The 51946-nt window shown below is 42.1% G+C and carries 40 protein-coding genes; 26 read left to right on the top strand and 14 right to left on the bottom strand.

Annotated features, from left to right (window positions below):
- The 4 genes from GKR48_RS14240 to serS form a co-directional block, all read left to right on the top strand.
- Window positions 1-1563 (top strand): DNA translocase FtsK (locus GKR48_RS14240; protein ID WP_255425047.1); only part of this gene is annotated, 1563 nt, incomplete at its 5' end.
- 86 nt (window positions 1564-1649) lie between these two features.
- Entirely contained in the window at window positions 1650-2270 is a 621-nt protein-coding gene (gene lolA, locus GKR48_RS14235) for an outer membrane lipoprotein chaperone LolA (protein ID WP_036951825.1), read from the top strand.
- Between the two features lie 24 nt (window positions 2271-2294).
- Window positions 2295-3638 (top strand): replication-associated recombination protein A, encoded by a 1344-nt coding sequence (locus GKR48_RS14230; RefSeq protein WP_336431174.1) that lies wholly within the window; start codon window positions 2295-2297, stop codon window positions 3636-3638.
- Between the two features lie 105 nt (window positions 3639-3743).
- On the top strand, window positions 3744-5036 hold the full coding sequence (gene serS, locus GKR48_RS14225; RefSeq protein WP_154628554.1) for a serine--tRNA ligase: 1293 nt from the start codon (window positions 3744-3746) through the stop codon (window positions 5034-5036).
- Between the two features lie 137 nt (window positions 5037-5173).
- On the opposite strand, the gene GKR48_RS14220 is transcribed toward serS, so the two are convergent.
- From GKR48_RS14220 to ycaO, 5 genes are all read right to left on the bottom strand, one after another.
- Window positions 5174-6025, bottom strand: a complete 852-nt coding sequence (locus tag GKR48_RS14220; RefSeq protein WP_154628553.1) for a BPSS1780 family membrane protein — start codon at window positions 6023-6025, stop codon at window positions 5174-5176.
- A 223-nt stretch (window positions 6026-6248) separates the two neighbouring features.
- Window positions 6249-7043, bottom strand: a complete 795-nt coding sequence (gene pflA / locus GKR48_RS14215; RefSeq protein ID WP_154628552.1) for a pyruvate formate lyase 1-activating protein — start codon at window positions 7041-7043, stop codon at window positions 6249-6251.
- Between the two features lie 112 nt (window positions 7044-7155).
- A complete protein-coding gene (gene pflB / locus GKR48_RS14210; protein ID WP_036951811.1) occupies window positions 7156-9438 on the bottom strand; it encodes a formate C-acetyltransferase in 2283 nt (760 codons plus the stop codon).
- Between the two features lie 88 nt (window positions 9439-9526).
- Entirely contained in the window at window positions 9527-10384 is an 858-nt protein-coding gene (focA, locus tag GKR48_RS14205; protein ID WP_154628551.1) for a formate transporter FocA, read from the bottom strand.
- A gap of 332 nt (window positions 10385-10716) precedes the next feature.
- Window positions 10717-12471 carry a 30S ribosomal protein S12 methylthiotransferase accessory factor YcaO gene (ycaO, locus tag GKR48_RS14200; protein ID WP_154628550.1) on the bottom strand — a complete coding sequence of 585 codons (1755 nt, stop codon included), beginning with the start codon at window positions 12469-12471 and terminating at the stop codon, window positions 10717-10719.
- A gap of 215 nt (window positions 12472-12686) precedes the next feature.
- Between ycaO and ansB the strand changes: the two genes are divergently transcribed.
- A complete protein-coding gene (ansB, locus tag GKR48_RS14195; RefSeq protein WP_154628549.1) occupies window positions 12687-13730 on the top strand; it encodes an L-asparaginase 2 in 1044 nt (347 codons plus the stop codon).
- A gap of 176 nt (window positions 13731-13906) precedes the next feature.
- Here ansB and GKR48_RS14190 read toward each other — a convergent pair whose 3' ends face one another.
- The 8 genes from GKR48_RS14190 to ybfF form a co-directional block, all read right to left on the bottom strand.
- On the bottom strand, window positions 13907-14428 hold the full coding sequence (locus tag GKR48_RS14190) for a bactofilin family protein (RefSeq protein ID WP_230088690.1): 522 nt from the start codon (window positions 14426-14428) through the stop codon (window positions 13907-13909).
- 433 nt (window positions 14429-14861) lie between these two features.
- Entirely contained in the window at window positions 14862-15308 is a 447-nt protein-coding gene (fur, locus tag GKR48_RS14185; RefSeq protein WP_154604258.1) for a ferric iron uptake transcriptional regulator, read from the bottom strand.
- Between the two features lie 229 nt (window positions 15309-15537).
- Window positions 15538-16065, bottom strand: a complete 528-nt coding sequence (fldA, locus tag GKR48_RS14180) for a flavodoxin FldA (protein WP_036951795.1) — start codon at window positions 16063-16065, stop codon at window positions 15538-15540.
- Between the two features lie 155 nt (window positions 16066-16220).
- Window positions 16221-16514, bottom strand: coding sequence for a LexA regulated protein (gene ybfE, locus GKR48_RS14175; RefSeq protein WP_036951793.1), 294 nt, complete (start codon window positions 16512-16514; stop codon window positions 16221-16223).
- Between the two features lie 173 nt (window positions 16515-16687).
- Entirely contained in the window at window positions 16688-18778 is a 2091-nt protein-coding gene (locus tag GKR48_RS14170; protein ID WP_154628547.1) for a type I secretion system permease/ATPase, read from the bottom strand.
- A 3-nt stretch (window positions 18779-18781) separates the two neighbouring features.
- Window positions 18782-20110, bottom strand: a complete 1329-nt coding sequence (locus GKR48_RS14165) for an HlyD family type I secretion periplasmic adaptor subunit (RefSeq protein ID WP_154628546.1) — start codon at window positions 20108-20110, stop codon at window positions 18782-18784.
- A 17-nt stretch (window positions 20111-20127) separates the two neighbouring features.
- Window positions 20128-22215 (bottom strand): peptidase domain-containing ABC transporter, encoded by a 2088-nt coding sequence (locus GKR48_RS14160; protein WP_154628545.1) that lies wholly within the window; start codon window positions 22213-22215, stop codon window positions 20128-20130.
- Window positions 22216-22436: 221 nt separating this feature from the next.
- Window positions 22437-23213 carry an esterase gene (gene ybfF / locus GKR48_RS14155; RefSeq protein ID WP_154628544.1) on the bottom strand — a complete coding sequence of 259 codons (777 nt, stop codon included), beginning with the start codon at window positions 23211-23213 and terminating at the stop codon, window positions 22437-22439.
- A gap of 222 nt (window positions 23214-23435) precedes the next feature.
- Between ybfF and seqA the strand changes: the two genes are divergently transcribed.
- The 13 genes from seqA to kdsB all read left to right on the top strand — a co-directional run bounded on the left by seqA (window position 23436) and on the right by kdsB (window position 38664).
- Window positions 23436-23984: a replication initiation negative regulator SeqA gene (seqA, locus tag GKR48_RS14150; protein WP_154628543.1), complete on the top strand. Its 549-nt coding sequence runs from the start codon at window positions 23436-23438 to the stop codon at window positions 23982-23984.
- Between the two features lie 112 nt (window positions 23985-24096).
- On the top strand, window positions 24097-25731 hold the full coding sequence (gene pgm / locus GKR48_RS14145; protein ID WP_336431173.1) for a phosphoglucomutase (alpha-D-glucose-1,6-bisphosphate-dependent): 1635 nt from the start codon (window positions 24097-24099) through the stop codon (window positions 25729-25731).
- 292 nt (window positions 25732-26023) lie between these two features.
- Window positions 26024-27112, top strand: a complete 1089-nt coding sequence (gene serC, locus GKR48_RS14140) for a 3-phosphoserine/phosphohydroxythreonine transaminase (RefSeq protein WP_154628542.1) — start codon at window positions 26024-26026, stop codon at window positions 27110-27112.
- Window positions 27113-27220: 108 nt separating this feature from the next.
- A complete protein-coding gene (aroA, locus tag GKR48_RS14135) occupies window positions 27221-28498 on the top strand; it encodes a 3-phosphoshikimate 1-carboxyvinyltransferase (protein WP_154628541.1) in 1278 nt (425 codons plus the stop codon).
- A 190-nt stretch (window positions 28499-28688) separates the two neighbouring features.
- Window positions 28689-29372, top strand: coding sequence for a (d)CMP kinase (gene cmk / locus GKR48_RS14130; protein ID WP_036951769.1), 684 nt, complete (start codon window positions 28689-28691; stop codon window positions 29370-29372).
- A gap of 173 nt (window positions 29373-29545) precedes the next feature.
- On the top strand, window positions 29546-31219 hold the full coding sequence (gene rpsA, locus GKR48_RS14125; protein ID WP_006662163.1) for a 30S ribosomal protein S1: 1674 nt from the start codon (window positions 29546-29548) through the stop codon (window positions 31217-31219).
- A gap of 54 nt (window positions 31220-31273) precedes the next feature.
- On the top strand, window positions 31274-31561 hold the full coding sequence (gene ihfB / locus GKR48_RS14120) for an integration host factor subunit beta (protein WP_006657810.1): 288 nt from the start codon (window positions 31274-31276) through the stop codon (window positions 31559-31561).
- 294 nt (window positions 31562-31855) lie between these two features.
- Window positions 31856-34168: a DNA internalization-related competence protein ComEC/Rec2 gene (locus tag GKR48_RS14115; RefSeq protein ID WP_154628540.1), complete on the top strand. Its 2313-nt coding sequence runs from the start codon at window positions 31856-31858 to the stop codon at window positions 34166-34168.
- Window positions 34169-34203: 35 nt separating this feature from the next.
- On the top strand, window positions 34204-35952 hold the full coding sequence (msbA, locus tag GKR48_RS14110; protein ID WP_154628539.1) for a lipid A ABC transporter ATP-binding protein/permease MsbA: 1749 nt from the start codon (window positions 34204-34206) through the stop codon (window positions 35950-35952).
- Window positions 35945-36919, top strand: coding sequence for a tetraacyldisaccharide 4'-kinase (gene lpxK / locus GKR48_RS14105; RefSeq protein ID WP_154628538.1), 975 nt, complete (start codon window positions 35945-35947; stop codon window positions 36917-36919). The genes msbA and lpxK overlap by 8 nt, the downstream gene beginning before the upstream one ends.
- A gap of 456 nt (window positions 36920-37375) precedes the next feature.
- Entirely contained in the window at window positions 37376-37591 is a 216-nt protein-coding gene (locus GKR48_RS14100) for a cold-shock protein (RefSeq protein ID WP_036951758.1), read from the top strand.
- Window positions 37592-37733: 142 nt separating this feature from the next.
- On the top strand, window positions 37734-37913 hold the full coding sequence (locus tag GKR48_RS14095; RefSeq protein ID WP_036951756.1) for a Trm112 family protein: 180 nt from the start codon (window positions 37734-37736) through the stop codon (window positions 37911-37913).
- Window positions 37914-37917: 4 nt separating this feature from the next.
- Window positions 37918-38664 (top strand): 3-deoxy-manno-octulosonate cytidylyltransferase, encoded by a 747-nt coding sequence (kdsB, locus tag GKR48_RS14090; RefSeq protein ID WP_154604247.1) that lies wholly within the window; start codon window positions 37918-37920, stop codon window positions 38662-38664.
- A 63-nt stretch (window positions 38665-38727) separates the two neighbouring features.
- Here the strand turns inward: kdsB and elyC are convergent, their stop codons facing one another.
- Window positions 38728-39534, bottom strand: a complete 807-nt coding sequence (gene elyC, locus GKR48_RS14085; RefSeq protein WP_154628537.1) for an envelope biogenesis factor ElyC — start codon at window positions 39532-39534, stop codon at window positions 38728-38730.
- A gap of 183 nt (window positions 39535-39717) precedes the next feature.
- Between elyC and cmoM the strand changes: the two genes are divergently transcribed.
- The 8 genes from cmoM to GKR48_RS14045 all read left to right on the top strand — a co-directional run bounded on the left by cmoM (window position 39718) and on the right by GKR48_RS14045 (window position 51554).
- A complete protein-coding gene (cmoM, locus tag GKR48_RS14080; RefSeq protein WP_154628536.1) occupies window positions 39718-40506 on the top strand; it encodes a tRNA uridine 5-oxyacetic acid(34) methyltransferase CmoM in 789 nt (262 codons plus the stop codon).
- Entirely contained in the window at window positions 40503-41828 is a 1326-nt protein-coding gene (gene mukF, locus GKR48_RS14075) for a chromosome partition protein MukF (RefSeq protein WP_132494492.1), read from the top strand. Before cmoM ends, mukF begins: the two co-directional genes overlap by 4 nt.
- Window positions 41809-42537 carry a chromosome partition protein MukE gene (mukE, locus tag GKR48_RS14070; protein WP_154628535.1) on the top strand — a complete coding sequence of 243 codons (729 nt, stop codon included), beginning with the start codon at window positions 41809-41811 and terminating at the stop codon, window positions 42535-42537. The genes mukF and mukE overlap by 20 nt, the downstream gene beginning before the upstream one ends.
- Entirely contained in the window at window positions 42534-46973 is a 4440-nt protein-coding gene (gene mukB, locus GKR48_RS14065; RefSeq protein ID WP_154628534.1) for a chromosome partition protein MukB, read from the top strand. Before mukE ends, mukB begins: the two co-directional genes overlap by 4 nt.
- Window positions 46974-47196: 223 nt before the next feature.
- Entirely contained in the window at window positions 47197-47910 is a 714-nt protein-coding gene (aphA, locus tag GKR48_RS14060; RefSeq protein WP_154604241.1) for an acid phosphatase AphA, read from the top strand.
- Between the two features lie 366 nt (window positions 47911-48276).
- Window positions 48277-50004 (top strand): L,D-transpeptidase, encoded by a 1728-nt coding sequence (gene ldtD, locus GKR48_RS14055; protein WP_154628533.1) that lies wholly within the window; start codon window positions 48277-48279, stop codon window positions 50002-50004.
- 314 nt (window positions 50005-50318) lie between these two features.
- The gene (locus tag GKR48_RS14050; protein WP_154628532.1) at window positions 50319-50867 is read left to right on the top strand and encodes a YcbK family protein; all 549 of its coding nucleotides are present in this window, start codon (window positions 50319-50321) and stop codon (window positions 50865-50867) included.
- Between the two features lie 39 nt (window positions 50868-50906).
- Window positions 50907-51554: an MBL fold metallo-hydrolase gene (locus tag GKR48_RS14045; RefSeq protein ID WP_154628531.1), complete on the top strand. Its 648-nt coding sequence runs from the start codon at window positions 50907-50909 to the stop codon at window positions 51552-51554.
- The last annotated feature ends 392 nt before the right edge of the window (window positions 51555-51946 follow it).

Below are 51946 nucleotides of genomic sequence, written 5' to 3'. Positions count from 1 at the left end.
CAGCCACAGCAGCCACAGCAGGATAGCTTATTCCACCCATTCTTAGTGCGTAACGACCAACCGTTACCAAAACCGACGACGCCAATGCCATCTCTTGACCTGCTGGCGAGCCCACCGGAACAAGAAGAGCCAGTGGATATGTTCAAATTAGAGCAAACCGCAAGGCTAATTGAAGCACGTTTGAATGATTATCGTGTTAAGGCTGAAGTCGTTGGCTTCTCTCCGGGACCGGTGATTACTCGCTTTGAGTTGGATCTTGCGCCGGGAGTTAAAGCGGCTCGAATTTCCACATTGTCTCGAGATCTTGCGCGTTCATTGTCGACTACGGCGGTTCGTGTTGTTGAGGTGATCCCAGGTAAACCGTATGTTGGTCTAGAATTACCTAACGAAAAACGTCAAACCGTTTACTTGAGTGAAGTTTTAGATTGTGATGATTTTAGAAAAAATCCATCGCCATTGACGATAGTGTTAGGGAAAGATATTGAAGGTGACCCGGTTGTTGCCGACTTGGCAAAAATGCCGCACTTACTAGTGGCGGGTACAACGGGATCCGGTAAATCGGTTGGGGTCAACGCGATGATCCTCAGTATCTTATATAAAGCGAAACCTGAAGATGTACGCTTTATTATGATTGACCCGAAAATGCTGGAACTGTCTATCTATGAAGGGATCCCGCATCTGTTAACTGAAGTTGTTACCGACATGAAAGACGCGGCGAATGCGCTGCGTTGGTGTGTCAATGAAATGGAACGCCGTTATAAACTGATGTCAGCTTTAGGTGTACGTAATCTCGCGGGTTACAACGATAAGATTAAAGCGGCAGCGGATATGAATCGCCCAATCCCAGACCCATTCTGGAAGCCGGGTGACAGTATGGATATGGAACATCCAATGCTGAAAAAAGAACCTTATATCGTGGTGATGGTGGACGAATTTGCGGACTTAATGATGACCGCAGGGAAGAAGGTGGAAGAGTTGATTGCTCGTTTAGCACAAAAAGCGCGTGCAGCGGGTATTCACCTCGTTTTAGCGACCCAGCGTCCATCTGTTGATATCATTACCGGGTTAATTAAAGCCAATATTCCAACGCGTATCGCCTTTACGGTATCGAGTAAAATTGACTCACGTACTATTCTTGACCAAGGTGGTGCGGAATCACTATTGGGTATGGGGGATATGCTGTATCTGCCACCAAACTCATCCATTCCTGTTCGTGTTCATGGTGCATTTGTCCGTGACCAAGAAGTTCACGCAGTTGTGAATGATTGGAAAGCGCGTGGAAAACCGCAATATATTGATAGCATCACAACGTGTAGTGATGATAGTGAAGGTGGCGGAAGTTCAGATAATGGTGATGAAGATCTTGACCCGTTATTTGACCAAGCTGTCGAATTTGTTGTTGAAAAACAAAGGGTATCTATCTCCGGTGTACAACGTCAATTCCGTATCGGTTACAACCGTGCAGCTCGGATTGTTGAGCAAATGGAAGACCAAGGAATTGTCAGTGAACCAGGGCATAACGGTAACCGAGAAGTATTAGCGCCACCATCAATGGGATATTAATATTTCATGTGCTAATTGCTGGTTTAATTCAAGGGGTGTATAAAGACATACGCCCCTTATGGTATTAATTTTAAGGTCTTTTCTCGATGAAAAAAATGATGTTGTTAGGTGCATTAGCCCTGAGTTTAAACGTAGGTCAAGTATTGGCAGATGCGAGTCAAGACCTTCAAGATCGTCTGAGTAAAGTGAATAGCTTCCAAGCGAGCTTCTCTCAGAAAGTGACTAGCCCAGAAGGTGATCTCATCCAAGAGGGTGTTGGTGACTTGTGGATTGAACGCCCTAACTTATTTAACTGGAATATGACTTCGCCGGATGAAAGTGTTCTGGTATCAGACGGTAAAAATCTGTGGTTTTACAACCCATTTGTTGAGCAAGTAACGGTGACAAATTTAGCCGATGCTACCCAAGATACGCCATTCCTGCTATTAACACGCAACAATCCGCAGGATTGGAAACAGTATTCTATTGTCCAACAAGGCAATACGTTTGATCTGAAACCAAAACAATCTAACGGTACATTAAAAAGTTTCTCTATTACGGTTAACCCACAAGGGACGATTGAGAAATTTGCTGCGGTTGAACAAGATGGGCAAACCAGTGCGTATCAATTAAAGCAGCAAAAAAATGGCCCAGTTGACCCAAGTAAATTCAAATTTACGGTACCAAAAGGGGTCACATTGGATGACCAGCGTTCTCGCGCTCACTAATATCTAGGGGGTAAAGAGGGTCTCGTGGGTAACTTATCTCTCGATTTTTCACAAAATGAATTCCAACCTCTGGCTGCGCGTATGCGGCCGGAAACCCTTGAACAATATATCGGTCAAACGCATTTACTTGCCGAAGGTAAACCATTACCACGTGCGATTAAGGCGGGTCATTTACATTCAATGATCTTGTGGGGACCTCCGGGAACGGGGAAAACGACCTTGGCTGAAATTATTGGTCACTACGCACAAGCGGATATCGAGCGTATTTCGGCGGTAACTTCGGGGATCAAAGAGATCCGCGAATCCATCGAAAAAGCGCGCCAAAATCGCAGTGCGGGGCGAAGAACCATTTTGTTTGTGGATGAAGTTCACCGCTTTAATAAAAGCCAGCAAGACGCTTTTTTACCTCATATTGAAGACGGTACCATCACTTTTATTGGTGCGACTACTGAAAATCCTTCATTCGAACTCAACTCGGCACTGCTTTCTCGTGCAAGAGTCTATCTATTAAAATCTTTAGAAAGTAGTGAAATTGAAGAGGTGCTATTACAGGCATTGGGCGATAGCACTCGGGGTTTAGGAGGTCAAAATATCGTTCTTCCAGATAGCACCCGAAAAATGATTGCCGACTTGGTTAATGGGGATGCAAGGCGCTCACTGAATCTGCTGGAAATGATGTCGGATATGGCTGAGGCGAATAGCCAAGGTCAGCGAGTGCTAACCGCAGAGTTACTCAAAGAAGTGAGTGGCGAGCGTGCGGCGCGTTTCGACAATAAAGGCGACCGTTACTATGATTTGATTTCTGCGCTGCATAAATCAGTTCGTGGTTCAGCCCCTGATGCTGCGCTTTATTGGTATGCGCGAATTATTACTGCGGGTGGAGATCCTTTGTATGTAGCTCGTCGTTTACTAGCGATTGCCTCTGAAGATGTCGGAAATGCCGATCCTCGAGCCATGCAAGTGGCGATTTCAGCGTGGGATTGCTTTACTCGTGTAGGGCCAGCAGAAGGGGAGCGAGCGATTGCTCAAGCCATTGTTTACCTTGCGTGTGCACCGAAAAGTAATGCCGTGTATACCGCCTATAAAGCGGCTATCAAAGATGCTCAAATGCAGCCAGATTATGATGTGCCTGAACACTTAAGAAATGCCCCTACCAAATTAATGAAAGAGTTAGGCGTCGGTAAAGAGTATCGTTATGCTCACGACGAACCTAATGCTTACGCGGCAGGTGAAAACTATTTCCCTGAGCCGATGAAAGCGACACAATATTATTATCCCACCGCGCGCGGGTTAGAAGGCAAAATTGCTGAAAAACTCGACTGGTTAGCCCAACAAGATCAAATTAGCACAACAAAACGCTATCGCTAATCGGGTCAATGCGGTAAGGTTATAACGCAATAAAATAATCTAAATATAACGCCGGAGCGCGTTATATTCGCTTTCACAATTGACTAACAAAATCACAGGACTAGCATGCTCGATCCAAATTTACTGCGTACGGAGCTAGACGCGGTTGCTACAAAACTGGCTCGCAGGGGTTTTACCCTTGATGTGGAAAAGCTGCGTGAATTAGAAGAACGCCGCAAAGTTTTACAAGTTGAAACTGAAACCCTGCAAGCAGACCGTAACTCGCGATCGAAAACAATTGGTGCAGCAAAAGCGCGTGGTGAAGACATTGAGCCATTACGTCTGGAAGTGAACCAATTAGGCGAAAAATTGGATGCTGCTAAAGCAGAGTTAGACAAACTGCAACAAGAAATCCGTGATATTGCATTAAGTATCCCGAATATACCTGATGATGAAGTGCCTGACGGTAAAGATGACTCTGAAAACTTAGAAGTCTCTCGTTGGGGAACACCTCGCCAATATGATTTTGAAGTTAAAGATCATGTGAGCTTAGGTGAACTGGCTGGTGGTTTAGATTTTCCAGCGGCAGTGAAATTGACAGGTGCTCGTTTTGTTGTGATGAAAGGTCAAATTGCGCGTATGCACCGTGCATTAGCGCAATTTATGCTGGATTTACACACTGAACAGCATGGCTATCAAGAGCTGTATGTTCCTTATTTAGTTAACCATGACACGCTGTATGGTACTGGTCAGTTGCCAAAATTTGGTGAAGATTTATTTCACACTAAACCGTTGGAAGAAGAAGCAGATAGTAGCACGTATGCATTGATCCCAACTGCAGAAGTGCCAGTAACTAACTTAGTGCGTGATGAAATTTTAGATGAAGATTCACTTCCTCTGAAAATGACGGCTCATACACCATGTTTCCGTTCAGAAGCGGGTTCTTATGGTCGTGATACTCGTGGTCTTATCCGTATGCACCAATTTGATAAAGTTGAATTAGTGCAAATCGTGCATCCAGAAAAATCAATGGCGGCACTGGAAGAGTTAACGGGTCACGCGGAAAAAGTTCTGCAATTACTGGAACTGCCATACCGTAAAGTTCTGCTGTGCACTGGGGATATCGGCTTCGGTTCACGTAAGACTTACGATTTAGAGGTTTGGCTGCCGGCGCAAAATACATACCGTGAGATTTCTTCTTGCTCAAACATGTGGGACTTCCAAGCTCGCCGTATGCAAGCGCGTTTCCGTGGTAAGAGCGACAAGAAAACCCAACTGGTTCATACATTGAATGGTTCTGGTTTAGCTGTTGGCCGTACTCTGGTTGCTGTGTTAGAAAACTACCAGCAAGCGGATGGCCGTATTGAAGTGCCCGCAGTATTACGTCCGTATATGAATGGCTTAGAATATATCGGTTAATTGATATATTTGACGTTGAAGGCTGAGCTTGGTTTTAGACTGAGCTCAGCCTTTTTTATGAATTCAACAGTATTGGCTATAATACAAATAGTTGGAGCCAAATTTTCAAAGAAAAAATGGCGCCATATCTGTCTTACTTACATAATCAATGAACTGGTTTGTGACTGTTTAGTATCGGTAAAAAAGATACTGCGGTACGTGCTGTAGTAAGTTGCGTACATAATTGGCATTGAGATAAATAATCCTAAGCCGAATGGAATAATAGAAACAAACATTAGCACCATGGCAATCAGGAAGAATAAGAAACCGGGTAATAGGTTTTTCTTCACTGCCTGTAAGCTGGCGGAGATAGAGGTGCCAATTTTGAAATCATGATTCATGATAAGCGCAGGGGCAAACCACGTTAGTGCTGTGCCAAATAAGCTGGCTAATGCCATGATAATGCCTGCAAATACAAATGTTCCCGTTGATGCAAACAAGGCTGCGTCTGAAATACCATCGTATTGGTCAGCTTGCATCACTAAGCTAAAAATGGCTGAGCCAGCAATCAGAAATGCAATTAACATTCCGACCATATTGGCAGCAAAGTTTATGGCACCGATGGCAAATAGTTCACCAAATTTCTTTTGGAACCCTGAGAAAAGTAAGCCGATATCCGCTTCGCCAGTTTTGCGTTGGTTTTCACAAATCGCAATGATCCCCCCGACGAAAACAGGAGTAACAAAACTGACAAACATGCTAACAATGGGCAGAAAAGCCATGGCAAAGATAATCAGGAAAAAGACAACGTTAATCAGGATCCACATGCCTAATTTTTCTTTGACCAGCGCCCACGCTTGGCTGATCCATTCAACGCCTTCTCCTGCTTGAACGGCGCGAGGTTCAGGCGTAAATACAAAACTATCAACGGGCTCTTGAGGTGATGGTGTTTCAGGTGCTGGCGTTACAGGTGATATGTCGTTATCGACATGATCGTGTTCATTATTCATGGTAAATGACCTATTCGTAGTGATGAATCAGCAATGTTTATTATAGTGTTATGCTGCTATTGATTTATAAATTAAATTTAACTTGTGGATTATGCCTAAAAACTCAACATTATCAAAGCAGAGTAATCTGGTTGCGTGAGAGTCGGTAGGATTATGAAAGCCGGTAGGATGGTGTAGAAGAAGGGATAATAAAGAGGCTCCCCGAAGGAAGCCCCATTTTAAATTAGTACATGACTTTTTTGCCGTAGCTTTCGAGGATGCTTTTTACTCTTTCCATTACCTCTTTTGACGGTGGTCTCACGCCATCAAGTTTGTATTCTTCACCCATGGTTTCCCATTTGTGTTTGCCGAGTTCATGGTAAGGGAGCAATTCAATTTTTTCGATGTTATCCATATCTTTGACAAATTCACCGAGCATATGGACTGAGTGGTCATCGTCACTCCAGCCTGGGACGACGACATAGCGGATCCAGGTCTTTTGATTGCGCTTAGCGAGGTAGCGAGCAAACTCTAAGGTGCGATGATTGGAAACGCCAACGAGTTTTTGGTGGATCTCATCATCAAGCTGTTTTAAGTCAAGCATGACAAGATCAGTGACTTCCATCAGCTCATCAATGACGGGATCATAACGACGAACAAACCCGTTAGTATCTAAACAGGTATGGATGTTTTCTTTCTTACAAGCGCGGAACCAATCACGGACAAAATCAGCCTGTAAAATAGCTTCACCGCCGGATGCGGTTACGCCACCGCCCGTTGCATTCATAAAGTGGCGATAAGTGACGGCTTCTTTCATTAGCTCATCAACGGTGACCATGTTACCGGTATGGGTATCCCACGTATCACGGTTATGGCAATACAAGCAGCGCATTAGGCAGCCTTGGAAGAAGACAATAAAGCGGATCCCTGGTCCATCGACGGTACCACAGGATTCGAAGGAGTGAATTCGTCCAAACGTCGCAGGTGGCGAGGTGGTCGAAATTTCAGTCGTTGGAATAGTCTTTTGCGTTGTTGACATAGCAGGAACTCACAGAATGTAGAATTATAATTTGTTATCTTTGACTAAGATAGAAAGGCCCCAATGGGAGGGGCCTTTTATTTATTTTACGTTATAGAATCTTAGCAAAGTCTTACAGAGTACTGGTGAAAGTACGAGTAATAACGTCTTGCTGCTGTTCTTTAGTCAGAGAGTTAAAGCGCACTGCGTATCCTGATACACGGATAGTCAATTGCGGGTATTTCTCTGGGTTTTCCATCGCGTCTAGCAGCATTTCGCGGTTCATGACGTTCACGTTTAAGTGCTGGCCACCTTCGATAGAGGATTCATGGTGGAAGTAACCATCCATCAGACCCGCTAAGTTAGTTTTACGCACTTCGTCGTCTTTACCTAATGCATTTGGAACGATAGAGAAGGTATAAGAAATACCGTCTTTCGCGTAAGCAAATGGCAGTTTAGCGACTGAAGTCAGTGATGCAACCGCACCTTTTTGGTCACGACCGTGCATTGGGTTAGCACCCGGTCCGAATGGTGCGCCAGCACGACGACCATCTGGGGTGTTACCTGTTTTCTTACCATACACAACGTTAGAAGTGATGGTCAGAACTGACTGAGTTGGTACCGCGTTACGGTAAGTAGGCAGTTTCTGGATTTTCTTCATGAAACGTTCTACTAAGTCACAAGCGATGTCATCAACACGTGGGTCGTTGTTACCGAATTGTGGGTATTCACCTTCGATTTCGAAGTCGATAGCAATACCATCTTCGTCACGAATTGGTTTAACTTTGGCGTATTTGATTGCAGACAGTGAGTCAGCTGCAACAGACAGACCCGCGATACCACATGCCATTGTACGGTAAACATCACGGTCATGAAGTGCCATCAGAGCTGCTTCATAGCTGTATTTATCGTGCATGAAGTGGATGCAGTTCAGCGCAGTGACATACTGAGTTGCTAACCAATCCATGAAGTGGTCCATTTTGTCCATCACGGTATCGAAATCAAGAACTTCGTCCATGATTGGAGCATGTTTAGGACCGACTTGCATTTTCAGTTTTTCGTCCACACCACCGTTGATGGTGTACAGCATAGTTTTCGCTAAGTTTGCACGAGCACCGAAGAACTGCATTTGTTTACCAACAATCATTGGGCTCACGCAACATGCGATTGCGTAGTCATCATTGTTGAAGTCAGGGCGCATTAAGTCATCGTTTTCATACTGTACAGATGAAGTATCGATTGACACTTTTGCTGCGAACTTTTTGAAGTTCATTGGCAGTTTTTCTGACCACAGGATAGTCATGTTAGGCTCTGGAGATGGGCCCATGGTATACAGTGTGTTCAGGAAACGGAAGGTGTTTTTAGTCACCATAGTACGGCCATCAAGACCCATACCAGCCAGTGATTCTGTTGCCCAGATTGGGTCACCAGAGAACAGCTCATCGTATTCAGGAGTACGTAAGAAACGAACCATACGCAGTTTCATGACTAAGTGGTCAATCAGTTCTTGCGCTTGTTCTTCTGTGATTTTACCTGCTTCTAAGTCACGTTGGATGTACACGTCTAAGAACGTAGATACACGACCAAATGACATTGCTGCACCGTTTTGAGATTTAACAGCGGCTAAGTAACCGAAGTAAGTCCATTGAACTGCTTCTTGTGCGTTAGTTGCAGGACCCGAGATGTCGTAGCCATATTTAGCAGCCATCTCTTTGATTTGACCCAGTGCACGGTGCTGTTCAGCAATTTCTTCGCGCAGTTGGATAGTCATTTGCAGGTCTTCACCTTTCTCTAATCTTTCTTGCAGAGAAGTGAATTGGTTGAACTTGTCTTTCATCAGGAAATCAATACCGTACAGCGCAACGCGACGGTAGTCACCGATGATACGACCACGACCATAAGCATCTGGTAAACCGGTTAAGATACCTGATTTACGGCATTTTAAGATGTCTGGAGTATAAACATCGAAAACACCTTGGTTATGGGTTTTACGGTACTCAGTGAAGATTTTTTTCAGGCTAGGATCTAAAGTACGATCGTAAGCTTTACATGAACCTTCAACCATTTTGATACCACCGAACGGGATAAGACCACGTTTCAGAGGTGCGTCAGTTTGTAAACCAACGATAGTTTCTAAGTCTTTGCTAATGTAACCCGCATCATGGGAAGTGATTGTTGAAGCAACGTCTGTATCAAAATCAACTGGCGCGTGAGTGCGGTTTTCGATTTTGATCCCTTCCATGACTTTTTCCCACAGCTTATCAGTCGCTGGAGTAGAGCCTGCTAAGAAAGATTCATCACCTTCATACGGAGTATAGTTTTTCTGAATAAAGTCACGGACGTTGACGTTATTCTGCCAGTCACCTTGGCTAAAACCTTGCCATGCTAAAGCGAATTTTTCATTTAATTCGGACATGATACTTTTACCTTTTAACAATGGATCTTTGAGGGATCTTAATAAATCTTTGTGTACTTGTAATAACGATTGTATTAGCCAATTTCGATTAATGTTTTTCGCTATTACGTAGATGCATTAACCAGTAAATCAGGCCGACCAACACCGCGCCGCCAATAATATTTCCGATAGTTACTGGTATTAAATTTTCGGTAATAAAGTTTCCAACGGTTAAGTTAGAAAATTGTTCTGGTGCCATGTTGATATTTGACCAAAATTCAACAGGGGCGAATTCTTTAATCATGATAGCAAGAGGGATCATAAACATATTTGCAATACTATGCTCAAAGCCACTTGCGACAAACATTGCGATTGGTAGAACTAATACTACCAGTTTGTCTGTTAGGCTACGACCGGCATAGCTCATCCAAACGGCTAAACAAACCATTAAGTTAGCTAAAATACCTAAAAAGACGGCTTCAACAAAAGTATGGTGTAATTTGTAGTTAGCTGTTTGGAGAACGTTTAATCCCCATTGTCCATTCGCCGCAGCATATTGACCTGCAAACCAAATAATAGCGACAAAAAACAGTGCGCCAATTAAGTTGCCAATATAAACGTTGAACCAATTGAGGAACATTTTTCCCCAAGTAATTTTGCCTGTTGCTTTAGATACGATGGTCAGAACAGTGGATGTAAATAAATCAGCACCGCATACAACAACTAACATGAGCCCAAGGGAGAAGCAGATACCGCCAATCAGTTTAGTAAAACCGTAAGGAGCACTTGCTGCGCCTGTTGTTGCAGTAATATAGAAAACGAAAGCGATAGAGATAAAGATACCAGCAGTGAATGCTGACAAGTAGGCAATAGCTGGGTGTTTGTTCGTTTTATAAACACCTACATCATCAGCAACTTGCGCCATGACAGCAGGGGATAATAAATTAAAAGGGTTGTCAGCTTTCATACTAACACTCTCTTACAAAGTTGATTAATTATAGCACGCAATTATAGTAACAAACGGGTGTGACGATAAATTTGATGTGGATCATGAAGTGTTGAGAGAACGGGGTGAAAACAGCGCAAAAAACGTCAAAATTCAACATAACTATTTGATTTGAATGTAGAAAATATTTTTTAAATTTTATAAAAAAATTTTATAAAACGACTCAAAACGGTCTTGATAAGTAAAATGTTACAGATGATTGTTAATGAATTTCGATAATTATTATGTGATTGAAATTAAATATTGCTTAAGTAAAGATAAAAGCCCAGAGGCTTTTATCTTTATCAACTTAATTAAGCATTAGTGCGCTTAGCTTTTTGCAGCTTTTCGTAAGCCGCTAAAAGCCCTTGATGAGCAGGTAAAGCTTTGAGCTCTTCATCAATTGACCATAATCCGTAGAAGCTCGACTCACCAGCAATTGCTGCCGACGCTGCATCTACCGCCTCTTGCCCATACATACGGACAAATGCTTGATAATACTGAGCAGGCTCTCTCTCTTCTTCTTGGGAAAGCAGCAGCAGAGTGTGCAAGCAGCGGTAGTAGTTAGCGCGTTCTGGCGTGAAGACGGAACTGTTGAAGTCTTGTGTCCATTCAACCCAAGCCAGCGCTTGTTCAAGGTCGCCACCCGCTAAGGCTAGCATTGATTTCAATTCACCAATACGCAGGTTGCTCCAGCCATTATCTTTACCGACAGCTAAACCTAACAGTTCGCGAACACGGGTAAAGTCATCTAATCCGTCGTCATCTAGCTGTTCAATGAGAGCAAGATAATCTTCTTTTTCCCACTGACTATCTGGAAGGGACATGATGGTGTCACGCAGGTAAGCGCCCATCGCATTATTGGCAATATGCAAATCTTCCACTGGATAGATATCTGACATACCTGGCACCAAAATACGGCAGGCATATACACCTAAATGGCTGTAATCTGCGATATATACTTCTGCGTCAAGTTTGTTGAAGATAGCCATCAACGTTGCAAATTCTTCTGTCGTGGTGCCTTTAAAGCTCCAATCTGCAAATGGATAATCCGCATCGTCTTTAAACATATCCCAGCTAATTAAACCGCTGGAATCGATAAAGTGGGTTTCTAAGTTTGTGTGCTCACCGACTTCTTCATCGTCAAAGGTTGGGGCGTTAAACACATCCAAATCTTTCAGTCCACGACCTTGTAGTAATTCAGTGACTGTACGCTCTAAGGCAACACCAAAATCAGGGTGCGCGCCGAAAGAAGCAAAACAAGTTCCGTTCTGTGGGTTAAACAGCACAACACAGATAACAGGGAATTGACCACCCAAAGAGGCGTCGTAACAGAAGATAGGGAAGCCTTCGTTTTCCAGTGTTTCAATCGCGGCGACTACACCAGGATAGCGGGCCATCACATTGGCAGGGATCGTTGGTAAACTAATGCTTTCGGCAATAATTTTGTTTTTTACAAAGCGTTCGAATACTTCAGATAATCCTTGCACACGGGCTTCATTTGCCGTGTTTCCTGCGGACATCCCATTAGACACATATAAGTTACCGACGATATTCATTGGAATATAGACGGTGCTGTTATCAGATTGACGTGTAAATGGCAGGGCACAAATACCGCGTTCTTCATTTCCTGATTGCAGGTCAATCAGTTGGCTGCCTGCGAGTGCATTGTCGGGATCATAAAAAGCAATCAAACGCTCATCCAGCAAACCGGCTGGTAGGCTATCATCTTCAGTTAACGGGAACCATTTCTCATTAGGGTAATGAACGAAATCCCCTTCAGCGATGGATTTACCTAAATAGAAATCCGCGAAGAAATAGTTGGTGGATAAACGCTCGAAATATTCACCGAGAGCTGAGGCTAAAGCCGCTTTTTTACTTGCGCCTTTACCATTGGTAAAGCACAGCGGGCACTCTTTGTCACGAATATGAACGGACCAAACATTTGGAACCGGATTCAGCCAAGAGGCTTCTTCGATATCGAATCCTAAATTTTTCAGTTTGGTTTGAAATGCATCAATGGAGTCTTCGAGTGCGGCATCTTTGCCGGGAATAAATGTTTGGCTCATTGTCAGTCACTTGTAAATGGCTTGTTTCAGATAGCGGCTATGATACGGACTTTTTGCCTAGGGCTCACGCTTTTTATTCAAGACAGAAAAATAGCGAAAAATTAAAATTTACTAAAATGACAAAGTCGATCACAAAACTCTCAGATTAAATCCACATAATAACGTTGGTTTATTTTTAATATCATGCTCGTTAATTTTAGTTAAAGGAAAATAGGATGAAAAACCGAAATAAAGCGCTGTTAGCCACACTGGTTTCACTGTTTGCTGCATCCGCATTCGCACAGCCGAATATTACGGTGTTGGCAACGGGTGGAACCATTGCGGGTGGTGGAGAATCTGCAACAGGTTCAAGCTACCAAGCAGGGAAAGTAGGAATTGACTCTTTACTTAATGCAGTACCAGAGACTAAAAAAATTGCTAATCTGAGTGGTGAGCAGCTGGTGAATATCGGTTCTCAAGATATGAATGACCAAGTTTGGTTAACTCTCGCCAAAAAAATTAATCAAGATTGTAATAAAACTGATGGTTTTGTTATCACTCATGGTACTGACACCATGGAGGAAACGGCCTTTTTCCTTGATTTAACCACTGCCTGCAAAAAACCAATTGTGATGGTGGGGGCAATGCGTCCTTCCACAGCTTTGGGCGCTGATGGACCATTGAACTTATATAATGCCGTTGTATTAGCATCTGACAAATCAGCTGGAGAGCGTGGCGTGTTGATGGCGATGAATGACAAAGTGATCCAAGGTCGCAATGTCATGAAAATGAGCACAACAGAAGTTCAAGCCTTTGATGCCGTGAATGCGGGGGCAGAAGGTTATATTCATGATGGTAAAGTGACTTACTATAAAGCACCGGAGCCTCGTGGTGATAAACCTGTTTTTGATGTCAGTAAGTTAGATAAATTACCGGAAGTGGGTATTGTCTATAACTATGCGAATGCATCTTCAGCACCAGTGAAAGCACTGCGCGAAGAAGGCGTTAAAGGTATTGTGAGTGCCGGTGTTGGTAACGGGAATATGTATAAAACTATTTTTGATGCATTAGCCAATGCAGCGAAAGAGGATGTTGTCGTGGTGCGTTCCAGCCGCGTACCGGCAGGCTATACAACGCGAAATGCGGAAGTGAATGATAATGAATATGGGTTTGTAGCATCTGAAAGATTGAACCCACAAAAATCTCGTGTATTACTGCAATTAGCATTAACACAAACGAAAGACCCGAAAAAAATCCAAGAGATGTTTGAACAATATTAATATTTAATAATAGGCGGCAGAAATGCCGCCTTTATTCTATTTTTATTACGTATAAAATGTGTTCTTTTTGTGATAAGCGAATTTATATAATCAAAATAACTCGACAATAAATACCTATAAATAAGGTAATAAAATTATTATCGAGCAATTCAATATCATTTATTTAACAAATTTAATTACAGAGCACCCGCTTCAGGTGTGTGTGGTTCTGAATTTTCTTGTTTGGTTTTTTCTTTAAATACCGCTACGTTTCCCGTCGATTTCGTTGCAGATTTAACCTCAGCATGACCAGAAAATATCCCGCCTTTTTTAATGGATAAACTGGAATAGCGGATGATGCCATAAATTTCACCATTGGTATCAATGCTAATAGTTTCGGTGATGCATTCACCTTCCACTTTGCCGTTTACCCATAGCTCATTACTGGTTATATTGCCGGTAACATGTCCATTTTGCATGATTTTGACGGTGTTGTTTTTACCGGTGATATTGCCAACCACAGTACCATAAATATGAACTTGTTCATTGGACGTAATATTGCCCTCAAACACGACATCTTTGGCGATAATGGTATTGGTTTTTTCTTCGCTAACGACTGCTGTAGATGTTTGCATTTTTTCCTCAGCAATTTGTTGAGTGATTTCTTCTTTATTGATAGTGGTAGTGGGCTCTGGTTTGTTTTGTTTTTTATTGAACATGTGACTAACCTTTTTGTAATTGAAGTATAGAACCAAACAAATGATTGAAGATATAAAGGCAACGGATGCCACAAAGGTATATCTAAAAAACCACGCTATCAAAGTAAGAAACCAGAAGAAAAAACTTATGTTCAAAAACAGATATGTTTTTTTCATCCTTTAATCTCTTACGCATAAATTTGATCATGAGTATAAATTAAAATAACGCAAGGCAAATTAAAGAATAGAGGATAATTTTAGTTTTATCTGAAGAAATAAAGCTATGTATTTTTAAAAAATAGTCGCTAATTTTCAGCTAAAGAGCAAAAATAGGGAAATGTTAAGAATATATAAATAAAAATACCCACTAATAAACATTAAGTGGGTATCATCAATACGAAATCACTGATTAATTAAATCGCCTCATTTTTAATGAGACAATTTATGAATGTGATTATTTAGCTTCGTGGACGCTTTCATTTTCACGACAGTCACCTTCAGCACAGTGACCATATAGATATAAACTGTGGTTAGACAGTTTAATGCCGTGGCGCTTGGCGATGTCATGCTGACGTTCTTCGATTGATTCGTCAGTAAATTCGATAACTTTGCCACAATCTAAACAGATTAAGTGGTCATGGTGATGCTGCTGAGTCAATTCAAATACGGATTTTCCACCTTCGAAATTGTGACGAGTCACAATACCTGCATCATCAAATTGGTTTAATACGCGGTAGACAGTGGCTAACCCGATTTCTTCACCAATATCAATCAGCTTTTTGTAGAGATCTTCCGCACTGACGTGATGGCACTCAGGCTCCTGAAGTACTTCCAAAATCTTCAATCTTGGAAGAGTGACTTTGAGTCCTGCATTTTTCAATGCTTTATTATTGTCTGTCATGCGGGCTTGTCCTGTATTTTAAATCATAAATTTAACAATAATGAGACGTTTTTAACAAAAATCCAGTTGTCTTCTAAACTGATTTACAATTATAGGCATGGAAAATAAAAATAGAAACCATGCATTGTCTCATTATTTTGATTCGTTCTTAAAAGCGAGTCCATTAGATGGAAGGAATAATCCATCATATCGAATGGCCCCCGCTTTTAATTGACAATCTATGTCATTATTAGCCAAGGATTTCAGCCAGAGACATCTCTTCAGAGATCTGTTTAACCCAAGCGTCAACACGTTCTTCGGTCAGTTCTGGTTGACGATCTTCATCGATAGCAAGGCCGATAAAGTGATTATCGTCTGCCATACCTTTAGAGACTTCAAAGTGGTAGCCTTCAGTTGGCCAATGACCCACGATCACTGCACCACGTGGCTCAATGATGTCACGGATAGTTCCCATCGCATCACAGAAATACTCTGCGTAGTCTTCTTGGTCTCCACAACCAAACAGTGCGACAAGCTTGCCGTCAAAATCAATTTCTTCTAATGTTGGGAAAAAGTCATCCCAATCACACTGAGCTTCACCGTAGTACCACGTAGGGATGCCAAGAAGTAGGATATCAAACGCTTCGATATCTTCTTTGCTGCATTTAGCAATATCATGAACTTCTGCAACATCTTTGCCTAATCTTTCTTGGATCATTTTGGCAATATTTTCTGTGTTACCTGTGTCACTTCCGAAGAAAATGCCTATAACTGCCATAAAGTGATTAACCTCTTGTTTTTCTAGTAGAGAGTATAAATTACCGATTCTGCTAGAACTAAAATATAGAACGAAAATAGGTAAAATTTTGCGCCTTATTTTGGCGAAAAAAACAGTGTTAGTCTGTCAAATTTGTGTGATTTACCCAGATACGGCTAGCGATCAATTGTCTCACTAACCTGCTCAAGTTGAGCCATCAAAATTTCTTCAATTAGCTCACTTCGGCTTATGTTTTTCTCTTCAGCTAATTGGTTTAAGACCGCGACAGCGTCTTCATTTAGTTTCAGCTCAACTCGACGTAGCCCTTTGACTTTGTCTCGTTTTAGCTGATTTCGCTTATTGATTCGTAATTGTTCATCCCGCGACAACGGGCTAGTTTTTGGTCGCCCAGGCCTGCGTTCTTCTGCGAACAAATCCAGTGTGGTGCGGTCAGTTTGTTCTTTTGCCATATCTACTATTGCTAACGGAAGGGGTGTGCCAGTAATTCAGCGGGTAATGATACCCTAGCTGAACCCCTAGTACCATAGGTGCATACCTCGCTAATTCATCTAATAGATTAAAAAAAAAGCACTTTTAAGAAAAAAGCATCACCCAAAGAGTAGGTGATGCTTTTTTATTCAGATTAATGAGTCTGTTGTTGCCATAGATTGGCATAAAGACCTTTCAGTTTCAGAAGGTTTTGATGAGTTTCGGCTTCGGCGACTTCTCCATTTCGTATCACGTAAATTTTATCGGCGTTCATAATGGTATTGAGGCGATGGGCAATGCTAATCACCGTTCTGCCTTGTGTGATCAACGGCATATTTTTCATGATGGCGGATTCCGATTCGTAATCCAGCGCAGAGGTGGCCTCATCGAGAATTAAAATATCAGGTTCAGTAATTAAGGCTCGAGCAAGTGCAATACGCTGGCGTTGACCGCCAGAGAGATTTAATCCTTTTTCAGACAAATGATAATTAAAGTTTTCAGGCAGGGACATAATAAACTCATAGGCTCCCGCCAGTTTTGCCGCATGGATTAATTGCTGTTCGCTCGCTTGTGGGTAACTTAATCGGATATTTTCTGCAATTGTTCCTACAAAAAGAGTGCTTTCTTGAAGAACGACACTCATTCGACGCCGTAACGCGACGGTATCTGTTACCGCTAAATCCATTCCATCTACAATAACTTGCCCATGTTGAGGGATATATAGCCGTTGTAACAATTTGGTGAGAGTGCTTTTTCCTGATCCTGATGGCCCAGTGATACCAATAAATTCTCCGGCTTTGATGGATAAAGTCAGGTTACTTAGCACCTCAGGGGTTTCAGGTTGATAACGAAAACGAATATTTTGAAACTCAATTTCCCCTTGAATGGTGCTTGAACTGGCAATGCCTTGGCGTTCATTTTCAATAGGTTTATCAAGGATGTCACCGACACGGCGCAGAGAAATAATCGTATGTTGGAAATCCTGCCAGATTTGAGCAAATCGCAGAACGGGCTGAGTAACGTGGGCGCTTAACATATTGAAAGCGACAAGTTCTCCTGGCGTGATATTTCCTGCCAAAACCTCATTAACGCCAAGCCAGAGTAGAATAGCGGTAGTCACTTTACTGACTAACGTCATTAACTGTGTTGCCACCACACTGCGCATGGAAACTTTGAAACCTTGACTCAATTGCTGACTGAGTAATTTTTGCCAACGTTGGAAAAAGTATCTTTCAGTGGCGGTGGTTTTTACGGTTTCGATACCAGTTATTGATTCAGTTAAAAATGTAAGCCCGTTTTCATCGGCTTGGTAGGATTTTTCCGTCTGCTGACGAATGATTGGACCTAATATCATCCACAAAACAAAAAAGACGCCCATAGAGCCTACCAGCGTCCATGTCATTAGGCTGCTATACGAAAATAAGACAGCGATAAAAAGGAGCACAAAGATAAAGTCAATAAACAGCATCAGTGTTGAGCCAGTCAAAAACTGGCGGATATGAGCTAATTCACGGACACGGGCAATAATTTTCCCTGTGGGTCTTAATTTAAAGTAATTAAGCGGCAGTGCCATTAAATGACGATAAATTTTTCCCGAAAGTTCAGCGCTAATTTGTGTGCTGGTATGGCTAAAAACTTTATTACGAATAAAACTGTAAACAGGCTCTGCAATAGCAATAGCTAATATTCCTAAGGCAAGAACATGTAAATTAGGCAGGCTGCGCCCGACAAGTACTTTATCAATTAAGTTTTGAAATAGTAGAGGGCTTACCAGTGCAAAAAGTTGCACAATTGCTGCAAGAATAAAGACATTTTTGAGTTTAAAACGTTGACGAATAATGGATGGAATAAACCAACTGATGCCAAATGCTCTTTTTTGTTCTTTCTCCAATTGCTCTTTAATTAAAATGACGGAGTAATTGTAATCGGAGGATTCATTCCATGGTTCCTCACCGTCCTCTTTTGGTGAGAGCACGGTGAGCGGTGAATTTTGGGTGATAATATGCCAGCATTGATTAATTAACACCAAAGCAGGTAATGGGATATCCTGCATCTGTTGTCGAGTGAGAGAGATGAGCTCTGTTTCATAACCAATAATCTGTGCACATTGTCTGATTTCAAAATCTGTGGGGGAATCATTCTGCATACCAATGGCATGCATTAATTGCCCTTGAGTGACATTTTTTTGAAAGTGATTAGCAATCCATACTAAGGCTTCCAAGCCATTATTACTTTGCTGTTCCATCGATTACTTCTCTCTCATAGCTGTGGCGGTATATTCGTTAATTGGGCTTAATAGGTAATCAATTAATCGCCGTTTATCTGTTTTTATTTCAGCAACAATGGACAAACCTGGCGTCAATTCAATTTGTTCGCCTTCCACTAATAGCTGTTTGCTGCTTAAACCAATTTGCGCTAAATAGACGAGGCCTAGATTGTCATCTTGTGTGCTATCACGGGAAATGGACAATACCTCACCTTCGATAGTCCCGTAGCGGGTATAAGGGAAGGCATCAATTTTGACATCCGCTTTTAAACCTTCTTGGATAAAACCGATATCTTTATTGAGTATTTTGACTTCAGCTAATTGCACGTGATTATTGGGTACAATAACCATCAATTGTTGTGCTGGTTGTAATACAGCCCCAAGGGTATAAACCGCAATTTGTTGTACGGTTCCATCCACTGGCGCACGAATAATTTCAAGCTGATTTCTTTCTTGGTTTTTAATTAATTCCTGTTCAAGAGAAACAAATTTGAATTTAGCTTGCTGATATTTCTCATGCCATTCTTGGTGTTTTTGCGCATTAATCCTATCTTGCTTTTCGAGCAAAGCGTGATGCTGGCTATTTAATATAGAGAGTTCGGATTGTTTGGTGGTTTTTTCTTTTCTTGCGAGTAGCAATTCACGTTCTTGTTCTAAAAACTCTTTTTGACTGATTAACTGTTTTTGACTCAGCGCGGTATGTGCATCGAGTCGTTTTTTAATGTTATTCATTAAGACATTGATGTCTTTTAATTCTCGTTCTCTCGCTTGAAAGTTAACGCGATTAAGCTGAATTTCATTGGTTATTTCGTTGAGTAAGGTTTCATACTCTTTTTTAATGGTTTGATAGCTGAGTTGTGCTTGAGCTTGCTCGGTAGCTGATAGTTGGCTGTAATAAGCAGAAATTTCAATGGATTGCTGGTTGAGTAGGGCATGGTGGATCATTTCTTCACTGGCGTGAAAGTTTTTTTGGTAGTGTTGGCTAAGGATATCTTGGTCTACGCCTAATACTTTAACACTCAGTAATGGATCGCCTTGCTTGACCTGTTGCCCATCTTCAACGTGAATTTGTTGTAAGCGGCTTAACTCAAAAGCTTGAATGGTTTGGGTGCGCCCCGAAACAATAAGTTTTCCTTGAGTAGTCGCTTGAACATCTAGCTTGCCAAAATAAGACCAAGCGATAGCGATAAAAATACCCAGACTAATACTGATGGCCATGGTAAATGCCAAATAAGAAGGCGGCGTTTTTAAAATAGCCAAATGGGCAGGTAAAAAGCTGTTATAGCGAGAGAGCGCTGATTTTTTTTTCATGGGTAACATCCGTGTCATTATTTAAGAGACTGCTGAAGCGTCCATAAATGTGTATAAAATTGATTGTTCTCGATTAATTGTTGATGGCTACCTTGCTCAACAATTTGCCCTTGTTGCATTACGATAATTTTCTGGTGGTTACGGATTGTCGAAAGACGGTGGGCAATCGTAATTACGGTGCGACCTTTGGCTATTTCTTGCATATTTTCTTGAATGATAGCTTGGGATTCATCATCTAAGGCGCTGGTGGCCTCATCGAAAATAATGATCTTCGGATCCGATAGAAGTGTTCTGGCAATGGCGATGCGTTGGCGCTGTCCTCCAGAAAGAGAGGAGCCGCCTTCGGCTAAAATCGTGTCATAGCCCATCGGCAATTTAAGGATGAAATCGTGGGCACCTGCCATTTTTGCGGCATTGACAACCTCATCCATCGAGGCATTAGGGCGAGTTTGAGCAATATTGTCGAAAACAGATTGGTGAAATAAGAAATTCTCTTGCAAAACAATGCCAATCTGCTGCCTTAGAGCAGAAAGGCTAAGCGTTGTAATCGGTATTCCATCAAGATAGATTCCTCCTTGTTCTGGGGTGTATAAACGCAAAATTAGCCGAGCTAGAGTGCTTTTTCCTGAGCCCGATGTGCCTACAATACCAATAGTTTCTCCGGCTTTTATTGAAAGGTTAAAGTTATTGAGGACGGTCGGCATATTGGGTTGATAACGGAAGCTAATGTTATGTAATTGAATATTACCACTCAGCCGAGATTCGTTTCCTTTCTTGCTCTGTTCTTGCGGAAGATTAATGATTTGTGACAGCTTTTCTACTGCCACTTTGGTTCGAATATAATCTCCCCATAATTTGACCAGTTTTACGAGAGGCTGGTTTGCATGATTGACCATCATATGAAAGGCAATAAATTGCCCAATAGTCAATTGCAGAGCCAGAACTTCAGATGCGCCAACCCATAGAATGATGGCGCTCGTCATCTTTTCAATGACCATCACAATATGTTCAGAGCGTGAACTGATTTGCCCAGATACAAAATTGGTTTGGCTCATATCTGCCGTTTGTTTATCCCAACGACGGGTAAAGCTCGGTTCAATGGATAAGCTCTTGGCTGTTTCAATCCCATTAACGCTTTCTGTTAAGAATGAGGTATTCACCGCAATATTGGCAAACTGTTGTTGAGCGGCTGCTTCAATTTTCGGTGTGAGCCACCAAGCGACTAATAAATAACAAGGAATAGAACAGAGGAAAAGTAAGGTGAGGGTGCTGGAAAGCAAGTTCATTACATAGATGAAGACGAACAAAAACAGAACATCGACACATAACGTGAAAAAGCTACTGGTCAAGAATTCTCGGATAGTTTCCAATTCTTTAACTCGAGTAACAATGGCACCAATTTGTCGATTTTTAAAAAATGAAATAGGTAGGTGCAATAAGTGATTAACTAACTTTAATCCTAACGTCATATCGATACGATTAACGGTATGATTATAAATATATTCCCGTAGCCCTTTTAATATAACCTCAATAATCGCAGCGACGATTAAACCGAAAATTAAAACATCCAAGGTGGATAAACTATTATGAATAAGCACTTTATCCATAATAACTTGCATCACAATGGGGGAGGCTAGCGCTAATATTTGTAAAATAAAAGAGAAAACCAATACCCAAGCGATGATTTTACGGTACTTCATAAATTCCGCTTGGAACCATGAAATATCGAATTTCCCTTGTTTCACTTTGACGTGAAGCCAATCCCCATTCCAATTTTTTTGTAGCTCTTCATGGCTCCATATTTCAGGTGTAGGATGACCAAAACGCTGAATGAGCACTTGTTCTTGATTATGATTAGCCAGCAGAAAAGCGTGACCATCATTATCATAAAGAATGGCGGGTGATGGTAGTTTTGCGATGCCTTTATCGCGATGATGCTTATTCTTGCATTTAATCTGATAATTATCTTTTATTGTTTTAATATAATCTTGAAATTGATTTATATTCTCTGTTTTCTGTTTGAAATCATCGTAATCAATTTCGCCAGAAAGTTTTACAATAACGCCAATAAAATATAATGTTGATTGTGTTTTGACACTTTCCATTGTGTATATTCATCATCCTGTATATTTAATAATTTCTGTGTATATATCGATTTGAAAAATATAGTTATTTAATCGAGGTAGATAATACAGTCATCATAATTACAAGTGTATTGAAGTTCGTCTTATTATTTGGATGTAAATATATTTAATGGATATGTTTAATCCTGATATTGAAGAGTTGAATATTCAATATCAGGATTGCGGGAGTCAATGCGGTTAGATCAGTCAGGAATAGCTAAAAAGCGGTGAATCGCTCGTAATACATGCTCTGGTTTTTCGGCATGAACCCAATGTCCGGCATCGGCAACCACCCAAGCTTTGGCTTGAGGAAACTGTGCAGCAATGTCGTCGCGGTATTCGGCTTGCACATAGGGCGAATTTCCGCCGGGGATCAGTAATACTGGTTTATTCCATGCAGGCACCGTTTTCCATCCGATGATCTTTTCATAGTTAGCTTTGATTGCCGAAAGATTGAATTTCCACTCACCTTGTTTAAAGGATTTTAGTAAGAATTGAATGACACCTTCTTCGGGAATGAATTCGCGCATGATGCCACTAGCCTCTTGGCGGGTTTTAGCGTGCGCTTGAGTTGTTGCTTCTAGCGCTGCAATAATTTCGTCATGGCGGCGAACGTTGTAAGCGACAGGTGCGATATCGATGGCCACAATTTTTTCGATGAAATCAGGTGCTATCTCACTGGCAGCCATGGCAATTTTGCCCCCCATGGAGTGCCCAATAAGAATAGCCTTGTGGTAACCAAGGGATTTTACGAGCGCAATCACATCTTCGGCCATTTGTTGGTATTCCATTTCGTCAGAACGAAATGAGTCACCATGATTGCGCACATCGACTTGAATAGTATCGAAATAATTTTGTAAATCACGACCTAAAACGCCTAAATTATTCAGGTCACCAAACAGTCCATGGATCAAAACGACGGGGGTGACGGTGATCGGATTTTCAGGTTTATGGATTGTATAATTGAGTAATTCGGTCATATTTGGACTACGATTGATGTTGTTTGTCAGATTGAAGGCTTATCATGGCATGGTGATACCAAAAAACCAAATCTGTATAATCAGAACAAGGTAACCTACTGAAATTCCATGAAACTTAACTCGTTGTTTGTTTTAAGTTATTGAAATTTTAATTGTTTTGTTTTTTTTAATTCTGGCTTATAATCTGGCGCGAATTTTAGTTTAAGAAAGTACTGGGAAAAAATGAAAACGATAGAAGTTGATGAAGAGCTTTACCGCTATATTGCAAGTCACACACAGCATATCGGTGAAAGTGCATCGGATATTTTACGCCGCATGCTAAATTTCAAATCCGCGCAGCAGCCAGTACCCGCAAAAGAAGTGAGTGTAGCACCGTTAGCGTCACAAGATGTGCCGGTGATGAATACCAAATTGGTTGCTCAAAACCCTGTGAGAGTGATCAGAGAATTATTATTATCTGATGCTTATGCAGAAAAAAATAAGGCGATTGATCGCTTTATGCTAATTCTTTCAACGCTATATAGCTTAGATGCGAAAAGTTTTGAGAGCGCAACAGAGTCCATGCATGGCCGTACCCGTGTTTATTTTGCTGGTGATGAGCAAACACTACTGGCTGCGGGCAAGCAATCAAAACCTCGCCATATACCGGGCACGCCGTATTGGGTGATCACGAACACCAATACTAATCGCAAGCGCAGTATGATTGATGCGATTATGCAAGAGATGAACTTCCCAGCGAATGTCATCGAAAAAGTCGGCAATACGATTTAGCTTTGGTAAATACTATCTAATCTTAGTAATGCTATCTAACTTTGATAGTCATCTAAACATTGTGAAGTCACTGGTGTTTCACGCTAAGCATCAGTGCTTTGGGAGATAACAAGTGGCAATTCATGAACGAGCAGGGCAGCTTCCATTTCAAAGTGATTTGATTAACGTTGCTCAGTTAACGGCTCAATATTATACCCAACAGCCAGATCCCGATGTGTCTTCTCAGGCCGTCAAGTTTGGGACTTCTGGGCATCGTGGTAGTTCGCTGCGTAAAAACTTTAATGAAAACCACATTCTGGCAATCGCTCAAGCGATAGCTGATCTGCGTAAGCAGCAAGGGGTAACAGGACCTTGTTATGTGGGTAAAGATACCCATGCGCTGTCAGAAGCCGCTTTTATATCGGTGATCGAAGTATTAGCAGCTAACCAAGTTCATGTTATTGTTCAAGAAGATAACGGTTTCACTCCAACTCCGGCTGTCTCCCACGCAATTTTAAGTTACAACAAAGCGCATCAAGATGTTGCTGACGGCATCGTAATCACTCCATCCCATAATCCACCGGAAGATGGTGGAATTAAATATAATCCTGCTAACGGTGGTCCTGCGGATACAGATTTGACATCGGTTATTGAACAGAATGCTAATCAATTACTTGCAGCAGATCTTGATGGTGTGAAGTGCTTAGATTTTGCCGATGCAATGGCGAGTGGTTTTGTGACAGAGCAAGATCTGGTGATGCCATACGTTCGCGCACTCGGCGAAGTTGTGGATATGCAAGCTATCCAAAAATCAGGATTAAAAATCGGCGTCGACCCTCTGGGTGGTTCCGGTATTGAATACTGGAAAAAAATTGCAGAGTATTATCAATTAGATATTGAAATTGTTAATGACCAGCTTGACCAAACATTCCGTTTTATGCCATTAGACCACGATGGTGTGATCCGCATGGACTGTTCATCCCGTTGGGCGATGGCTGGCTTGCTGGGAATGAAAGAAAAGTTTGATTTAGCATTTGCGAACGATCCGGATTATGACCGCCACGGCATTGTTACCCCAAGTGGGTTAATGAACCCTAACCACTACCTTGCTGTTGCGATTGACTATCTATTTCAACATCGCCCTCAGTGGGGCAAAGAAGTTGCTGTAGGTAAAACGTTAGTTTCCAGCGCCATGATTGACCGTGTTGTTAATGATATTGGCCGTGAACTCATTGAAGTGCCCGTTGGCTTTAAATGGTTTGTGGATGGCTTATTTAATGGCAGCCTTGGTTTTGGTGGCGAAGAGAGTGCTGGCGCTTCATTTTTGAAATTTGATGGCACGCCATGGTCGACAGATAAAGACGGCATTATTTTATGTCTGCTTGCTGCAGAAATTACAGCAGTAACAGGGGAAAACCCTCAGCAGCGTTATAATAAACTCGCTGAAAAATTTGGCGCACCAATCTACAGTCGTATCCAAGCGAAAGCAACCCTCGAGCAGAAAGCTAAGTTAAGCAAGTTGTCGCCAGAAATGGTATCAGCAGATACATTAGCGGGTGATAAAATTACTCAGCGTTTAACGGCGGCTCCGGGCAATGGCGCATCAATTGGGGGGTTAAAAATCATGACTGACTATGGTTGGTTTGCTGCTCGCCCATCAGGCACTGAAGAAGCGTACAAAATTTACTGTGAAAGTTTCCGTGGTGAAGAACATCTTCACTTGATTGAGAAAGAAGCGATTGAAATCGTCAGTAAAGTGATTAGTTAGTTTTTGTCTTTAAAGCGGGTGGTTATTGCCCGCTTTTCATCATTAAATCCCCGACTGCAAAATAAAGCAGATTCGAGATTTTATCTCCTTTTTAGTACACATTACTTCATAAAATTGTGGTAGCTGATTCTGTGACGCTATTAACAAAATTGTTTTCTTTTTTTACCCTTCGAATTTGACCTTTTGTTTTTGCTATCGATACGTAATAACCGTTGCAGCTAGTGGCTCGGAATGATACAACTTTAGGTATCTGAGTGATGTTAACTAACAATATTGAAGGTAGGTAAGGTCAATGAGTCAGGTTTATAATTTCAGCGCAGGGCCGGCAATGTTACCCGTTGAAGTCATGCGCCGTGCAGAGCAAGAATTTTGTAACTGGAAAGGTTTAGGGGTTTCTGTGATGGAAGTGAGCCATCGCGGGAAAGATTTTATTGACGTTGCGAAAGAAGCAGAACAAGATTTACGCGACTTATTAAATATCCCTGATAACTATAAAGTTTTATTCTGTCATGGTGGTGCTCGTGCTCATTTTGCCACACTGCCAATGAACCTGTTAGGTGATAAAACGACCGCAGACTACATTGTCAGTGGCTATTGGTCTGAATCAGCTGCTAAAGAAGCTCAAAAATATTGCACCCCAAACGTGATTGATGTCGTTCAAGAAAATAACGGCGTTGTTAGCATCAAACCAATGAGTGAATGGCCATTAAGTAAAGATGCTGCCTATGTTCATTATTGCCCGAATGAAACCATTGGTGGCTTAGCTATCCATGAAGAGCCTGATTTCCCAGCAGACAAAATTATTGTTGCTGATTATTCATCTGCGATTTTGTCTAAACCTATCGATGTAAGCCGCTATGGCGTGATTTATGCTGGCGCACAGAAAAATATTGGTCCAGCAGGCTTAACGCTGGTTATCATTCGTGAAGATCTGCTCGGCAAAGCTTCACCTCTAACGCCATCTGTTTTTGATTACACTGTACTTGCGCAATATGAGTCCATGTTCAATACTCCGCCAACTTTTGCTTGGTATTTAGCGGGTATGGTTTTCAAATGGTTAAAAGAGCAAGGTGGATTGCAGGAAATCGCAAAACGTAACTATGAAAAATCACAATTGCTGTATAGCGCAATCGATGACAGTGAATTTTATATTAACCGCGTCGCGGTGGAAAATCGCTCTTGGATGAACGTACCATTCCAAATGCAAAACCCTGCATTGGATGCAACATTTATCGAAGATGCTAAAAATCAAGGATTATTATCACTAAAAGGCCATAAGGTTTCAGGTGGAATGCGCGCATCTATTTACAATGCGATGCCGCTGGCGGGCGTTCAGGCGTTAGTCGACTTTATGGCTGATTTTGAACGTCATCATGCCTAATTTATGATGTACTAGTTGTTAGGCCGATTTGCTCAGGAAGAGCGAGTCGGCTCATTCATTTAAATAACGATAAAAAAGTAGCAAATCACATCGGAGAAATCACTTTTCATGCAATCCCTGACATTACAACCAATTTCTTCAATTAATGGCACCATTAATCTGCCGGGGTCAAAAAGTGTCTCCAACCGCGCACTTCTCTTAGCCGCTATGGCAAAAGGCACTACGGTACTCACTAACTTATTAGACAGCGATGATATTCGCCATATGCTGAATGCATTAAGCCAGCTAGGTGTTAAATATCAATTATCTGAAGATAAAACTCGTTGCCAAGTTGAAGGGATAAATGGCTGTTTATCTTATCAAGGCGAACTTGAGATCTTTTTAGGTAATGCGGGCACCGCAATGCGCCCACTAACGGCCGCACTGTCATTATGCGCAAATAATATTGTATTAACGGGCGAACCGCGCATGAAAGAGCGCCCGATTGGTCATTTAGTGGATGCCTTAAGGGAAGGCGGCGCTAAGATTGACTATCTTGAACAAGAAAATTACCCACCGATGCGCTTAAATGGCGGCTTTGTTGGTGGCAATATTTCGGTGGATGGTTCGGTTTCTAGCCAATTCTTAACGGCATTATTAATGGCTGCGCCTTTGGCTTCTCAGGACACAGTGATTACGATTGCAGGCGAGCTGGTTTCCAAACCTTATATCGACATTACGCTGGCACTAATGAAAACCTTCGGTGTGGATGTTGAAAATCATCAATACCAAAAATTTGTGATCAAAGGTCAGCAACAGTACGTATCTCCGGGTGAATACCTTGTCGAAGGGGATGCGTCTTCCGCTTCCTATTTCCTAGCCGCCGCAGCGATTAAAGGTGGCGTCGTTCGAGTCACCGGGATTGGCCGCAATAGCTTACAGGGTGATACGAAATTCGCTAACGTTTTGGAGAAAATGGGGGCAATTATCCGTTGGGGAGATGATTACGTTGAATGTGAGCGTGGAACTCTGAACGGTATTGACATGGATATGAATGCTATTCCCGACGCAGCGATGACTATCGGAACGGTCGCTCTGTTTGCAAAGGGTGAAACAGTCATTCGTAATATCTATAACTGGCGAGTGAAAGAAACTGATCGCTTATTTGCGATGGCAACTGAGCTACGTAAAGTGGGTGCAGAAGTTGAAGAAGGGCATGATTTTATCCGAGTCGTACCACCAGCCCAGCTAAAACATGCTGAAATCGAAACCTACAATGACCATCGCATCGCGATGTGCTTCTCATTGGTGGCTCTCTCCGATACCCCTGTGACGATTTTAGATCCAGGCTGTACAGCAAAAACTTTCCCAGATTATTTCCAACAACTCGCACGATTAAGCCACTAACCGAATTAGATTGGTTGATTAACATCAATGTGTTATCAACCAATCTTTTCCTTTCATTTTCCTTATTTTCACCTATTTTTATTTCTGACAAACCCACCTGCGTGTTTCACAAAATTGTTGAGTAGGTATAATATCCCCACAGATTTTAATTGCGGGTAGCTGAGGCTATTTGCAGGAAAGGAGATTTTTTATGGTGGCTATCGCCCCTGTAATCACCGTTGATGGACCAAGCGGAGCGGGTAAAGGTACTCTTTGCCAAGCATTAGCAAATGAATTTGGATGGCAATTATTAGACTCTGGTGCAATTTACCGCGTATTAGCGCTAGCGGCTCTGCATCACCACGTCGATATTCAATCTGAAGATGCTTTAGTGCCTTTAGCTGCAAATTTAGATGTGCGTTTTGTACCTGAAGAAAATCGTTTGAAAGTTATTCTCGAAGGTGAAGATGTGTCTAATGAAATTAGGCAAGAAACCGTCGGGAACACCGCATCCCAAACAGCCACGTTCCCGCGAGTGCGTGAAGCCCTATTAAGACGTCAGCGAGCATTTAGAATGATGCCCGGCTTAATCGCAGATGGTCGCGATATGGGAACAGTCGTTTTTCCTGATGCGCCAGTGAAAATTTTTCTGGATGCCTCCGCTGAGGAGCGAGCTCATCGTCGGATGAAGCAGTTGCAGGAGAAAGGGTTTGATGTTAACTTTGAACGACTTTTGACCGAAATTCAAGAGCGCGATTATCGGGATCGTAACCGTCCGGTTGCTCCTCTTATTGCCGCTAAAGATGCGTTAGTGCTGGATTCCACAAGTATGTCTATTGAGGAAGTTATTGAAAAAGCACGCACCTACGCGAAAAAAATTCTACAATTATCGTGATAATAGGCTTTATTTTAGCTTATAATTAGATAATATACGCAATTACCTCCATGCTGGTTATTTTCTAGCATGGTTAAAACCTTGCGACAAGGAATGTTGTGGGGTATGTGAAACAACCCCATTTGGCGGGATGCTAGATGGACGTTAATATAAGACACTTGAAGATCATTAATATGACTGAATCTTTTGCTCAACTCTTTGAAGAATCCCTGCAGAATATTGAAACTCGTCCTGGTTCTATTGTACGCGGTACAGTAGTTGCTATCGATAAAGACGTAGTCCTGGTAGACGCAGGTCTTAAATCAGAATCTGCTATCCCAGTAGAACAGTTCAAAAATGCTCAGGGTGAGCTGGAAATCCAAGTTGGCGACGAAATCGATGTAGCTCTGGATGCAGTAGAAGATGGTTTCGGTGAAACTATTCTGTCTCGTGAGAAAGCTAAACGTCATGAAGCATGGCTGATGCTGGAAAAAGCTTACGAAGAAGCTGAAACTGTAACTGGTGTTATCAACGGTAAAGTTAAAGGTGGTTTCACTGTAGAACTGAACGGCATTCGTGCGTTCTTACCAGGTTCACTGGTAGATGTACGCCCAGTTCGTGATACTACTCACTTGGAAGGCAAAGAGCTTGAGTTCAAAGTAATCAAGCTGGATCAGAAACGCAACAACGTTGTTGTTTCTCGTCGTGCTGTAATTGAATCTGAAAGCAGCGCTGAGCGCGATCAACTGCTGGAAAATCTGCAAGAAGGCATGGAAGTTAAAGGTATCGTTAAGAACCTTACTGACTACGGTGCATTCGTTGATCTGGGCGGTGTTGACGGCCTGCTGCACATCACTGACATGGCTTGGAAACGTGTTAAACACCCAAGCGAAATCGTCAACGTTGGTGATGAAATCAATGTTAAAGTTCTGAAATTCGACCGTGAACGCACTCGTGTTTCTCTGGGTCTGAAACAACTGGGCGAAGATCCTTGGGTCGCAATCGCTAAACGTTACCCAGAAGGTACTAAACTGACTGGTCGCGTTACTAACCTGACTGACTACGGTTGCTTCGTAGAAATCGAAGAAGGCGTTGAAGGTCTGGTTCACGTTTCAGAAATGGATTGGACTAACAAAAACATCCACCCATCTAAAGTTGTTAACGTTGGTGATGTTGTTGAAGTTATGGTTCTGGATATCGATGAAGAACGTCGTCGTATCTCCTTAGGCCTGAAACAATGCAAATCTAACCCATGGCAGCAATTTGCTGAGACTCACAACAAAGGCGACCGTGTTGAAGGTAAGATCAAGTCAATCACTGACTTCGGTATCTTCATTGGTCTGGACGGCGGCATCGATGGCCTGGTTCACCTGTCTGACATCTCCTGGAACGTTGCAGGCGAAGAAGCAGTTCGTGACTACAAAAAAGGCGATGAAATCGCAGCTGTTGTTCTGCAAGTCGACGCAGAGCGTGAGCGTATCTCTCTGGGCGTTAAACAGTTAGCTGAAGATCCATTCAACAACTACCTGGCAGCAACCAAGAAAGGCGCAATTGTTACTGGTAAAGTAATCGCAGTTGATGCTAAAGGTGCAACTGTAGAGCTGACTCTGGGCGTTGAAGGTTACCTGCGTGCATCAGAAGCTTCACGTGACCGTGTTGAAGATGCAACTCTGGTTCTGAACGTTGGTGATGATGTTGAAGCTAAATACACTGGTGTTGACCGTAAAAACCGTGTAATCAACCTGTCTGTTCGCGCTAAAGACGAAGCTGATGAGAAAGATGCTGTCGCAGCTGTGAACAAGCAAGAAGATACTGCATTCGGTAACAATGCAATGGCTGAAGCTTTCAAAGCAGCTAAAGGCGAATAATTAAGTGGGGGTAACTTCGGTTACCCCTTTGTATCGGTAGTTTAGGGAGGTACTATGACCAAGTCTGAATTAATTGAAAGACTGGCTAGCCAGCAGTCTCATCTTTCAGCGAAAACCGTTGAGGAAGCTGTAAAGGAAATACTTGAGCATATGGCTGATACGTTAGCTGAAGGCGAGCGTATTGAAGTCCGTGGATTCGGCAGTTTTTCTCTTCACTACCGTGCTCCACGCGTTGGCCGTAACCCAAAAACAGGTGATAAAGTGGAACTGGAAGGTAAATACGTTCCCCACTTCAAACCAGGTAAAGAGTTACGCGATCGTGTAAATATTTACGGTCAATAATCGACTGTAAATCTTAATTATTACTCTAAAACAGCGCCTATATTGATATAGCGCTGTTTTTTTATGTCTATAATTTCCCATTCTGCTTTTCTTAAATTACCTTCTAATATCTTATTAAATGCATCACTTAAGGCTATTTTTGCGAAGCGCTTCGCAGCTCAATTTTTTTAACTCTTTTGCATTGCATATAGTTTTGGAATAACGCTTTAAATTTTCTAATTACAAGGTTATTGAATCACTCTGAATACCTTTAACTTATCTGCACAGAAATAATCGTAGGTAGGTTTAAGGTCGATGGGAAAATTTAGCCGCCACTATCAAGATAAACTCTCTTATACAGAAGTCGCTATTGCATTGATTATCGGTACGCTTCCGTTGCTTTTCTTGCCGAATCCTCCTAGTTCTAGTCACTACTTAGTGGCTGGTATTATTCTGTTAGTCATTCTGATGGTTATTTGGCGCAATAAGCGCATTCGATTTTTGGCATTAATGGGAATGAGCTGGCTTTGGGCTTGTTGGCATGGTGTTGAGGTACAGAAAAAAATTGATTTTCTAAGTGGTACTCATCGGCAATGGGATATTACGATTGTTAGCATCCCACTCAATCAGGATGATGTTAAAAAGAGAGTAAGGATAGACAAAGTCGATGGGGTACGAATTTTTCCTCCGCTCTATGCATCATGGAATTTAAAACAAAATAAGCATGAAAAAGTGTGTGCAGGGCAGCAATGGCGGGTCGTTGGTAAATTAAATCCAGTTCATGCTTCTTTGAATGAAGGCGGATTTGATCTGCAAAGGCATTTCATTGCTCAACGAGTTGTCGGCACACTAAAAATCAAACAAGCAGTACAAGTAGGCCAGCAATGTTCCCTACGGCAAAAAATTATTGACCAGTTCGGCGAAACACTTTCGACACGACAAAATCATGGAATTATTTATGCGTTAATGTTTGGGGAGAGAGGACGGCTTTCTACGGAACATACACAGTTATTGCAATCAACAGGATTGACACACTTGATCGCAATTTCTGGATTACACATTGGCATTGCCTATTTAATTGGTTACTTATGCGCTCGCTTATTGCAATTTTTCCTACCCGTTAAATGGATAGGTGAGAATTTACCATTAATTTCAGGTGTTATATTTGCCATTCTCTATGCTTGGTTGTCGAATTTTGCGATCCCTGCAACTCGAGCTGTATTTGCATTGCTACTTTGGATTTATGTCCGTAAGCAGCCATTTTTCTGTTTTCCGTGGCAATGGGCGTTATGGAGTATTGCTGGGATTTTATTGTTTGATCCGCTTGCTATCCTTTCCGATAGCTTTTGGTTATCTAGCTTTGCTGTATTAGCTATTCTGTATTGGTTTCGTGTTTTTCCCATTTCGTCTACGTTGAGTTGTCATCCAATTATGGGAAAAATAACGCCGCTAATTCATCTGCAAATTGGTTTATTGATTCTACTAATACCTATTCAAGTATTGTTGTTTAACGGCATTAATATTATGAGCTTATTTGCAAATTTATGGTTTGTACCGCTTATTACTTGGGGAGTGGTACCCGTTATTTTTAGCACGCTATTGTTACCTATAAGCGCTTGGCATAATGTAGCTTTCGGGTTAATTGATAGGATCCTCGAGTTTGGGCTAGGACCACTGACATATTTAAGCGGCTTTTGGACTGAAATTAACACAATGCCTATTTATAGCGTGTTTTTTTGTTGGGCATTTGCTTTTATTGTCTTATTTGGTTGGTATAAAAATTATCTTGGCTTATTAAGTTGTATTGGTATTTTATTATTTTTTACTAAGAGTCAAAACGAACACGAAGAGCATGACTGGTGCTTAACCATGTTGGATATTGGACATGGGCTTGCTGTGGTTATGGTGCAAAATAAGCAAGGGGTTTTATATGACACGGGGAACCGCTGGAGTGGAGGAAGCAACGCTAAACGGCAAATTATTCCTTTCTTAAAGTATCATCAAGTCACACCTATCAACGCAATCTTAAGTCATAATCACCTTGACCATACTGGTGGTATCTCTGATTTAATTGAAGCATATCCATGGCTAAGCCTACGTAGTAGCTTTGGGCAACCCAATCATCTTCCTTGTTATCAAGGACAACGCTGGCAATGGGGGATGTTAAGATTCGAAGTATTGTGGCCAGAGAAATTAGCTGAAATATCACATAATAATGATTCTTGCGTGATTCAGGTTAGTGATGGGCATCGGCGACTATTGCTTACTGGAGATTTGGAAAAACAAGGCGAAAAAAGGCTAGCATTACAAAATGATGGGCAGCTCAAAGCGGATATTTTATTTGTTCCTCACCATGGGAGTAATACATCTTCAACACCGTTATTTATACGAAAAGTACAGCCAACGTTGGCATTAGTTTCCTCTGCGAGATATAGCCCATGGAAAATTCCATCAGATAAAGTCTATTTGCGCTATGCTAAAAAGAATATTCAGTGGCTAAATACAGCGGAGGAAGGGCAGGTAACAATATGTTTTAGAAAAGAAAAAATGGAGATTTTGCGTTACAGAAAAGAAATTAATCCACGTTGGTATCATCTGTGGTTTGGTGTTAGCCAATTTCCCTTGTAGAATAGTGCGCTTACATTAAGTCTGGTAATAAAAGCATGAATGATCAAGACCTATCGACAAAGCAAACATTTAAGCGCCTATGGCCAACCATTGCGCCTTTTAAAATTGGGTTAGTTGTTGCAGCAATTGCTCTTATCATCAACGCCGCAGGTGATGCGTTTATGATTTCTTTACTTAAACCATTATTAGATGATGGTTTTGGTAAAGCGGATAATGACACACTGAAGTGGTTACCGTTGGCTATTTTGGGCTTGATGGTCGTGCGTGGATCTTCAAGTTTTGTCTCCACATACTGCGTTTCTTGGGTGTCAGGAAAAGTAGTGATGAGTATGCGCCGCAAATTATTTGGTCATATGATGGGCATGCCGGTGAGCTACTTTGACCAGCAATCCACAGGGACTTTATTATCACGTATTACCTATGATTCAGAGCAGGTCGCGTCTTCGGCTTCCGGTGCTCTCATTACCATTATTCGCGAAGGCACTTATATCATCGCGTTATTTGGTATTATGTTTTATAACAGCTGGCAATTATCATTAATTTTGATCGCTATTGCGCCAGTCGTGTCTATCACTATTCGGGTTGTTTCTAAGCGTTTTCGTAAAATCAGCAAAAACATGCAAACGGGTATGGGGCATGTGACGACGAGCGCTGAGCAGATGCTTAAAGGGCATAAAGAAGTCCTTATTTTTGGTGGTCAGAAAGTCGAAACTGAACGTTTTGATAAAGTCAGTAATAATATGCGCCGTCAAAATATGAAGATGGTTAGCGCCTCAGCGATTTCTGATCCTATTGTTCAGATGATTGCCTCTTTTGCATTAGCATTTGTTTTGTACGCAGCAAGTTTCCCTGAGATCAAAGAACAATTATCACCAGGTACAATCGGTGTCGTTTTCTCATCCATGTTTGCGTTAATGCGCCCACTTAAATCACTGACTAACGTGAATGCGCAATTCCAGCGCGGAATGGCAGCATGCCAAACGTTATTTGCGATTTTAGATACTGAAAAAGAGAAAGATGAAGGAACGAAAGTTCTGACTCAAGTGAAAGGTGATATTGAGTTCGATTCCGTCACGTTCACTTATCAAACCAAAGAGCACCCTGCACTAGAGAATGTTTCTTTTACGCTACCAGCCGGTAAATCAGTGGCTTTAGTGGGGCGTTCAGGTTCAGGTAAATCCACTATCGCTAACTTAATTACCCGCTTCTATGACATTGATAAGGGTAGTATTCGTATTGATGGGCATGATATTCGTGATTACACCCTAGAATCTTTACGTAGCCAAGTCGCTCTCGTATCTCAGCATGTTTATTTATTCAATGATACTGTTGCAAATAATATTGCCTATGCGACAGATGGGCGCTATAGCAGAGCAGAAATTGAAAAAGCCGCTGAAATGGCCTACGCCATGGACTTTATTCAAAAGCTGGATAATGGGTTAGATACGATGATTGGCGAAAATGGTGTGATGCTTTCTGGTGGTCAGCGCCAACGTATTGCGATTGCTCGAGCTTTATTGCGTGATGCGCCAATCTTGATTTTAGATGAAGCGACATCAGCATTAGATACGGAATCAGAGCGTGCAATTCAAGCCGCGTTAGACGAATTGCAGAAGAATAGAACTTCGCTTGTGATTGCTCACCGTTTATCCACTATTGAAAATGCGGATCAAATCTTGGTTGTACAAGATGGGCATATCATTGAACGTGGTGACCACGCAACGCTACTAGCCCAAAATGGGGCATACGCGCAATTACATAGGATGCAATTTAAGAATGATTGAGCGAATTTGGTCCGGTAAATCATGGCTCTATATTTTGTTGCTTCCGTTATCCTTTTTGTATGGATTGATAACGTTAGTACGTCATATCGGCTATAAAACTGGACTTCTTCGCTCATGGAAAGCCCCTGTGCCTGTTGTGGTTGTAGGGAATTTAACGGCAGGGGGAAATGGAAAAACCCCTGTGGTTATTTGGCTAGTTGAATCGCTTATGAAACAAGGTGTTCGTGTGGGTGTTGTATCTCGTGGATATGGCGGGCAGTCTGACCATTATCCGTTAGTGTTAGACCAGACGACAACCACGGCAGTTGCAGGCGATGAGCCAGTTTTGATTTATCATCGTACTCATGCACCTGTTGCTGTGGCACCAAAACGTAGTGATGCAATTAAAGCATTACTCGATAATTTTCAATTAGATATTATTGTTACAGACGATGGTTTACAGCATTACGCATTGCAACGTGACTATGAAATTGTCGTCATTGATGGGCAGCGTCGTTTTGGCAATGGCTGGTGGTTACCTGCGGGGCCAATGCGTGAACGTGCAGGGCGATTAAAAACAGTCAATGCCTTGATTGTAAATGGTGGTGTTCCTAACTCAAATGAAACACTGATGTCCCTAGAGGGGGATATGGCCGTGAACCTAGCAACAGGCGAAAAAAACTCGGTTACCGAGCTTAACAATGTAGTTGCGATGGCGGGAATTGGTCATCCACCTCGTTTTTTCTCTTCTTTAGAAAGCAAAGGATTAACACTTGTTAATACCCATGCGTTTTCCGATCATCAAGCTTATAGCCAGCAGCAACTCGTTTCTTTAGCAGAAAAAAATCAAAATTTACTGATGACTGAAAAGGATGCTGTCAAATGTCATTCCTTCGCACAGACCAATTGGTGGTATCTTCCTGTGGAAGCGCAGTTTGATAAAATAGGCGAAAAACGAATCTTAAGTGAAATAAAATCACTTATCTAAAATAAAATTGCTTGCTTTTAGGATTAATTTCAGATAATAATACCTGCAATGTGATGCAGATCTACTTATTATGTACCAAGTTGCAATACATTAATAAGTGGATTATTTGCTAGCTTTAATTTTACGACCCGTTCTTGAGTTAGTCACTTATCCTCGCAATACACTACTTACTCTACTATTTCGTGTTGTCATCATAGTGTCAAAATAGACTGTTAAGTTCACGGTAAATGTGTGGTGGCTGAAACCTACACTTGGGTCGTTATAAGATATGCATAAACATTTGATGCATAAATTGGTTAAGTTAATTACTCTTAATGATGTTAATAGATTGGCTTGAATAAATAGGTCAGAATGAACTGATCGAAATAAATAGTTCAGCAAAATAAATGGAATAACGTGTAGAGAGTAATGATACAAATATAAAAAATTGTTCTCGGAACAAGAAGGAGTTTCAATATGAATTTTCAATTACATATGGGCCAAGTTAAATGGTTTGACGCAAAAGAAGGTTACGGTTTTATTTCACCTCGTAATGGCGGTGATGATATCTTCGTAACAACTAAATCAATTGCGAATAAAAAAATCAAATCTTTATCTGAAGGTCAAAACGTCGAGTTCTCTGTTACTCGTAATTCAGATGGCATAACGGCAAGAGACGTTATCGCTTACTAATTGAATTCTTAACAGAAATATTTCTCCTGCACTATCCTCTCATTCTTCGCAGGAGATCTTAATAAGCAAGAATAGAGTTAACGGTGATACCTGCATGTGATATCCTGACGCCAAGTGAGTTTAAATCCATTTGGGAGAAAACATGGATCACCGTTTACTTGAAATTGTTGCTTGCCCATCCTGTCACGGCAAACTAAGTTACAACAAAGAAAACCTCGAATTAATCTGCAAGTTTGATCATCTCGCCTTTCCTGTTCGCGATGGCATCCCCGTTTTACTTGAGAACGAAGCGCGTAAAGTTGCTTTAGACGAAGGACTGTAATCCTATGTTTACCGTCATTATTCCTGCGCGTTACGCTTCAACACGATTACCGGGTAAGCCTTTAGCAGATATTCACGGTAAACCGATGGTTGTTCGAGTCATGGAGCAAGCGATTAAATCAGGTGCTAGTCGAGTCATTATTGCAACTGACCATCCAGATGTCGCTGCCGCGGTCATCGCAGCGGGTGGGGAAGCTTGTATGACTAACCCCGATCATCAATCTGGTACGGAACGTTTGGCTGAAGTGATTGACACTTATGGCTTTTCCGATGATGAAATTATTGTCAATGTACAAGGTGATGAACCGCTGATCCCACCTGAAATCATTCGCCAAGTCGCTCATAATTTGCAAGGTAGTCAGGCAAATATGGGAACACTCGCCGTCCCCATTCATAGTGCACAAGAAGCCTTTAATCCGAATGCAGTGAAGGTCGTGATGGACAAAGACGGTTATGCGCTCTATTTTTCTCGAGCGACAATTCCGTGGGATAGAGACCAGTTTGCTAAGAGTAAAGAGACCATTGGCGATACGTTCTTGCGTCACATTGGTATCTACGCTTATCGCGCGGGTTTTATTCGTCGTTATATCGCTTGGGATGCCAGCCCATTAGAGAAAATCGAGATGCTAGAGCAGCTTCGCGTGCTTTGGTATGGTGAAAAAATTCATGTGGCGGTTGCTGAAAAAGCACCAGGCGCAGGAGTGGATACACCGGAAGATCTCGAGTTGGTTAGACAAGCGTTTCAGCCATAATTTCCAGAGTGAATATGGCCAGATAAGTGAAGGGGGAAACTGAATAAGTTTCCCCTTTGTATTTCACTCGGTCTGATTATCTTCAATTGGTTGGGTATTTTCCGGCTTTAAGTGCCACCAAATTGAGCCAATGAGCTCATACCATGCTCGTTCGCTGTGGCTAAAATAGAATGCTGAAGGAATGTAACGCTCCCAAGGATTCAGGTCGCTGGTGATCACCAACTGATTAGCCGGGGCTGGATAAGGCTGCATCCCACGACTCGTAAACATTTTCACCGCGCGGGGTAAATGGTTCGCTGAGGTCACTAACAAGAACGGCTGCTTACCAATAATTTTTTCCACTTCATACGCCTCTTCTTGCGTATCTTTCGGTTCGGTTAGCGGGATTGTATCTGTCGCTGGAACTCCTAAAGATTGAGCGACCATAGATGCGACTTCAGCGCTACTTATTGGGCTACTGGCTTTACCGCCAGTAAAAATCAATTTGCTACCTGGATGTTGCAGATAAAGACGTACCCCTTCAGTGACTCTAGGCAAGCTATTACTGAGCAAATTCGAGCTAGGACTCCAATCTGGGTTATAGGTAAATCCACCTCCCAAAACCACAATATACTTTATCTCTTCAGGCGGATTGGTGGTGATAAGCTCATAACGCTTATCATAAGGGCCTTCAACGGGCGCGAGTAACCGATCAGAAATAGGTTGTAGCCCCAATAATGCGATGATAATAAGGCTTAATGTCACCAAGGATTTTCCACTTTTTTGCCAGCGGGTAAACCATAATAAAATCAGCCCAATTCCCCCAATGATCAATAATAAGGGCAGCGGCATTAACAGTGAGCCAAGGTATTTTTTTAGCAGAAATAACATAGAAAGCCTGTCATGAAGATAATGTAAGCGAATAGGGTCAAATGTAGCTGCATCAGCAATAAAATGCTATGCAAAATAAATCGGATACAAAATAAAGTACTATGCAAAAACAGCTAGATTATCTGTTATAATTCTTGGTTTTGATATGCTGTAAATAACTCATGATAGGTAACTGGAACGCAGATGGCAGACCGCAACTTTGATGATATTGTCGATAAATTTGCAAAAAATATTTATGGAACGACAAAAGGAAAAATTCGCGAAGCGGTAGTTTGGCAAGATCTTACCCAGTTACTGGAAACGCATTTCCCAGGCCAAACATTACGTATATTAGATGCGGGCGGCGGAGAAGGGCATTTTTCTCGTCAATTAGCCGCAATGGGTCATCAGGTTATTCTTTGCGATTTATCCGAAGAAATGTTAGAACGGGCATCGGTGCTTGCTGATGAACAAGGAATTAGCGAGAATATCAGCTTTGTTCACTGCGCAGTTCAAGATATCGCTCAACACCTTGATGAACCAGTTGATTTTGTCTTGTTTCATGCAGTACTTGAATGGATTAGCGACCAAAAATATGCATTAGAGCAACTGGCAGAGATTATCAGACCGGAAGGCATATTTTCTGTCATGTTCTATAATGCAAATGGCTTGGTGATGCGTAATGCAATTTTAGGTAATTTTCATCTCGCAACTCCTCATATCCAGCGTCGTCGCAAACGTTCATTATCGCCACAGAACCCGCTTTTCCCTCAACAGGTTGATGAGTGGCTTATTGGTTGTGGTATGGATATTTTAGGCAAAAGTGGCGTCAGAGTGTTCCATGATTATTTGCAAAGTAGACAATTACAACAAAAAGACTTTCCAGCGTTATTGGCGCTTGAACAACAATATTGTCGTGAAGAACCCTATATCAGTATGGGGCGATATATTCATGTTATGGCACGCAAACAAACCCAAAAGGACGATTTATGAGTGATTTTTCCCAGACCGTCCCTGAACTCGTGTCTTGGGCACGAAAAAATGATTTTGCGATTTCCCTACCCGCAGAACGCTTAGCGTTTTTGCTGGCCGTCGCAGTGCTGAACAGTGAGCGGGTTAACGGTGAAATGAGTGAAGGGGAACTGGTGGATGCGTTTCGAGAAGTGTGCAAAGGCTTCGAACAAACCACCGAATCACTGGCAGTCAGAGCGAACAACGCCATCAATGACATGGTTCGCCAAAAAATATTTAACCGCTTTGCCAGCGACATTGTCGAAGGAAATGCGATTTATCGTCTAACGCCACTCGGTATTGGCATTAGTGATTACTATATTCGTCAACGCGAATTTTCGACATTAAGATTATCGATGCAGTTATCGATTGTGGCGGGAGAGCTACAACGTGCAGCGGAATCAGCCGAAGAAGGTGGTGATGAATTTTATTGGCACCGTCATGTTTTTGCGCCATTAAAATATTCAGTCGCTGAAATTTTTGACAGTATTGACCTGTCACAGCGAATTATGGATGAGCAACAAAACAGCGTTAAAGATGATATTGCTGCACTGTTAAACCAAGACTGGCAGGCGGCAATTGCTAACTGTGAGCAGCTACTTTCTGAAACGTCCGGCACATTAAGAGAATTGCAAGATACTTTAGAAGCGGCTGGCGATAAGCTACAGGCAAACTTACTACGTATTCAAGAAGCTAACATGAATGCGCCGCAGTTCTCGGAAATGGTCGACCGATTAATCTTTGATTTGCAAAACAAGTTAGACCGTATTGTGAGCTGGGGGCAGCAATCCATTGATTTATGGATTGGTTACGACCGACATGTTCATAAATTTATCCGTACAGCGATTGATATGGATAAAAACCGTATATTTTCCCAACGTTTACGTCAATCTGTACAGCAGTACCTCGATAGCCCTTGGGCACTCACCTATGCCAATGCGGATAGGCTTTTTGATATGCGTGATGAGGAGCTGGCACTTCATGATCAAGAGGTGATGGGGGAACTTCCACCTGATCTAGAATTTGAAGAATTCAGTGAACTTAATGACCAATTAGCGGCGTTAATCGAAGCGCAACTTGCGTTCTATAAAACGGATAACAAACCGCTGGATGTCGGTCACGTATTACAGAGTTATCTGACGCAATACCCGCAGAAACGCCATTTTGACGTTGCGCGTATTATTATCGATCAGGCTGTAAAACTAGGTATCGCAGAGGCTGATCTGGCGGGATTACCGGCAGAGTGGCGCGCTATTAATGATCACGGAGCCAAGGTACAGGCACATGTCATCGACAAATATTGAACAATTTATGCCAGTTAAACTGGCTCAAGCACTAGCTAACCCGATTTTTCCTGAGCTCGACAGCCAACTGCGTGCAGGTCGCCATATCAGTATTGATGACCTTGATAATCATGCATTTTTAATGGATTTTCAGGAACCGTTAGAGCAATTTTATGCTCGCTATAATGTTGAGCTGATCCGGGCACCAGAAGGCTTCTTCTATTTGCGTCCCCGTTCTAGCACCTTAATTCCTCGTTCTGTTTTGTCTGAATTGGACATGATGGTGGGTAAAATTCTGTGCTACCTCTATTTGAGTCCTGAGCGTCTAACCAACCAAGGGGTCTTTACCTCTCAAGAGCTGTTTGAAGAGTTATTGTCGCTGGCCGACGAAAGCAAATTACTGAAATTTGTTAATCAACGCTCCACAGGTTCAGACCTTGATAAACAAAAATTACAGGAAAAACTGAGAACCTCCTTAAACCGCTTACGTCGTTTAGGTATGGTCTATTTCCTGCAAAATGACTCCAGCAAATTTATTATTAATGAGTCTGTGTTCCGCTTTGGTGCGGATGTGCGTAGTGGCGATAACCCACAAGAAGCACAATTACGCATGATCCGTGATGGTGAAGCGGTCTCTCTTGAAGGGGAATTATCGCTAAAAGACAGCGATGAAGACGAAACGGATGAGAGTCAAGATCTGGCTGACAGTGAAGAGGATAAACAAGAATGATTGAACGCGGAAAATTTCGCTCACTGACGCTGGTGAACTGGAACGGCTTTTTTGCTCGTACTTTTGACCTTGATGAATTAGTCACCACCCTGTCTGGGGGAAATGGTGCGGGTAAATCCACCACCATGGCGGCCTTTATTACCGCTATGATCCCTGACTTAACGTTACTGCATTTCCGTAATACCACAGAAGCCGGGGCGACTTCGGGGTCCCGTGATAAAGGTCTACACGGAAAGCTACGTCCCGGTGTCTGTTATGCCGTGCTGGATGTTTTAAACTCTAAACATCAACGTGTTATGGTCGGTGTTCGCTTACAGCAAGTAGCGGGACGCGATAAAAAAGTCGATATCAAACCGTTTATGATCCAAGGCGTGCCATTAGCAACAGTGCCAACGGAAGTATTAACGGAAGTGTTTGAAGGGCGCCAAGCTAAGGTTATTCCGTTGAATGACCTGAAAGAGCGCGTAGAAAAACAAGAAGGCATCCAATTTAAGCAGTTTAACTCGATCACAGACTACCATTCAGTATTATTCGAATTGGGTGTGCTGCCAAAACGTCTACGTTCAGCAGGAGATCGTAGTAAATATTACCGTTTGATTGAAGCCTCCTTATATGGTGGTATTTCCAGTGCGATCACCCGCTCACTGCGTGACTATTTATTACCAGAAAACAGTGGCGTACGTAAAGCATTCCAAGATATGGAAGCGGCATTACGTGAAAACCGTTTAACACTGGAAGCCATCCGCGTTACACAATCTGACCGTGATTTATTTAAACATTTGATCAGTGAAGCCACAGATTATGTATCTGCGGACTATATGCGCCACTCAAATGAACGCCGAATTCACTTAGATGCAGCATTAGCCGCCCGTAACGAACTGTATAGTAATCGCAAACAACTGCGCGTTGAACAAGTTCGTAGTGTGGAAATGGCGCGTGAATTAAATGAACAAAACGAAGCATCGACAGAAATCGAAGCGGACTACCAAGCGGCAAGTGACCACTTAAATCTGGTGCAAGCTGCATTACGTCATCAAGAAAAAATTGACCGCTATCAAGCCGATATTGAAGAGCTCACTTATCGCCTTGAAGAACAGAGCGAAGTCGTCGCGGAAGCCACAGAAAAACACGAAGAGCTTGATGCTCGTGCGCAAGCCGCTGAAATTGAAGTGGATGAGCTGAAAAACCAGCTGGCAGATTACCAGCAAGCGCTTGATGTACAGCAAACTCGGGCGATTCAATATCAGCAAGCACTTCATGCCTTAAACCGTGCTCGCGAACTCTGCCAACTGCCTGATCTTACCATTGAAAACATCGATGAATGGCTGGAAACCTTTGAGGCCAAAGAGCAGCAAGCCACTGAAGCCTTACTCGCGTTAGAGCAAAAAATGAGCGTGGCGGATGCAGCTCATAGCCAGTTTGAGCAAGCGTATCAGCTAGTTAAAACTATGTTAGGCGACGTGAGCCGCGGGGATGCGTATACACAAGCGCGTTCATTACTGCGTGACTGGTCATCGCAACAACATTTAGCTGAGCGTGTTCAGCCACTGCGTATGCAATTATCTGAATTGCAACAGCGTTTAGATAGCCAGCGTAATGCCGAAAAATTACTGAGCGAATTCTGTAAACGTTATGGCCAAAGTGTTGAGCCCGATGAGCTTGACGCCTTGATGGCCGAGTTAGAAATTCTGCAAGAAGAGTTAAGTACTGGCGTTAATGAAAGCGGCGAAAAACGCATGCAAATGCGCCAAGAGTTGGAACAAATTCGCCAGCGTATCAGCCAGCTTTCCGCGAAAGCGCCTGCGTGGATTATGGCACAAGAAGCACTAACTCAGCTTAACGAACAATCGGGTGAAACTTTCGAAAATAGCACTGAAGTGACTGAGTTTATGCAGCAACTTCTGGAGCAAGAAAGGGAAATTACGGTTGAGCGTGATGAAGTTGCAGCGCAGCGCCGTGATCTCGATAAGCAAATCGAACGTTTAAGCCAACCAAGTGGTGCCGAAGATGGGCGCATGCTGGCACTGGCAGAGCGTTTTAATGGTGTGCTGTTATCTGAAATCTACGACGATATTACTATTGAAGATGCGGCGTATTTCTCGGCGCTTTATGGCCCTGCCCGTCACGGTATCGTGGTACAAGACTTGGCCGTGGTTCGCGAGCAGCTAGAAAATTTACAAGATTGCCCTGATGATGTGTATTTTATCGAGGGGGATCCATCCTCATTTGATGACAGCGTTTTTGATGCTCAAGAGTTTGAAAATGCAGTATTAGTCCGTTCATCAGAGCGTCAGTGGCGTTATTCTCGCTATCCAGAATTACCGTTATTTGGTCGAGCTGCCCGTGAGAGCCATTTAGAGTCACTGAGTGCTGAGCGTGATGAATTGGCGGAGCGTTATGCGACCTTGTCATTTGACGTGCAAAAAATTCAGCGTGCTCACCAAGCATTTAGCCGCTTTATTGGTCAGCATATTTCAGTGGCATTTGAAGCGGATCCTGAAGCTGAAATTCGTACATTAAATCAAAAACGTACTGAATTAGAGCGTGGACTGAACCAATTTGAAGAGCAGACCCAGCAACAGCGCCAACAGTTCGCTCAAGGCAAAGAAAACTTACTGGCATTAAACCGTTTATTGCCGCAAGTGAATTTGTTGATGGATGAAACGCTGGTGGATCGCGTTGAAGAGACCCGCGAAGAGCTTTCAGAAGCTGAAGAAGCGGCTCATTTTATCAATAAACACGGTAATAATCTGGCGAAGTTAGAGCCGATTGTGACGGTATTACTCAGCGATCCTGAGCAACATGATCAACTGCGTAAAGATTATGAATTGGCGAAACATACCCAGCAAAATGCGAAGCAACAAGCATTTGCCTTGGTGGAAGTGGCTCAACGTCGCGCGCACTTTAGCTACAGTGATTCGACGGGGATGGTCAATGAAAATGCGGACTTGAATGAAAAACTGCGTCAGCGTTTAGAACATGCAGAAGCAGATAGAACTCGTGCCCGTGAGCTATTACGTCAGCAACAAGCGCAAAGCACTCAATATCATCAAGTTCTGGCATCGCTGCGCAGTTCATTCGACACCAAGCAAGAGATGTTGAAAGAACTTGAAGCAGAAATGCAAGAAATGGGCGTGAAAGCGGATCCCGATGCGCAAGAGCGTGCCAGCATTCGCCGTGATGAATTACATCAATCCGTTATGGCAAACCGTAGCCGCATCAACCAGTTAGAAAAACAACTGACGTTATGTGAAGCGGAAATGGATAACCTGCAAAAACGCCTGCGTAAGCTGGAAAAAGATTATTACCAAATCCGTGAGCAAGTTGTGATGGCGAAAGCGGGTTGGTGTGCGGTGATGCGCTTGGTGAAAGATAATGGCGTTGAGCGTCGTCTGCATCGTCGCGAATTAGCTTATACCGATGGTGATAGTTTACGTTCGATGTCGGATAAGGCGTTAGGAGCGCTGCGTTTAGCGGTAGCAGATAACGAACATCTTCGTGATGTACTGCGTATGTCCGAAGATCCTAAACATCCTGAACGTAAAATTCAGTTCTTTATCGCAGTTTACCAACATCTGCGTGAGCGTATTCGCCAAGATATTATTCGTACCGATGACCCAATCGATGCGATTGAGCAGATGGAAATTGAGTTAGCGCGTCTGACCGAAGAGTTAACTGCCCGTGAACAAAAACTGGCAATTAGCTCGAAGAGTGTGGCGAACATCATTCGTAAAACTATCCAGCGTGAGCAAAACCGTATTCGTATGCTGAACCAAGGCTTACAAGCGGTGGCATTTGGTCAGGTTAAAGGGGTTAGACTGAATGTGAACATTCGCGAAAGCCACGCTTTATTGTTGAGCGTGTTGTCTGAAGAGAGCGAACTGCATCAAGACCTGTTTACTAGCCAACGTTTAACCTTCTCTGAAGCGATGGCGAAACTGTATCAACGCCTGAATCCGCAGATGGATATGGGGCAGCGTTTGCCACAAACTATTGGTGAAGAACTGTTAGATTACCGTAACTACTTAGAGTTAGAGGTTGAAGTTAACCGTGGCTCCGATGGTTGGTTAAAAGCGGAAAGCGGTGCGTTATCGACAGGTGAGGCAATCGGTACGGGGATGTCTATCTTAGTGATGGTTGTTCAGAGCTGGGAAGAAGAGGCTCGCAGACTGCGTGCGAAAGATATCATTCCATGCCGCTTACTGTTCTTGGATGAAGCGGCGCGTTTGGATGCGAAGTCTATCGCCACGTTATTTGAGTTATGTGACCGATTGGAAATGCAGCTTATTATCGCCGCGCCGGAAAACATCAGCCCAGAGAAAGGAACCACATATAAACTGGTGCGTAAAGTGACCGGTAATACGGAACACGTTCATGTTGTTGGGCTAAAAGGTTTTGGTCAGGATAATCCTGCTCCGCAAGCATTACCTCAATAATTGATTTTTGTTTTTAAATAATAAAACCGGCATAGGAAATTGTGTCGGTTTTTTTATTATCTTTATGTTTTTAATTTCTTTATTTCTATTATCTTTATTTCCCTTTAAATCATTAATAGATGACTGCAATGAGATTTGAATCTCATTTTTATGTAATGAAAACTTTTATCATTGCAGCCCGTGAGTGGTTAGTCACGAAAATGAATTGTTATAAGGATCGAACATGAAGAAAATTACCCTAACGTTAAGTGCAATTGCATTAGCGCTGAGCTTTACGGCAACATCTCAAGCCAAAATTCCAATGCCAGAAACAGTCAGTACTGGAGTCACTGTTGCGGAATTAGCGGCACAACAACCGGTTCATTGGGTCTCTGTTGAACAAATTAAACAGAGTTTAGAAGGCAAAGCGCCAATGGCAGTGGGCTTTGATATCGATGATACCGTTTTATTCTCAAGTCCTGGTTTCTACCGTGGAAAACTTGAATTCTCCCCAAATGATTTTAGCTATCTGAAAAACCCTCAATTCTGGGAAAAAATGAATAATGAGTGGGACAAATTCAGTATGCCAAAACAAGTGGGCATCGATTTAGTTAAAATGCACTTAGAACGTGGTGATAAAGTTTACTTTATTACAGGTCGTACACAGACTAAAACTGAAACTGTGACTCAATATGTGCAAGAAGGTTTAAGAATTCCTGCGGATAAAATGAATCCAGTCATTTTTGCCGGCGATGAGCCAGGTAAAAATAATAAAGTAAGCTGGATGCGTGACCATAAATTAACTATCTATTATGGTGACGCAGATGCGGATATTGCTGCGGCTCATGAGTTGGATATTCGTGGAATTCGTATTCTCCGTGCATCAAATTCCTCTTACCAACCGTTGCCAAAAGCGGGTCGCTTTGGTGAGGAAGTCGTTATCAACTCAGAATATTAATATTCGATAAAAAGTTAGTTAAAGGTATTTATTCGCCTTTAACTAACAAAATAGTGTTTATTTATTGATGACGCATTCCAGCGATTTAATATAACTTATATTAAATTAACTCTATTGAAAGAATAAAAACGTCAATATTTGATATGTTATATCGTTTAGCTTTGGTGGAAAACGCAAACAATTCTATTTCTCATATTGTCTTATAAATAGCACTTATTTCGGATCACCTACCTCAATAACTTTTTTCATCAATAAAGACAAAATTAGTCAATTCCTATAACATTCTTCTCAGAGTTAAATATAATCAAATAGTGTCACTATAATAAAAAAATAATGTTATCCATGTAGTAACTTTAAGGTGGATGTATGGCAAAGAGAAGAGTGAAAGCTCTGCAGATCTCAGTATTATGTGGGCTGATGGCGATGCAGTTCGCTGCATTTTCCGCAGCAGAAAATACGCAGCAAAGCAGTATGGAAATTCAACAACCTCAATCAGTTGTCGCTGAAGAGGTGAGTAAAGTTACGACAAAAGAGAGCTTGGAAAAGCTTAACGCATCTTTACCATCAGAAACTAAACTGGTGTTTGCGGACCAGTTGGCGAAAATTTATGCCGACAGGCAAATGCAATTGTTATGGCAAGATGAAACGGCAATTAGCCAGTTTCAACAGCAATTAGCCGAGCTTGCCTTAGCAGGTTTCCAACCTCAATTTAGCGAATGGTTAGTTTCATTGGAAAATAGCCAGCTGAGCGAAATGGGGCGAGATGCTATTTTATCCGACGCTATGTTGGGTTATTTACAATATCTGTCTTCCGTTGAGTCGACGGGGCAATATTGGCTATACACCAGCCGCCCTTATAAAATTATCGCACCGACCGCGGCACAAATGAAACCATGGTTAGAGGCTGAATCTGAACATCGTTTGGGTGAGTGGGTGAAGGCTCAAGCACCGAAACACGCGATGTATCAACCGATGCGCAAAGAGATGCTAAAACAGCTCGCGTTGCCAGAAGATACGTTAGAAATTACGGGTACGAAAGCATTAAAACCGGGTCAAGCCAGCGATGATGTCATTACGCTCCGTGAGATTTTAGTGCGTGATGGATTGTTGGAAGCTGCTGCGGTAGGTGAGGCCGTTGATGCATCAGCTCCGCCAGAAGAGATCAATAAAGTCACCGTTAATGCCCGTGTGTATAGCGATGACTTAGTGGACGCAGTGAAAAAATTTCAGCTTCAATATGGTTTAGAAGCCGATGGTGTGATTGGTAAAGGCACGCGCGTTTGGCTCAATATGCAGCCAAAACAAAAAGCGGGGCTGATGGCACTGAATATTCAGCGTTTACGGATTGTTCCTGAAAGTAGCGGTACAGGAATTTTGGTGAATATCCCTGCGTACACATTGGATTTTTATCTGAATAACGACATCATTTTGGATTCGAAAGTGATTGTTGGGCGTGCAGATCGTAAAACACCAATTATGAGCAGTGCATTGAATAATGTGGTGATTAACCCACCTTGGAGTGTGCCAACCAGTTTGGCGCGCAAGGATATTGCACCGAAAGGTAAAATGGATCCAAGCTACTTTAGCCGTAAAGGCTATACGGTTTATTCAGGGTGGGGGCAAGATGCTTATGAGATTGACCCTTATTCAATTGACTGGGAAAATATTACACCTGCTAATTTCCCTTATCGCATTCGCCAAGCGCCAGGCTCAAGTAACTCTTTAGGGCGTTATAAGTTTAATATGCCGAGTTCAGACGCGATTTATCTCCATGACACACCAAACCATAGCCTGTTTAATAAAAATGCTCGGGCCATTAGTTCTGGTTGTGTTCGTGTGAATAAAGCGAGCGAGTTAGCAACGATTTTATTAGGTGATGCAGGTTGGGCGCAGACTCGTATTGATGGGGCATTAAAAGAAGGCTCAACGCGTTATGTGAATATTCCTGACCGTATTCCTGTATATCTATACTATCAAACCGCGTGGGTTGATAAAGATCAGCAGCCGCAATATCGGGCGGATATTTATCAATATGATGGCAGTATTGATAACGCTGAAAAATATCTCCCTGCAATCAAAGCGATTTTAAAATAGTGATTATTAATCGAGGGGCTTAGGCTCCTCGATGCTATTTTCTGCATTAATTCCTAAATCTTCCTAACAATTCCGTTTTAATATATTTATATATTGAATGCATTGTGTTTACATATGATTCCTGATGGGGCATTAGAACTGTCCTAATCGGATTAGACTAAGTGATTCCACTCACCTTTTTGCATAAAAGTGATGGATTTTCCTTAATTTACGCAATTCTTTACATAATTATACATTAAAGCGAAATATCCTTTGCTAGACTGATGAAGTTGAAATGTATATTTACTGAATAATTAACGCCTGAGTTATCACCTATGGATATGATTGATCAAAACCGCAGAAAGTGGTTGGGAATTGGTGCTGCCGCAATCGGTCTGGGACTATTACCTAATCATGTACTTGCTGCAATGAGTACACCTCGCCCAAGAATTTTACGTTTTCAAAACTTAAATACAGGTGAGTTTTTAAAGACCGAGTTTTTCGATGGTCGCCGTTATAACAAGTCTGAATTAGCTCGCTTAAATCACCTTTTCCGTGATTATCGCTGCGATAAAGTGAAAACCATTGATCCTAAATTATTTGACCAAATTTATTTGCTGCAAATGATGATGGGAACCAATAAACCTGTTCAGCTGATTTCGGGTTATCGTTCATTACAAACCAATAATGAATTACGTCGTAAAAGCTCTGGTGTAGCGAAACAAAGCTATCATACCCGTGGGCAAGCGATGGATTTCCATATTGAAGGCTTGCAGCTAAGTAACGTCCGTAAAGCGGCATTAAAAATGAGTGCTGGCGGTGTGGGCTATTATCCGAAAAGCAATTTCATTCATATCGATACAGGTCCAGTCAGAACATGGTAATCTGTGCATAGGTGACACAGATTATGGAGTGATTGTTCGATGAAATATACGATTATCCCAGTAACCCCGTTTATGCAAAACTGTCAGGTTATCTGGGATGAAACCTCAATGAATGCAGTGATTGTTGATCCCGGCGGTGAGGCTGAAAAGCTGATTACTGCCATTGAAAGCCGCGGATTAACATTAACGAAAATCCTGCTTACCCACGGTCATTCTGACCATATTGGCGCTTCAGCCCCTCTTGCAAAACATTTCGGTGTACCGATTTATGGTCCACAGAAAGAAGATGCGTTCTGGATTGAAAATCTCGCTGAGCAAAATGCGATGTTTTATATTGGTGATTGCCCTGATTTCACACCAGATCATTGGCTAGAAGAAGGGGATAGCATCACGTGTGGAAACATTAAATTTGATGTGCTGCATTGCCCTGGTCATACACCCGGTCACATTGTTTTTGTGAACCATGCTGACAAACTCATCTCCATGGGCGATGTATTGTTTAAAGGTGGTGTCGGGCGCAGTGACTTTCCTCGCGGTAACCATCAAGACCTGATCGCATCGATTAAAAACAAATTGCTACCTCTTGGTGATGAGTATCACTTTATTCCGGGGCACGGTCCGATGTCCACATTAGGGCATGAGCGTATTTCTAATCCTTTCTTACAAGATGAATTACCTGTTTGGTAAAAAGATGAAATAAATAAGAGCGCCCCATTTATGGGGCGTGAGGTTGATGACAAAGAGGGATAAAAACGTGGTTTTTCCCTCTTTGTGTTATCAGGTGAAAATCAATAAATTGATTTTCCTTGTTAATTTTACAACCCAAAAGAGCCATTGACAAACCTGATGGGTTTGTCAATGGTCTGTCGCCCCATTTATGGGGCGTTTTTATTTCCACCTCTGATAATTAATTCACATTGCTGCTATTAAAAGTAATGATAGATTTAATAATTTAATATTCATAACTTTTTATTTATTGAAATAAATCTTATTTTTCATATTAAGTTGGATAAATTAAAAATATATTGATATTTTTAGTCTTCAAATTAATTTTAATTAGTTAATTATTATTAATTTTT

The organism is Providencia sp. wls1943, assembly GCF_009706275.1.
GTDB classification, from domain to species: domain Bacteria; phylum Pseudomonadota; class Gammaproteobacteria; order Enterobacterales; family Enterobacteriaceae; genus Providencia; species Providencia zhijiangensis.
The sequence above is the reverse complement of the archived record's forward strand: the minus strand, read 5'-3'. Positions and strand labels throughout refer to the sequence as shown.

Bases quoted from the DNA above. Each gene is read 5' to 3' on its own strand.
- lolA (WP_036951825.1), top strand. From the start codon at position 1,650: ATGAAAAAAATGATGTTGTTAGGTGCATTAGCCCTGAGTTTAAACGTA.
- serS (WP_154628554.1), top strand. From the start codon at position 3,744: ATGCTCGATCCAAATTTACTGCGTACGGAGCTAGACGCGGTTGCTACA.
- GKR48_RS14220 (WP_154628553.1), bottom strand. From the start codon at position 6,025: ATGAATAATGAACACGATCATGTCGATAACGACATATCACCTGTAACG.
- pflA (WP_154628552.1), bottom strand. From the start codon at position 7,043: ATGTCAACAACGCAAAAGACTATTCCAACGACTGAAATTTCGACCACC.
- pflB (WP_036951811.1), bottom strand. From the start codon at position 9,438: ATGTCCGAATTAAATGAAAAATTCGCTTTAGCATGGCAAGGTTTTAGC.
- focA (WP_154628551.1), bottom strand. From the start codon at position 10,384: ATGAAAGCTGACAACCCTTTTAATTTATTATCCCCTGCTGTCATGGCG.
- ycaO (WP_154628550.1), bottom strand. From the start codon at position 12,471: ATGAGCCAAACATTTATTCCCGGCAAAGATGCCGCACTCGAAGACTCC.
- ansB (WP_154628549.1), top strand. From the start codon at position 12,687: ATGAAAAACCGAAATAAAGCGCTGTTAGCCACACTGGTTTCACTGTTT.
- GKR48_RS14190 (WP_230088690.1), bottom strand. From the start codon at position 14,428: ATGTTCAATAAAAAACAAAACAAACCAGAGCCCACTACCACTATCAAT.
- fur (WP_154604258.1), bottom strand. From the start codon at position 15,308: ATGACAGACAATAATAAAGCATTGAAAAATGCAGGACTCAAAGTCACT.
- fldA (WP_036951795.1), bottom strand. From the start codon at position 16,065: ATGGCAGTTATAGGCATTTTCTTCGGAAGTGACACAGGTAACACAGAA.
- ybfE (WP_036951793.1), bottom strand. From the start codon at position 16,514: ATGGCAAAAGAACAAACTGACCGCACCACACTGGATTTGTTCGCAGAA.
- GKR48_RS14170 (WP_154628547.1), bottom strand. From the start codon at position 18,778: ATGGAACAGCAAAGTAATAATGGCTTGGAAGCCTTAGTATGGATTGCT.
- GKR48_RS14165 (WP_154628546.1), bottom strand. From the start codon at position 20,110: ATGAAAAAAAAATCAGCGCTCTCTCGCTATAACAGCTTTTTACCTGCC.
- GKR48_RS14160 (WP_154628545.1), bottom strand. From the start codon at position 22,215: ATGGAAAGTGTCAAAACACAATCAACATTATATTTTATTGGCGTTATT.
- ybfF (WP_154628544.1), bottom strand. From the start codon at position 23,213: ATGACCGAATTACTCAATTATACAATCCATAAACCTGAAAATCCGATC.
- seqA (WP_154628543.1), top strand. From the start codon at position 23,436: ATGAAAACGATAGAAGTTGATGAAGAGCTTTACCGCTATATTGCAAGT.
- serC (WP_154628542.1), top strand. From the start codon at position 26,024: ATGAGTCAGGTTTATAATTTCAGCGCAGGGCCGGCAATGTTACCCGTT.
- aroA (WP_154628541.1), top strand. From the start codon at position 27,221: ATGCAATCCCTGACATTACAACCAATTTCTTCAATTAATGGCACCATT.
- cmk (WP_036951769.1), top strand. From the start codon at position 28,689: ATGGTGGCTATCGCCCCTGTAATCACCGTTGATGGACCAAGCGGAGCG.
- rpsA (WP_006662163.1), top strand. From the start codon at position 29,546: ATGACTGAATCTTTTGCTCAACTCTTTGAAGAATCCCTGCAGAATATT.
- ihfB (WP_006657810.1), top strand. From the start codon at position 31,274: ATGACCAAGTCTGAATTAATTGAAAGACTGGCTAGCCAGCAGTCTCAT.
- GKR48_RS14115 (WP_154628540.1), top strand. From the start codon at position 31,856: ATGGGAAAATTTAGCCGCCACTATCAAGATAAACTCTCTTATACAGAA.
- msbA (WP_154628539.1), top strand. From the start codon at position 34,204: ATGAATGATCAAGACCTATCGACAAAGCAAACATTTAAGCGCCTATGG.
- lpxK (WP_154628538.1), top strand. From the start codon at position 35,945: ATGATTGAGCGAATTTGGTCCGGTAAATCATGGCTCTATATTTTGTTG.
- GKR48_RS14100 (WP_036951758.1), top strand. From the start codon at position 37,376: ATGAATTTTCAATTACATATGGGCCAAGTTAAATGGTTTGACGCAAAA.
- GKR48_RS14095 (WP_036951756.1), top strand. From the start codon at position 37,734: ATGGATCACCGTTTACTTGAAATTGTTGCTTGCCCATCCTGTCACGGC.
- kdsB (WP_154604247.1), top strand. From the start codon at position 37,918: ATGTTTACCGTCATTATTCCTGCGCGTTACGCTTCAACACGATTACCG.
- elyC (WP_154628537.1), bottom strand. From the start codon at position 39,534: ATGTTATTTCTGCTAAAAAAATACCTTGGCTCACTGTTAATGCCGCTG.
- cmoM (WP_154628536.1), top strand. From the start codon at position 39,718: ATGGCAGACCGCAACTTTGATGATATTGTCGATAAATTTGCAAAAAAT.
- mukF (WP_132494492.1), top strand. From the start codon at position 40,503: ATGAGTGATTTTTCCCAGACCGTCCCTGAACTCGTGTCTTGGGCACGA.
- mukE (WP_154628535.1), top strand. From the start codon at position 41,809: ATGTCATCGACAAATATTGAACAATTTATGCCAGTTAAACTGGCTCAA.
- mukB (WP_154628534.1), top strand. From the start codon at position 42,534: ATGATTGAACGCGGAAAATTTCGCTCACTGACGCTGGTGAACTGGAAC.
- aphA (WP_154604241.1), top strand. From the start codon at position 47,197: ATGAAGAAAATTACCCTAACGTTAAGTGCAATTGCATTAGCGCTGAGC.
- ldtD (WP_154628533.1), top strand. From the start codon at position 48,277: ATGGCAAAGAGAAGAGTGAAAGCTCTGCAGATCTCAGTATTATGTGGG.
- GKR48_RS14050 (WP_154628532.1), top strand. From the start codon at position 50,319: ATGGATATGATTGATCAAAACCGCAGAAAGTGGTTGGGAATTGGTGCT.
- GKR48_RS14045 (WP_154628531.1), top strand. From the start codon at position 50,907: ATGAAATATACGATTATCCCAGTAACCCCGTTTATGCAAAACTGTCAG.